The sequence below is a fragment of the Streptomyces virginiae genome, assembly GCF_040638905.1.
GTDB lineage: Bacteria > Actinomycetota > Actinomycetes > Streptomycetales > Streptomycetaceae > Streptomyces > Streptomyces virginiae_B.
Genome location: NZ_JBEZYV010000019.1, coordinates 56509 through 113037 on the forward strand (window position 1 = coordinate 56509; position 56529 = coordinate 113037).

Here is a 56529-nt window from a genome sequence, read left to right on the forward strand (position 1 = left end):
GATGGTGAGTCCCATTAGTCCCTCGGTTTCCGGTCAAACCCCGCCACGGCCAACGGTACCCGAGGGCGCCGGGGGTTCAGTCGAGATCGATCCGCTCGGCGGGACCGTCGTCGGGGCCGTCCCCGCGCGGGTCGCGGTCGTCGGATGCCTGGCGGGGCGCCCGGGTCTCGCCCCGGGTCCAGCGGCCCTCGTGGCCCTCGACGGCGGAGCGGTAGGCGGCGAGGAGCTCGGAGCCGGCGGCCGCGAGGTGGTCGAAGACCTCGGGGTTGCGTTCGATGACGGGCTTCGCGGCGGTTTTCGCCTGGTCGACGATCTGGCGGACGGCGCCCTGTGCGGCGGCGCCGAACAGCGGGTTGTTCAGGCCGGAGACCTTGTCGGCGACGGCCTCGAAGAGCTTGAAGAGCTCCTCGGCCGCGGTCCCGGTGGCTCCCGGGCCGGCCTGGCCCTGCCCGCGCAGGCGCTCCTTCTCGGCGGCGAGGTCCTCGGCACAGGCCTTGGCCCAGGCGTCGTCGGTGGGGCGGTCGGTGGCCTCGCTCATGGCGGACTCTCCTGCGGCGGCTGCTGGGCGTGCTTGCTGTCTACCTTCGACGGTACCCGAACGGGGGTACCGCGTTCAGCGCGTACGGGGCCACAGGCCGGGGTCCGGGGTGAAGCGGATGCGGAGTTCGCCTTCGGTGAGGGCGGCGCCGGAGACGGTGCACCGGCGCAGTGCCGAGGGAAGGGGAACGATCCTGCGGTACGGGCCGGCGGTGAGCAGCAGCTCGTCGCCGCGGCGGACGAGGTCGAGGTCGCGTTTGTGCGCGCCCGGCAGCGGAACCACCCAGACGAGGACCCCGTCGTCGGCGAGCCGGTCCTCGACGGTCCAGGCGCGGCGGGGTGCGGGCACGTCCGGGACGAGTCCGCCGGGGGCGGCGAGCCGGTCGAGGTCGTCCTGGCCCTGGGGGTCGGGGCCGAGGTGGGCGAGGGCCACCAGCGGGCTCTCGCCGGCCCACTCGGCGGCGTACTTCTCCTGCTGGGCGGCGAGGCCGGCGAGCCAGGGGTCGGCGGAGCCGTGGGGGACCGTCCGGTTGGCGACGACGTCGCGGACGGGCAGCTGCTGGAGGGCGAGGCCGAGCCGTCCGAGCCGGAGCGCGTCCGCGGCGGCGGGTCCGGGCTCGGCGACGAGGCGTACTTCGGTGGTGTCGGCCTCGATGACGGCCTGGACGGCGGCGAGCTCCTCGTCCCAGCGCGCGGCTGCCTCGTAGAGCCACTGGGCGGGCATGGGTACGCCGGCCAGCTGGGCCAGTACGGGGCGCAGGGCGCGGGCGGCCTGCTTCTCGGCGGGGAGCAGGCGGGCGAGGTAGCGGCGCAGCTGGGCGGGGAGCGCGAGGGTCGCGACGGCCTGGCGGAGCGGGGGCAGGTCGACGACGACGAGGTCGGCGGCGGGTGTGGTGGCGGCCCGCCGCAGGGCGCGGAGCAGAGCGAACTGTTCGGATCCGGGCAGTTCGGTGAGTTCCTCGGCGGCGAGGGGGCGGGCGCCGACCATGGAGAGCAGGGCGGATCCGCGTTCCTGGAGGGCCACGAGTTCGTCGCGGAACTCCTGGCCGGAGTCGACCCGGGCGACGCTCAGGCCGGGCGGGAGGGGGTCGCCGAGCAGTCCGGCGAGCGGGTCGCCGGGGTCGCCGGTGAGCAGCAGCACCTGTCGGCCCCGGCGGGCCGCGGCGAGGGCGGTGGCGGCCGCCACGGTGGTCCGGCCGGCCCCGCCGGGGCCGGTGATGAGCAGGGTGTGCATGTGCGGGGGCTCCGGATCGGTGGGGTGCGCCGCCGTGCGGGGTCCGTGGCGGGACCCCGCGGGGGTGCCGCACCCGGTTCGGTGCGGCACCCCCGGATGCTGGTCAGACGGACTCGACGCGCTTCTTCAGGCCCGCCAGCGCGCGGTCGATGATGACCTTCTCGGCCTTGCGCTTGATCATGCCGAGCATGGGGATCTTGACGTCGACGGTCAGCTGGTAGGTGACCTCGGTGCGCTTGCCGCCGTCCACCGGCGCGAGTCGGTAGGAGCCGTCGAGCTGGCGCAGCATCTGGGACTTGTCCAGGGTCCAGCTGACCTCGTCGGTGCCCTTCCAGGTGTAGGCCAGGGTGTGGTCGTCCTTGATCGCGCCCGCGTCGAGCAGCAGCCGGACCTTTTCGGCGCGGCCGTCGGCGTCGGTGGCGAGGACCTCGGCCTCCTTCACCTCGCCGGTCCACTCGGGGTAGCGCGCGAAGTCGGCGATCACGGCCATCACGTCGCCGGGCGCGGCGTCGATCGTGATGCTTGAGCTGGTGTGTTCCGCCATCGCGGTCGCTCCTCCGGAGATTGTTCGAGGATGTGTACGGCCTCCGGCCGCCGCGTGAAGGCTACCGCGCGTGCGGACGCCGCCACTCCAGAGACGCCCCGGGCCCGGGGCGGGGGGGTGCGGAAGCGGCTGGTTCTCACCACTCCATGACCCAGGGGCGGCCGGTCGAGGCGAAGTGGCCGACGTTCACGCACTCGGTGGCACCGATCCGCATCCGCCGGGCCAGGGGCTGGTGGACGTGGCCGAAGAGGGCGTAGCGCGGCCGGGTGCGGCGGATGGCGGCGAGCAGGGCCTCGCTGCCGCGTTCGAAGCGGCGTGCGACGGTGTCGTAGCAGAGCTCGGGCACTTCCGGCGGGATGTGGGAGCAGAGCACGTCGACCTCGCCGAGGGCCTCGACCTTGGCGGCGTACTCCTCCACGTCCACTTCGTAGGGGGTGCGCATGGGCGAGGGCAGGCCGCCGCCGACAAAGCCGAAGACGCGGCCCGCGATCTCGACCCGCTGTCCGTCCAGGACGGTGAGGCCGTGGCGGTCGGCGTACTCGGGCCACAGCGCCGGGATGTCGACGTTGCCGTAGGTCGCGTAGGTGGGGCGGGGGAAGGCGGCGAACATCTCCGCGTACTGGCGGCGCACCGCGTCCTCGATCATCCGCTCGCGGTCGAGGCCGGCCCACAGCCGCCTGCCGAGGGCGTGGGCCTCGCCGAAGCGGCGCTGGGTGCGCAGCTCGACGATGAGGTCGGCGTTCTCGACGCCGAACAGGTCGGGGAAGATCCCGCGCGAGTGGTCGGCGTAGTCGAGGAAGAGGACAAGGTCGCCGAGGCAGATCAGGGCGTCGGCGCCGTCGCCGGCGCGCGCGAGGGCTTCGGTGTTGCCGTGCACGTCGCTCACGACGTGGACCCGTGTGCGGCTCGATCCGCTCGTGCCGTTCTTCCCGCTCCGCATGCTGCCAGCCATGCGGACAACCCTAGGGGGGCTGGTGAGGGCCTGGTAGTGGGACTGTGAAAGCCGGGCCTACCTGCGGTTACTTCCGAGTCGCCGAGGGGGTCGACTACTGTCGGCGCGTTGGGTCCGGACCGTGTGAGTGCAGAATGTGACGCACGGAACATCTGGCCGGTTCCCTCTATCGGGAACCCACTACCGGTGGGTAACGTCCGGTCGGTCCACATGGTGGCGATGGCGCCCAGAGGAGCAGCAGTCTTGCGCGAGTTCAGCCTTCCGGCCCTGTACGAGGTCCCGTCGGACGGGAACCTGACGGATCTCATCCGCCGCAACGCCGCCCAGCACCCAGACACCGCCGTCATGAGCCGCAAGGTCGGCGGCCGGTGGCAGGACGTGACGGCGACCGAGTTCCTGGCCGAGGTCCGTGCCACGGCCAAGGGCCTGATCGCGGCCGGTGTCCGCCCCGGCGACCGGGTCGCCCTGATCTCCCGCACCCGCTACGAGTGGGTGCTGATCGACTTCGCGATCTGGACCGCGGGCGGCGTCACCGTCCCCGTGTACGAGACCAGCTCCCCCGAGCAGATCCAGTGGATCCTCGGCGACTCCGGCGCCGTCGCCGTCGTCGTGGAGAGCGCCGGGCACTCCAAGGCGGTGGCCTCGCTGCGCGACCGCCTGCCGGAGCTGCGCGACGTCTGGGAGATCGAGCAGGGCGCGCTGGACACGCTGAAGGCCGCCGGCGCGGCCGTCACCGACGCCGAGGTCGACGAGCGCAGCAGCCTCGCGAACGCCGACGACCCGGCCACCATCGTCTACACCTCGGGCACCACCGGCCGCCCCAAGGGCTGTGTGCTGAGCCACCGCAACTTCTTCGCGGAGTGCGGCAACGCGGTGGAGCGCCTGAGCCCGCTGTTCAGGACCGGCGAGTGCTCGGTGCTGCTGTTCCTGCCGGCCGCGCACGTCTTCGGGCGCCTGGTGGAGGTGGCGGCCGTGCTGGCGCCGATCCGCCTGGGCTGCGTACCGGACATCAAGAACCTCACCGACGAGCTGCAGTCCTTCCGCCCCACGCTGATCCTCGGCGTCCCCCGGGTGTTCGAGAAGGTCTACAACTCGGCGCGCGCCAAGGCGCAGGCCGAGGGCAAGGGCAGGATCTTCGACGCGGCCGCGGACACCGCGATCGCCTACAGCCGTGCGCTGGACACCCCGCGCGGCCCGTCGTTCGGCCTCAAGCTCAAGCACAAGGTCTTCTCGAAGCTGGTCTTCAGCAAGCTGCACGCGGTCCTCGGCGGCCGCGGCGAGTACGCGATCTCCGGCGGCGCGCCGCTGGGCGAGCGGCTCGGGCACTTCTTCCGCGGCATCGGCTTCACGGTCCTGGAGGGCTACGGCCTGACCGAGTCCTGTGCGGCGACCACCTTCAACCCGTGGGACAAGCAGAAGATCGGTACGGTCGGCCAGCCCATGCCGGGCTCCGTGGTGCGCATCGCGGACGACGGCGAGGTGCTGCTGCACGGCGAGCAGATCTTCACGGGCTACTGGAAGAACGAGGCGGCGACCGCCGAGGCGCTGACCGACGGCTGGTTCCACACCGGCGACGTCGGCACCCTCGACGAGGACGGCTACCTCACGATCACCGGCCGCAAGAAGGAGCTGATCGTCACGGCGGGCGGCAAGAACGTGGCCCCCGCGGTGATCGAGGACCGGATCCGGGCGCACGCGCTGGTCGCGGAGTGCATGGTGGTCGGTGACGCGAGGCCGTTCGTGGCCGCGCTGGTCACCATCGACGAGGAGTTCCTCGGCCGCTGGGCCGTGGAGAACGGCAAGCCGGCCGGGGTCACGGCGGCGGAGCTGCGCGAGGACGCCGACCTCGTCGCCGCCGTCCAGAAGGCGATCGACGACGGCAACGCGGCGGTTTCCAAGGCGGAATCGGTGCGGAAATTCCGCATTCTGCCCTCCCAGTTCACGGAGGAGTCGGGGCACATCACGCCGTCGCTGAAGCTCAAGCGCAACGTGGTGGCGAAGGACTACGCGGACGAGATCGAGGCGCTCTACCGCGGCTGACCCCGCGCCGGCGGGGCCCGCGGCCGCAGGCCGTCGTCAGCGGGGGTCGGCCGAGGATGCGTGCCATGTTCCGCTCGGCGAGGGCGGTGATGGTGACGAACGGGTTCACGCCGAGCGACCCCGGCACCAGGGAGCCGTCCACCACGTAGAGGCCCTGGTAGCCCTTGGCCCGCCCGTACGCGTCGGTCGCCTTCCCGAGGACGCAGCCGCCGAGCGGGTGGTAGGTGAAGTCGTCGGCGAAGGCCCTGTTCCCGCCGAAGAGGTCGTAGCGGTAGATGGTGAAGTTGCGCCGGTTGATGCGGTCGAAGAGGTTCTTCGCCGCGTTGACCGCGGGCGCGTTCTGGTCCCGCCGCCAGTTGAGGCGGGCGGAGTCGCTCGCCGCGTCGTAGGTGAAGTGCCCGCGCTCCGGGTTCTTGGTGATGGCCAGGTACATCGAGATCCAGTGTTCGAGGCCCATGGGGAGCGGGGCGACCTCCGCGAAGACGGGGTTCGCGGCATTGTCCCAGTCGTCGATGCCCAGGGCGGGCATGGTGGACTGGTTTGCGCCGACGGTGTCCCACAGGTGGTTGGCGCGCGCGGTCATGACATTGCCGTTGGGGCCCCAGCCGCGCCCGACCTCGCCGCTGAGCGCGGGCAGCGCGCCGGTCTCCCGGGCACGCAGCAGGATCTCGGTGGTGCCCAGGCTCCCGGCGCCGAGGAAGAGCTGCCGGCAGCCGATCTCGCGGACCTGGGTGACCTTTCCGGTCACGTCACTGGTCCGCACGGTCAGGACGTACCCGCCGGCCGGGTCGGGCCGTACGGCGACCACGCGCTGCATGGTCTCGATGGTGACGTTGCCGGTTCCGAGGGCGGCGGCGAGGTAGGTCTTGTCGACGCTCTTCTTCCCGTGGTTGTTGCCGTAGATGACCTCCCCGGCCAGTGCCGAGCGGGGTGCGGTGCCGGCCGCCTCGCGCTTCATGTGCTCGAAGTCGTAGACGTTGGGCACGAAGACGGTCTTCAGACCGGTGTTGTGGGCGTGCTTGCGGGAGATGCGGGCGAAGCGGTACCACTCGGTGGACTCGAACCAGCCCGGGTCGATGTCGCCCACACCGAGCATGGCGCGGGCGCGGGGGAAGTAGGTGCCGTACATCTCGTCGGCGTCGACGCCCGGGAAGACCTCGGTGAAGTACGAGCGCCTGGGGGTGGGCGCCATGCCGCCGTTGACGAGGGACCCGCCGCCGACTCCGCGTCCCACGTAGACGGACATGTCGCCGTGGTTCACGCGGTCCAGGACGCCGGGGTAGGGGCGGATGTCGCGGTTGACCACGTCGAGCCAGAGGAACTGCGCGAGCGGGGCCTCGGTGCGGGTGCGGAACCACATGGAGCGGTGGTCGGGGGCGGACGTGGAGGGGAAGACCTTGCCGTCGGGACCGGGGGTGTTCCACAGCCGGCCCATTTCGAGGACGACGGTGCGCACGCCCGCCTGCCCGAGCCGCAGGGCGGCCACGGCGGAGCCGTAACCGGAGCCGACGACGACGGCCGGGGCGTAGTGGGCGGCGGCGGGCTCGGCAGCGGCGGCGGAGGCCGCTCCGATCCGTGTGAAGCCGAGCGCGGCGGCGGTCGAGAGTGCGCCGAGCCCCAGCATTTGACGGCGCGTCAGGTTGGGTGTCATGGCCGCATCATGAGCGGATTCCAGCCGTCCGCCCAGACGCGGTGTTGACAGACATCTGAGGGACAGTCAGACATGGCGCACGCGCTCGGCCCGGACGCTTCACCGAGCCCCGATCTCCAGCCCCACCGGCGTTCGAGGCGCGGGGCCTCGGGGGCAGAGCCCCCGCAACGGCGCCGCACCCGCGGGAGCCGCCCGGCTAGAGCAGCTCGCGCAGGCGGTCCGCCAGAAGGTCCCAGCGCCACTTCTCCTCGACCCAGGCGCGGCCGCGCTCACCCATGCGGGCCCGCAGGTCGGCATCCTGCAGCAGGGCCACGATCCGGTCCGCCGCCTCCTCGGGCACGCCGCCCCGCACGACCCAGCCCGTCTCACCGTCCAGTACCGCGTCCGGCGCCCCGCCGGAGTCGCCCGCTACCACCGGCAGACCCGTCGCCGAGGCCTCCAGGTAGACGATGCCGAGCCCCTCCACGTCGAGGCCGCCCCGCCGGGTCCGGCAGGGCATGGCGAAGACGTCGCCCGCACCGTAGTGCGCGGGGAGTTCGGACCACGGGACCGCGCCCGTGAAGACCACCGAGCGGGCCACGCCCGTGGACGCCGCCAGCGCGCGCAGGTCCTCCTCGTACGGGCCGCCGCCGACGACCAGCAGCACGGCGTCGGGCACGGCGGCCAGGATCCGCGGCATGGCCTCGATCAGCGTGTCCTGGCCCTTGCGCGGCACCAGCCGCGACACGCACACCACCACGGGCCGGCCCGACAGGCCCAGCCGCGCCCGGACCACGTCGCCGCCCGACGCCGGGTGGAAGGTCTTCTCGTCGACGCCCGGCGGGAGTTGGACCATCCGCGCCGCCGCCCGGTCCGTGAGCGCCGAGGCGATCCGGGAGCGGGTGTACTCCCCCAGGTACGTCAGGGTGTCCGTGCCCTCGCCGATCCGCCGCAGCAGCTGCCGCGCGGCCGGCAGCTGGGCCCAGCCCGCCTCGTGCCCGTGGGTGGTCGCCACGATCCGCCGGGCGCCCGCCCGACGCAGCGCCGGGCCCATCAGCCCGAGCGGGGCGGCGGCACCGAACCACACGGACTCGCAGCCGTGTTCGCGCAGCAGGCCGACGGCCCGCCGCGTCACGCGCGGGGTCGGCAGCAGCATCGTCGTACGGTCGCGGACGACCTGGAAGGGCTGTTCCGCGTCGAAGGCCGCGGTGGCCTCGCGGCCCTCCGCGCTGTGCTTCCACGTGGAGGCGTAGACGACGACCCGGTCGGGATCCAGCCGCAGCGCCATGTTGTGGAGGAAGGCCTGGATGCCGCCCGGTCGCGGCGGGAAGTCGTTGGTCACGATCAGGGTCTTGTGCATCGCCTGCCGACAGTACCCGCTCAGCTCAGCTCCTCGCGAAGGGACTCCCGCCAGGCCTGCGTGAGCCCGGCCCGGTCCACGCCGAGGCTCTCCCGCAGCGCGGTCTCCAGCGGCTCGCGGCCCGCCCGCCCGTACAGGTCCACCAGCGCCTTCTCGCCCCACTTCGCCGCGATCAGCCGGCAGGCCAGCCACGCGCCCTCGTACGCCCGCGCCGCCGCCTCGGGGTCGCCGCCGAAGGCGAAGTCCTCCGTCCCGGGCAGCTCCCCCGGAAGCCCGCCGCGCCGGACGGCCCGGGCGAGCGCCGGAGCGGCCTGCGCGGGGCTGGTGGACGCGCCCCGGTACGCCGCCCAGTCCGCGAATCCCTCGGAGAGCCACAGCGGGGTGGTGGCGGTCGTCGCCGCACGCGTGGCCACGTGCGCGACCTCATGGGTCAGGACGATCCGCCGGCCCTCCGCCCCCAGACCCGCGTACCCCTCCGGATTGACCACGACCCGGTCCGCCGGGGCCGGGCCCGCGCCCACCCGGCCGGTGGTGACGGCGCCGAGGCCCCGGTAGGTGTCGGCGGGCCGGCCCAGCAGCCGCGCCATCGCGTCGAGGGAACCGGGGACCAGGACGACCACCCGCCCCGCCCAGGGCCCGGGCCAGGCGGCGCCCGCGGCGGGCACCGCCCGGTCGGCCTCGGCGGCGATCTCCCGGAGCGTGCCCGCGCTCTGCCCGGCCCCGCCGAGGACCAGGGAGTGCCTGCCGGCGGCCACCGAGACCGCTCCCTGGTCCCACAGCTGCGGCAGGGCGCCCGGCGCGGGCCGGTCGGCGCTCACCCGCCACGTCCCGCCCTTCCGGACCAGCTCCATCTCGCGGGCCGACTCCTCGGGGGCGGTGTCGTGGCCGGCCAGCCGGTAGCGCAGCCGGGCCCGTACGAGGGCCCGCTCGCCGTCGCGCCGGACCGAGGCGACCTCGTACGCCCGGTCGGCGAACGGGATCCCGGCCAGCCCCTCGGGCGTCGCCCGCGACCAGTCGGCGACCGCCCCGCGGACGTCCCGCTCGGCGGCGTCGGCGCTGCCGGCCGGCCGCGGACCGCACCCGGGGAGCAGCGCGCACAGCAGGACCGGCACGAGCGGCCGGAGGCGCGACGGACGGCGGAGGCGAGGCATCCGCCGATCGTACGCAGGGCGCCGGGGGGCGGCGCGGGCGGCGGGGCCGGGGTCGGGGTCAGGGGCGGGTGACCGCCGAGACCGGCATCATCCCGACCGGGTCGTAGCGCACTCGGGCGCCGGGGTAGGGGGCGTGGACGACCTGGCCGTTGCCGACGTACATGCCGACGTGGCTGGCGTCGGAGCGGTAGGTCACCAGGTCGCCCGGCCGGGCCTGTGACAGCGGCACCTGGCGCCCCGCGTGCCGCTGGGCCTGCGAGGTGCGCGGCAGCGAGACGCCGGCCTGCCGGTAGGACCAGACCATCAGCCCGGAGCAGTCGAAGCCGGAGGGGCCGGTGGAGCCCCACACGTACGGGCGCCCGACGGCGGCCCGGGCCGCCATCACGGCGGTCGCGGCGCGGCCGGAGGAGGGGCCGTCGGCACCCACGGGGCCCAGGTCGGGCAGTGCCTCGTGGCGTCCCCCGGAGCGCGAGGAGCGCTCGAAGTCGGCCCGCTCCTCGGACGGCATGGAGTTGAGGAGCCGCCTGGCGGCGGCGAGCTTCGCCGTGACGGAGCGCTTGTGGCGGGCGACGTCGGAGCGCAGGGCGTCGAGTTCGGCGAGCTTGCGGGAGGCCTCCGCCCGTACCTGGCCGAGCCGGCGCTGCTCCTGGTGCAGTTCATGGAGCTGCCGGGCCTGACGCTCGGTCAGCCGGTCCAGGGCGGCGGCCTGCGCGAGGTAGGCGTCGGGGTCCTCGGCCAGCATCAGTCCGACGGCGGGGTCGATGCCGCCGCTGCGGTACTGGGCCCCGGCGAAGGTGCCGAGGATGCCGCGCATGGTGTTGATGCGCTCCTGGCCGCGGGCCACCGCGTCCTGGGCCCGGTTGACCTCGGTACGGAGCGCGGCGGCCTTCTCCCCGGCCTCGTTGAAGTGCTCGGTGGCCTGCTCGGCCTCCTCGAAGAGCCGGTCGACCTGGGCGCTGACACCGGATCTCGCGCCGCCGCCGGGCTCGTGCGGGAGGCCGGGGGCCGCGCTCGCGGGGGCGCCCGCCATGGCGACCGCGGCGGTTGCCGCGGCGGCGGTGAGGACGGTGACCTTCGTGTTCCGGTCGAGGCTGCCGAGCCCGGGCCGGCGATGTGACGCCACGTGCACCCGCTCCCTTCCGCTGAGCGCGGCCCGGGTCCGCCCTCCGTGGGCGGCCGTGTGCCGGGTTCCGCGCTGGCAGACAGTAGCCGTGCGATCGCGCACCGACCAACGCCCGCCGGAGGGCGCACACACCGACGCCCCGCCGGAGACGCAGGTCACCGGCGGGGCGTGTGGTCAGTGCGGGGCCGTGGAATTCGCCCGGATGGGCGGTGTGCTTCGCGTCAGCCGATGCGGACGCCGAACTGGAACGGCATGTTGTCCATCGACTCGTACTTGACGCCGCCGCGCGGGTTCGAGGCGTGCAGCGTCATGTTGTTGCCGGCGTACAGGCCGACGTGGTGCAGGTCCCCGTAGAAGAAGACCAGGTCACCGGGCTGCAGCTGGCTGCGGCTGATGCGGGTGCCGTCGTTCGCCTGGGTGTAGGTCACACGGCTGATGTTGACGCCTGCCTGCTTGTACGCCCACTGGGTCAGCCCGGAGCAGTCGAAGGAGTTGGGGCCCTCGTTGCCCGATATGTACGCGCTGCCGACCTTGGTCTTGGCGGCCGCGAGGGCGGCTCCGGCACGGCCGGAGGCCTTGACGTCGCCGAGGTCGACGCGCTGGCCGTCGGCGCGGCTGGCGCGCGTGTCCTCGTCCTTGAGCGCGGCACGCTCCTGCGCCGTAAGGGTGTTGAGGAGGGCCTGGGCCGCGGCGAGCTTCTCGGCCGAGGCCTTCTTCTTCTCGCCGAGCTCCTTGCGGGTGGCGTCGAGGTCGGCGAGCTTGCCGGCCGCCTCCTGGCGCTGCTGCGCGAGGGTGCGCTGCTTCGCCTGGATCTTCTGGACCGCTTCGACCTGCTTGCCGCTCAGGTGCTCCAGGGTGGAGGCCTTGTCGAGGTAGCTGTCGGGGTCCTCGGAGAGGAGGAGGGCGAGGGAGGGGTCTATGCCGCCGTTGCGGTACTGGGCGCTCGCCATCGAACCGAGCGCGCTGCGAAGGTCGTTGAGCTCGCCCTGGCCGCGCGCGACCTGGTCCTGGATCTGCCCGATCTCCTTCTCGAGCGTCTCCTGGCGCTCCTTGGCCCCGTTGAACTTCTCGGTGGCCTGCTCCGCCTCTTCGTAGAGTGCGTCGACCTGGGTCTTGACCTCGTCCTTGCTCGGCTTCGCCGGAGCGGCGGAGGCACTCTGCGCGGTGAGGGCGACGGCCGCGGCCGCGACCGAGGTGAGCACGGTCACACGAGCGCGAGTCGGCTGCTTGGGTCGACGGTGGGACGCCACGAAGGCGAGCTCCTTCTTCCTAGAGCCGCCGAAGAACGCAACTCGGCAGCACCCTTCGCCGCCACCCCGAATGAGTGATCTACCGCACGAAGGTTTGAGCAGACCCTAGTGACCCAGCTGTGATCAGTTCAAATCCTGCCGGGAAAAAACTCACCCGCCGACCAGGTTCTTTACCTACACCGCACGCTCCGTGCCGAGCACTTGACGGTGCGTCCCCCACACGCCCTACCAATTCCGGCATTCGGGCTGGGAGTTAGGAAACGCGCGAAAGCCGCTTCAGCAACAAAGCGGACGTTACGGGCCGCGCCCCGGCCTTGGCGACCCCGTCGGCGACCTCCCGGTCCGTGGAGACCACGACGACCGGCCGGCCGGGCGGCTCCGCCCGCACCAGCTGGCGGATCAGCTCGTCGGCCGTCACCCCCGCCTTGGAGAACAGCACCCGCACACCCCGCGGCGGCGCGAGCAGCACCGGGGCCGCCAGCTCCGCGCCGTCGAAGACACAGGTCATCTCCGCACCCGTCTGCGCGGCCAGCATCGACAGCCCGCCCAGCAGCCGCAGCCGCTGCTTCTCCAGCGGCATCGTCGGATAGCCGGTCTTGGTCACGTTGTAGCCGTCGACCACCAGATGGGCCTGGGGCAGCGCCAACAGCTGGTCCAGCAACGCCGGATCGGTCTCCGACAGGGCGCGCGCCGCGATGTCCTTCGGCGTCATCCGGCCCGGCTCCACCGCATCCACCGTGTCGGCCGGGCGGGTGTTCACCGGTGGCAGCGCCAGCTCACGGCGCAGCCCCTGCGCCGCGTCCAGCACGGTGTCCAGCAGCAGCCGCAGCCGCATGTCCTCGATGCTGCGCCCCTCACGGGTCGCCCGGCGGGAGGTCTCCAGCGCCGTCTCCACCTCCGCGAGCCGGGACTTGAGCCGCCGCGTCTCGCTCTCGGCCGCCGTCACACGGGTCGCGGCCTCGCCGCGGATCGCGTCGATCTCGGCGGTCACCTTGCGCAGGGCCGCCTCGCCGCGCTTGACGTCGCTCAGGGCGCTGCGCAGCCGGCGCTGAAGCGATTCCGCTTCCTTCCGCGCCGCCTCCAGCTCGACCCGTACCTGCTCACCGCCCGTGCGCTGCAGTTCCCGTACGTGCTCCAACTCCTCGCGCAGGCGGTCCAGCTCGCGCCGGGTCTCCTCGCCCACCCGCTCGGCGTCGGCCCGCTGGGCCTCCTCGCCCGCCGCGGCCACGAGCTTGACCCAGCCGGCGGGCCTCAGGACGAAGGCGGCGGCCGCCACGTCCAGCGGATCCGCGGCGGCCGGCGGCGCGCCGGACTCCAGCGCGGCGGCCAGGTCCGCCTGCGCATCGCGCAGCTTGTCGGCGACCCGGCCGCGGAACACCGCGTCGGTCTCGACCGCCGCGGCCATGGCGTTGCCGGCGAACTTGGCGCGCCGGGTCGGGGTGAAGCGGGCGTACTGGCGCAGCTGCGCCGGCAGGTCCGCGACCGTCAGCGCGCCGAAGGCGTCCGAGACGAGCGCGACGACCCGGCGCCGCACGCCTTCCGGCAGCGGGCGGTCGAGCGCCTCCGCGGCGTCGCCGGCCGCGTCGGCCGGCCCAGCGCCGCTTGCTGGCTCCACAATCCGTCACCCCTACCGTGATGGTCTACCTGCCGACGGGGCTCCGTCAGGAGTCCGCGCCCGGCCTGTCCACGAGCTCGATCTGGTCCACCGCGTTGCACCAGCGACATCGGACCGACTCGATGGTCTCATTGACCACCTCTCGCTCCTCGACCTTGGGCTCCCCGGCGAGGTCCAGGTGGACGTACTCGACGACCTTCGACGAACGGGTGACGTCGAACCGCGTGAGGTTGCCGCACAGGGTGCAGCGCCACCGGGTGGTGTCGGTCGGCAGGGGAACCGTCATCGGCCTGCTCACTCCTTCGTAGCTCATTCAATTAAAGCGGTCGTTCGGCCGTCCGCGTCGGCCTGTGGACCGCAGCTCGTAACCCTACGGCCTGCCACCCCTTCAGGTGGGGCACGTTGCGTCATGCTCTGTCACATGATCGTAAGGTGGCAGGCTGTGCGCGAGGCCGCCCGGGGACCGGTGGTCACCCACGCGCTGATCGCGGGCTGCGGTGTGGTGTTCGTACTGAGCCCCGCCTCGGGGCTCAATCCGGTCTACGGGACCGGCGACGAACTGCTGAGCGCGGGCACCGCGTACTTCCGGCGCTGGGGCGTGGTCCCGGACGAACTCTTCACGGACACCCCGCGCGCCTGGCTGACGCCGCTCACCGCGCTGTTCGTCCACGGCAGCTGGCTGCACCTGCTCGGAAACATGCTGTTCCTCTTCGTCTTCGGCGCGCTGGCCGAGGAGCGGATGGGCCGTCCGGCGTTCCTCGTCTTCTACCTCTGTACGGGCTACCTGGCGCTGGCGGCGTACGCGGCGGCCAACGCGGAGTCCGCGCAGACGCTGGTGGGTGCGTCCGGTGCGATCTCGGCCGTCCTGGGCGCGTTCCTCTATCTGCTGCCGCGGGCACGGGTGACGAGCCTGTTCCCCTTCCTGTTCTTCCTGCCGCTGCGGTTCCCGGCGTGGCTCGTGCTGCTGTTCTGGTTCGCCCTGCAATGGGTGGCCGCGCACCGCGCGGAGGGCGGGCCGGGGGTGGCCTATCTGGCCCATCTGGTGGGGTTCTCGCTCGGCTTCCTCTACGCGTGGGCCCGGTATCGGGGTACGACTAGAGTGAGTCGACCAGCGACGGCCACCGAGGGAGACAGCCAGCCGTGATCACCGCGATCGTGCTCATCAAGACCAGCGTGGACCGCATCCCCGAGATCGCCGAGTCCATCGCCGCGCTGGACAGCGTCAGCGAGGTCTACTCCGTGACGGGGACCTACGACCTGATCGCGCTGGTCCGCGTGAACCGCCACGAGAACCTGGCGGACATCATCCCCGGCCGCATCAGCAAGATCCCGGGCGTCGAGGCGACGGACACGCACGTGGCGTTCCGCACGTACTCGCAGCACGACCTGGAGGCGGCGTTCGCGATCGGCCTCGACGCGTAGCGCCGGCCGCCTGCCCTGGGGGCGGCTCGGAGGTGTGGGGCGTGCTTCGGCGGAGCCGGGTGGGTCCGGTCGGTGCGGGGGGCCGTGGCGGGGTGTCTCCTCGGCTCGGCGCGTGCGGGCCATCGCGGCTGTACCCGGCGGTCGCGCGCTCGTCCTGCGGGGACACCCCGCCACATCCCCCCTCCCCTCCACCAACCCGGCCGCGGGCAGGCCGGAGCCACCCCATGGGATCCCCGGCACTGCCGGAGCCGGCGGTGGGCGGGGACGCTTCACGGGATCTCGGATCGCTGCCGGAGCCGGCGGTGGGGTGGGGACACGTAGGAGGGTCCCCGCAGGACGAGGCGCGACCACCGGGTACGGCCGAGAAATGCCCGCACGCGCCGAGCCGAGGAGACCCTCGTACGGGGCACCGCCCCACACCCCGACCCCGCCAAGCACCCGCGCTGGATCCACCGAGCACCCCGCAGGGGACCGGTACGGGGCACCGCCCCACACCCGCATACCGCCAAGCACCCGCGCTGGATCCGCCGAGCACCCCGCAGGGGCCCGGTACGGGGCACCGCCCCACACCCAGACCCCGCCCAGCACCCGCGCGCGAGCCGCCCCGCGCTGGATCCGCCGAGCACCCCGCAGGGGACCGGCTGGCCCCTACGCCCGCCGAGCCGCCCGCAGGGCAGCCGTCCCGCGGAGGGGGACGCAGCGGCCTTCCTCCGTGCGGTACTGCCACTTCGCGCCGTCCGCGACGAGTTCCCGGACCGCGCGGACGAAGCGGTCCACGTGCTCGTCCGGGGTGCCGGCGCCGAAGCTGACGCGGATGGCGTTCAGCGAGCGCTCGCCCGGGGCGGCCTCGGGGGCCCCGCACTCGCCCTGGGCCTGCGGCTCGCTGCCCAGCAGGGTCCGCACCAGCGGGTGGGCGCAGAACAGGCCGTCCCGTACGCCGATCCCGTACTCGGCGGAGAGCGCGGCAGCGAAGTGGGAGCTGTTCCAGCCGTCCACGACGAAGGAGATGACGCCGACCCGCGGGGCGTCGTCCCCGAAGAGGGAGAGGACCTTGACCTGCGGCACCGAGGCGAGGCCCTCGCGGACCCGGGCCACGAGCCGCTGCTCGCGCGCCACCAGGTTCTCGAAGCCCGCTTCGGTCAGGGCCCGGCAGGCGGAGGCGATGGAGTAGACGCCGATCACGTTCGGGGAGCCGGCCTCGTGGCGGGCGGCCGTGGTGTGCCACTCGACGTCGACTCCGCCGTCCTCGCGGCGGGAGACCTTGCGGGAGGCCCCGCCGCCGGCCAGGTACGGATCGGCCTCCTGGAGCCAGTCGGCGCGCCCGGCGAGGACGCCCGAGCCGAACGGTGCGTACAGCTTGTGGCCGGAGAAGGCGACCCAGTCGACGTCGAGGTCCCGCACGGAGACGGGGTGGTGCGGGGCCAGCTGGGCGGCGTCCAGCACGATCCGCGCGCCGTGGGCGTGCGCGGCGGCGGTGAGTTCCTTCACCGGCCACAGCTCGCCGGTGACGTTGGACGCGCCGGTGACGCATACGAGCGCCGGGCCCTTGGGGTCTCCCCAGCTCGAAGAGCCAGGGGACGGGTCGCGGTCGGCGAGCGCCCGCTCCAGGATGGCGACGGCCTCGTCCGGGGTGCGCGGCGCGTCGAGGTAGCTGACCTGCGCGTTCGTCCACGGCAGGAGCGAGGCGTGGTGCTCGGTCTCGAAGACGAAGACCTGGCAGCCGGCAGGGAGCACCGCGGCGAGCAGGTTGAGGGAGTCGGTGGTGGAGCGGGTGAAGACGACCTGGTCGGAGGGCCGGCAGTCGAGGAACTCGGCGACCGTGACGCGGCTCTGCTCGAAGAGGTCGGTGGAGAGCTGCGAGAGGTAGCCGGCGCCGCGGTGGACGCTGCCGTAGTAGGGGGCGTAGGCGGCCACGTCGTCCCAGACCCGCTGGAGGGCGGGGGCGCTGGCGGCGTAGTCGAGGGCCGCGTAGGTGACTTCGCCGCCGGTGACGAGCGGGACGGTGACGTCGCGGCCGAGGACGGCGAGCGGCTCGGCACAGGCGGGACCCTGGGCGGCGGCGGCGATGGTGGCGTTGGTGGCGGTGGCGACGGCGTTCAGGGACGCGGACATGGCGGTATCTCCCGGCAGGCAGGGCTGAATGGCTTCGGTGTGCCCGTACGCGGGTACGGCGGTGCGGCCGTCCGGGGTACGGGAGGGTCCTCGGACCGGACTGTCGGGGTACGCGGAAGTGACCCTGGTCCGAGGGGGTGAAGTGGGGGCGTCAGTCGCCCTATCGCATTCGCTTGCTCACGGAAAACGCTCCTCGAGAGACCAGGACCCCTGGTGTCGAGGGATCCGCGCTTGCCGTAGGCCTTGCTGCCTACGACCTGGTCATCACCCGGGGCACCCCGCCACGGAAGGAGGGTTGCCGGACAGCGAGCCGGGGCCTAAACGCTGTCACTCGTGACCTGGTCAGCATCCTGCCACAAGATCCGCCGCGCGCAAGACCCCGGTCCGAATGGCGGACCGGGGTCTGGCGTGAAACGTGTGCCGGGTCAGGCGTTGCTGGCCGTCACCCAGCGCTCCAGGGCGGACCGGGCGGCACCGGAGTCGATGGACTCGGCCGCACGGGTGATGCCGGCCGTGATCTGCTCCTCCAGGCTGCCCGTGCCCGGGTCGAGGGCGACGAGGGCGGCCGCCGAGTTCAGGAGCACGGCGTCGCGTACGGGTCCGGTCTCGCCGGCCAGCAGGCGGCGGGCCACGTCCGCGTTGTACGAGGGGTCCCCGCCGGCCAGGGCGGACACGTCGACCAGGGGGATGCCGACGTCACGCGGGTCGAAGGACTGCTCGGTGACCTTCCCGTCGCGGACCCACCAGACGCGCGAGGTCCCCGTGGTGGTCAGTTCGTCGAGGCCGTCGTCCCCGCGGAAGACGAGCGCGGAGGAGCCGCGCTCGGCGAGTACGCCCGCCACGATGGGGGCCATCCGGGGGTCGGCCACGCCCGTGGCCTGGGCGCGGACGCGGGCCGGGTTGGTCAGCGGGCCGAGGATGTTGAAGGTGGTCCGGATGCCCAGTTCTCGGCGGGCTCCGGCGACGTGCCGCAGGGAGGGGTGGAACTTCACCGCGAAGCAGAAGGTGATGCCGGCCTCCTCGGCGACCTCCACGACCCGCGAGGTGCTCAGGTCGAGGTTGACGCCGAGCTTCTCCAGGACGTCCGAGGAGCCGCTCGCCGAGGACGCGGCCCGGTTGCCGTGCTTGACGACCTTGGCGCCGGTGCCGGCCACCACGACCGCCGACATCGTGGAGATGTTGACCGTCTTGGCCCCGTCGCCGCCGGTGCCGACGATGTCGACGGTGCGGCCGGGCACCTCGATGAGGTTGGCGTGCCCGTACATCGCCCGGACGAGGCCGTTGATCTCCGCGACCGTCTCCCCCTTGGCGCGCAGGGCGACCACGAAGCCGGCGATCTGGGCGTCGGTGGCCTCCCCGCGCATGATGCGGTCCATGGCCCAGGCGGTGTCGTCGGCGCTGAGGTCCTGGCCGGTCAGCAGTGCGTCGAGGACGCCCGGCCAACCACGGGCCGCCACGCTGTCGCCGCCTGTCGGGGTCGCAACGTTCATGGTCCGCTCCTGCTGTTGATGGGGGTTCCACGTCGGATGGGTCGGAGATCAGCCTATCCAGCCCCGGTTACGGCAAAGAGCCCCGTCCAGACACTGGACGGGGCTCTCGCCGTGGCGACACCAGGACTGACCGGAATCAGTCCCTCATGCGGTGGTGCGGGGGATCAGTGGTGGCCGTGGCCGGACTGGATCTCCTTGTACTCCTCCACCGTGGGCTTCGCGATCTGGTTGCCCTCGGCGTAGAAGCCCTTGCTGAGCTTCGCGCGCAGCTTCTCGCTCGCCTTCACCTTGCGCTCGACACCGTTCTCGTCGACCGTCGGGCCGATCTCGATCGGCTTGTACTGCTCGTGCGCGGTGAGGGTGTGCAGCTGGCCCTGCGGGAGCGGCTCGTGGACCTCGACGAACTCACCGTGCGGCAGACGCTTGATGATGCCGGTCTCGCGACCGTGCAGCACCTTGTCGTGGTCCCGGCGCTGGAGGCCGAGGCAGATCCGCTTGGTGACGATGAAGGCGAGGACCGGGACGACGAAGAAGCCGATCCGGACGAACCACGTGATCGAGTTGATCGACAGGTGGAAGTACTGGGCGAACATGTCGTTGCCGCCGCCGATGAGGAGCACGATGTACTCCGCGATCCAGGCGACACCGAAGGCCGTGCGGGTCGGGACGTTGCGCGGGCGGTCCAGGATGTGGTGCTCGCGCTTGTCGCCGGTGACCCAGGACTCGATGAACGGCCAGACGGCGATCGAACCGAGCACCAGCGGGAAGAGCACCAGCGGGATGAACACGCCCAGGACGAGCGTGTGGCCCCACAGGTTGATCTCCCAGCCGGGCATGGCGCGGATCAGGCCTTCCGGCATACCCATGTACCAGTCGGGCTGCGCACCGGTGGACACGTGGTCCGGGCGGTAAGGGCCGAGGGCCCAGATCGGGTTGATCGAGGCGATGGCGGAGACGACCGCGATGACACCGAAGACCAGGAAGAAGAAGCCTCCGGCCTTGGCCATGTAGACCGGCAGCAGCGGCATGCCGACGACGTTGTTGTTCGTCTTGCCGGGACCCGCGTACTGGGTGTGCTTGTGGTAGAAGACCAGGATCAGGTGGGCCACGAGGAGGCCCATCATGATGCCGGGCAGCAGCAGGATGTGCACCGAGTAGAAGCGCGCGACGAAGTCGCCGCCCGGGAACTCCCCGCCGAACAGGAACATCGACAGGTACGTGCCGACGACCGGGACGGACAGGATGGCGCCCTGCATGAAGCGGACACCCGTACCCGAGAGCAGGTCGTCCGGCAGCGAGTAACCGGTGAAGCCGGTGAACATGCCGAGGACCAGCAGCAGGAAGCCGAAGATCCAGTTGACCTCGCGGGGCTTGCGGAACGCGCCGGTGAAGAAGACGCGCATCATGTGCACGATCATCGCCGCGACGAAGATCAGCGCCGCCCAGTGGTGGATCTGGCGGATGAGCAGGCCACCGCGGACGTCGAAGCTGATGTCGAGCGTCGAGGCGAAGGCCTCGGACATCAGTACGCCCTGCATCGGGACGTAGCTGCCGTGGTACTCCACCTCGTTCATGCTCGGGTGGAAGAACAGCGTCAGGTACACACCCGTGAGGATGATGATGATGAAGCTGTAGAGGCAGATCTCACCGAGCATGAAGGACCAGTGGTCCGGGAAGATCTTGCGCATGTTGGCCTTGGCGAGGCTGTAGATGCCCAGGCGGCCGTCCGCCCAGTCCGCTACGCGCTCTCCGGCCGGCGCTTTGCGCGCCTTGTTGTCAGTGGCGGTGCTCATCCGCGCTCCCAGAATGCAGGACCGACGGGCTCTTCGAAGTCGCCGAGCGCTTCGAGGAAGCCTTCGTCATTCACGCCGATCCGCAGCTGCGGGAGGGCGTGCCCGGCCGGGCCGAAGATGACGCGGGCGCCGTCGGAGAGGTCGAAGGTGGACTGGTGGCACGGGCAGAGCACGTGGTGCGTCTGCTGCTCGTACAGGCTGATCGGGCAGCCGACGTGGGTGCAGATCTTCGAGTAGGCCACGATCCCGTCGTGGGACCACTCGAGTTCCTGCTTGTCCTTGATGTCCTCCGGCTGGATGCGGACGATCATCAGGGCGGCCTTGGCGATCTGCGTCTGGAAGTCGTGCTGGTGCTCGTCCAGGCCCTCGGGCATGGCGAACGTCAGCGAACCGACGAGCACGTCCTCGGGACGCAGCGGCTCCATCGTGTTCTGGTTGATGAGCAGCTTGCCCTTGGCCCACATGGTGTGGCGCAGCTTGTCCTCGGGCAGCGGGCCCAGGTCGCGCATGATCACGACGGCGGAGAGCGGCAGCATGGCCAGCGCGCCCAGCATCGTGTTGCGGATCAGCGGACGGCGGCCGATGCCGGACTCGTTCGCACCGTCGGCGAAGTCCTGGAGGACCTTCGCCTTGACCTCCGGCGGAGCGGCGATCTCGTGGCGGTCGTCGGCGACCTCGACGTCGGACATCAGGGTGCGGGCCCAGTGGACCGCGCCCGCGCCGATGCAGAAGAGGGCCGTGCCCAGCGTCATACCCAGGGCGAAGTTGAGCGCGCTGACCTTCCCGAGCGGGAAGATGAAGACGATCTTGTCGACCGGGAAGATCACGTACGAGGCGATGAAGCCGATCGTGGCCAGCATCGACAGCGTGAACAGCATGGCGACGGTGCGCTCGGAACGCTTCGCCGCACGCTCGTCGATGTCCTGGATGCGCGGCTTGTGGACCGGCAGGCCCGGGTCGGCGAACGGGTCGTCCGCCACTGCTACGCCACCGTGGTGGGCGTCGCCCTGCTCGCTCGGCAGGTGCTTCTCTTCGGGAATCTCTTGGCTACTCATGACTTCTTGGCCTTAGCGGTGTGGGCCGCGACCCAGACGGCGACAGCGATCAGCGCACCCAGAGCGAAGATCCAGCCGAACAGACCCTCGGAGACGGGGCCGAGGCCGCCGAGCTTGAGACCACCGGGGTTGGTCGACTTCTCACCGTTCACGTTCTGGAGGTACGCGATGATGTCCTTCTTCTGCTTCTCCGGCATGGTGCTGTCGGGGAAGGAGGGCATGTTCTGCGGGCCGGTCTGCATGGCCTCGTAGATGTGCTTCGGCGAGACGTCCTCAAGGTTGGGGGCGTACTTGCCGTTGGTCAGCGCGCCGCCTTCACCGGTGAAGTTGTGGCACTGCGCGCAGTTGTTGCGGAACAGCTCACCACCGTTGGCGATGTCGGCGTCAGCCGGGTCGTACTGCTTCTCGGTCGGCGTGATCGGGCCGGCTCCGAGGGAGGCGATGTACGCGGCCAGCTGGTCGATCTGCGCCTGGGTGTAGATGACCGGCTTCTTCGGCACCTGGGCGCCGGGCTGCTGGGCGGGCATGCGGCCCGTGCTCACCTGGAAGTCGACGGCCGCGGAGCCGACGCCGACCAGGCTCGGGCCGTCAGAGGAACCCTGACCGCCGGTTCCGTGGCAGCTTGCGCAACCCACGGCGTAGAGCTTCTTGCCCTCCTCGATGGCGAGGGACTGGGCGGTTTCATCGGCCTGCGCCTTGCCCGCGGGAGCAAAGGCGGCGTACAGCCCCCCAGTGGCCGCCAGCGCGAGGAGTAGAACGACGACCGCCGCCAGCGGATGGCGTCGTCGTGCGGAGAGCTTTTTCACGGATTACCCCGGTGTCAGGATCTTCTGCGTCGGTGTGTCTGGATGGAGTGCCGGGTCGGACCCGGTGACGTGTTCGCTACTTGATCAGGTAGATCGTGGCGAAGAGGCCGATCCAGACGACATCGACGAAGTGCCAGTAGTAGGACACGACGATGGCCGACGTGGCCTGTTCGTGGGTGAACCTCTTGGCCGCGTACGTCCGGCCGAGGACCAGCAGGAAGGCGATGAGACCGCCCGTCACGTGCAGCCCGTGGAAGCCGGTGGTCAGGTAGAAGACCGAGCCGTACGGACCGGACGAGAGGCTCATGCCCTCGTGCTTGACCAGCTCGGTGTACTCGAACACCTGGCCGCCAATGAAGATCGCACCCATGACGAACGTGATGATGAACCACGTCCGGAGCTTCTTCACGTCACCGCGCTCCGCGGCGAATACGCCGAGCTGGCAGGTGAGGGAGGAAAGCACCAGGATCGTCGTGTTCGTCGCCGAGAAGGGCAGATTCAAGGCCGAGGCCTGCTCTGTCCAGTACTCGGGACCTGTCACGGATCGCAGGGTGAAGTACATCGCGAAGAGGGCCGCGAAGAACATCAGCTCGGAACTCAACCAGATGATGGTTCCGACGCTGACGAGGTTCGGCCGGTTGACCGTCGGGTGCGCGTGCCCGGTATCTACTGTCGTTGCTGTCGCCACGACCGACATTATGTCGGTCGCTTATCCCGCCCTCACCCCGGGGGGTGCCGTTCGGAGTGTCAGGGGCGTGTGCAAGGCCCGAACGGCCCATCAGATCACCTCTCCGAACGGCGCCGTACACATGTCCGAACCGATGTTGACGGGGCGGCGGGAGGAGTAGCATCCCGCGCAACAGCAACGTGATTCATGGGACACGTGGAGGATCGAAATGCGGGCGACTGCGCGGGTTCTGGTCTACAGCGACGACGCGGGCACCCGGGAGCAGGTGAGACTGGCGGCGGGCCGCCGCCCGGCCGCGGATCTGCCGCCGGTGGAGTTCCTGGAGTGCGCGACCCTGCCGGCGGTCCTGTCGGAGCTGGACGCGGGCGGCATCGACGTGTGCGTGCTGGACGGCGAGGCGGTTCCGGCCGGGGGCATGGGTGTGTGCCGGCAGATCAAGGACGAGATCTTCCGGTGCCCCCCGGTGCTGCTGCTGATGGGCCGCCCGCAGGACGCCTGGCTGGCCACCTGGAGCCGCGCTGACGCCGCCGTGACCCTTCCGGTGGATCCGGTGGAGTTCGCGGACGCCCTGGCGGCCCTGCTGCGTTCCCGGCTGTCCTCCACGGCGGCCTGACGCCCGCCTGCGGCCGGCCCCCGGACCGGGTCCGGGGGCCCTGCCCGCTCGGCCTCAAACCGTCGGCCTGAGGCGGGCCTGGTCGATGTGGCTGCGGCCTTCCCGGGTGCCCTTGAGGAGGGCGCTGCCCTCGCGCCAGTCCTTCCAGTCCATGTTCCAGTCTCCGAACCCGTTGCCGAAGATGTCCATGTCGTCGCCGATGCTGTTGATCACCTGGACGATGTCGCCCTCGGTGATGTTCTCGTAGAACCAGGCGGCGTTGCCGGTGCTCATGCCGGTGCAGCCGTGGCTGACGTTCGCGTAGCCGTGGGAGCCGACGGACCACGGGGCGGCGTGGACGTATTCACCACTCCAGGTGACGCGTGTGGCGTAGTAGACGGGCAGGTTGTAGTACTCGCTGCCGCCGATGCCGACGGTGTCACCGCGCATCTGTACGTAGTACTGCTTGCCCAGCACCACCTTGATGCCGTTGCGGGTGGAGAACCCGGGCTTGCCGGTGGTGACCGGGATGGAATTGATCACTTCTCCGTTGCGCTTGAAGGTGAGCCAGTGCGAGGAGGCGTCGGTGGTGACCTCGACGCGGTCGCCGATCTCCAGCTTCAGCGGCTTGGCGGCGGCTCCGTGGAGCTCGTCGGTGATCTTGATGCCCTCCAGGTTGCTCCGTACGGAGACGGTGGTGTTGGCGGGCCAGTAGTCCTTCGGGCGGTAGTGCAGGTTCTTGTCGTCGACCCAGTGCCAGGCGCCTTCGACCCCGGCCGGGGCGTCGACGATCAGGCCGCGTTCGACGACGGCGCGTGCGGCCTTGTCCTTGACGGGCTCGTTGAGTTCGGCGGTGAGGGGCTGGCCGACGCCGTACTTGCCCTCCTCCGGGCCGAATTCGACCTTCAGGACCCCCTTGGACGGCGTGGTGTCGAAGGCCATCGTGCGCTGGCCCGGGGTGCCCCGTTCGTCCTCCGTCCTCACGGTGACGGTGTAGCGGACGCCTGCGGCCATGGGGGCCGTGCTGTGCCAGCGGTCCCCCTTGGCGCTGAGTTCGCCCGCCAGGCGGCGGCCGTGGGTGTCCACGGCCGTGACGTCCGTGATCCGGCTGCCCTTGCCCTTGGCGGTGACCTCCAGGGGCCGGTTGGGGTCGACGGGGCGCCTGCCTGCGGTCTGGTTGAAGGCGACCTGCTCGCCCGCGTCGACCGGGCGGGCCGAGAGCGGGTTGTCGCCGGACCCGCATGCGGTGGCGCCGGCCCCGAGGGACGCGACCAGCAGGGAGCAGCTGAGTACCGTCCAAAGACGCGGTGAGTGCTTCATGGGGCCAACGCTATGAAGATATGACAATTACGGCGCGCGGGGTGACTGCAAACGAGGGGCCCGGACTCCTCCGAAGAGGTGTCCGGGCCCCACGTGGTGCGCGGCCGGGCCGCGCGTACCGCTTTTCGTCTACTGGTTCGCGTTCTCACCGCGGTAGTACTCGTACACCCAGCCCCACAGGCCGATCATGATGATCGGGGCCGAGAAGTACATGAGCCACCAGCCGAAGATGACGCCCATGAAGGCGAGCGCGCCACCGATGCCCAGCGAGAGCGGCTGCCAGCTGTGCGGGGAGAAGAACCCCAGCTCGCCGGCCTCGTCGGCGACGTCGGCCTCCAGGTTGTCCTGGGCCATCTCGTCGACTCGCTTGGCCGTGAAGGCCAGGTAGTAGCCGATCATGACGCTCAGGCCGAAGGCCAGGAAGAGCGCGGTGGTTCCGACGGGCTCCTTCGACCACACGCCGTACACGACGGCCATGACCAGGATGAAGAAGGAGAGCCAGAGGAACATCTTGCCCTGGATCTTCACTTGCCGGCCTCCTTGTCACCGGTGAGCGCCTTGGTGGCGCCGGCGGTGTGGTCCTCGAGGTGGTCGAGGGCCGCGATCTCCGGGTGGTGCAGGTCGAACGCCGGGGATTCGGAGCGGATGCGCGGCAGGGTGAGGAAGTTGTGCCGCGGCGGCGGGCAGGACGTCGCCCACTCCAGCGAACGGCCGTAGCCCCACGGGTCGTCGACCTCGATCTTCTTGCCGTACTTCGCCGTCTTCCAGACGTTGTACATGAACGGCAGCATCGACAGGCCGAGCACGAACGAGCTGATCGTCGAGATCGTGTTCAGCGCGGTGAAGCCGTCGGCGGCGAGGTAGTCCGCGTAACGACGCGGCATGCCCTCGGCGCCCAGCCAGTGCTGCACCAGGAAGGTGCCGTGGAAGCCGATGAACAGCGTCCAGAAGGTGATCTTGCCGAGGCGCTCGTCCAGCATCTTGCCCGTGAACTTCGGCCACCAGAAGTGGAAGCCGGCGAACATCGCGAACACCACGGTGCCGAAGACGACGTAGTGGAAGTGCGCGACGACGAAGTACGAGTCGGAGACGTGGAAGTCCATCGGGGGCGAGGCCAGGATGACGCCGGTCAGACCACCGAAGGTGAAGGTGACCAGGAAGCCGATCGTCCAGAGCATCGGGGTCTCGAAGGACAGCGAGCCCTTCCACATGGTGCCGATCCAGTTGAAGAACTTCACACCGGTCGGTACCGCGATCAGGAAGGTCATGAAGGAGAAGAACGGCAGCAGCACACCGCCGGTGACGTACATGTGGTGCGCCCACACGGTCACCGAGAGGCCGGCGATCGCGATCGTCGCGGCGATCAGGCCGATGTAACCGAACATCGGCTTGCGCGAGAAGACCGGAATGATCTCGGAGACGATGCCGAAGAACGGCAGCGCGATGATGTACACCTCTGGGTGTCCGAAGAACCAGAAGAGGTGCTGCCACAGCAGGGCGCCACCGTTGGCGGCGTCGAAGATGTGCGAACCGAACTTGCGGTCGGCCTCCAGCGCGAAGAGCGCGGCGGCCAGCACCGGGAAGGCGAGCAGGACCAGGACACCGGTCAGCAGCACGTTCCAGGTGAAGATCGGCATGCGGAACATCGTCATGCCCGGAGCGCGCATGCAGATGATCGTGGTGATGAAGTTGACCGAGCCGAGGATCGTGCCGAAGCCGGAGAAGGCCAGACCCATGATCCACATGTCGGCGCCGATGCCCGGCGAGCGGACCGCGTCCGACAGCGGGGAGTAGGCGAACCAGCCGAAGTCGGCGGCGCCGTTCGGCGTCACGAAGCCGGCCACCGCGATGGTCGAGCCGAAGAGGTACAGCCAGTACGCGAACATGTTCAGCCGCGGGAACGCCACGTCGGGCGCGCCGATCTGCAGCGGCATGATCCAGTTGGCGAAGCCCGCGAACAGCGGGGTGGCGAACATCAGCAGCATGATCGTGCCATGCATGGTGAACGCCTGGTTGAACTGCTCGTTCGACATGATCTGCGTGCCCGGACGGGCCAGCTCGGCGCGCATGAAGAGCGCGAGCAGACCGCCGATGAGGAAGAACACGAACGAGGTGACCAGGTACATCGTGCCGATGGTCTTGTGGTCGGTGGTGGTGAGCCACTTCACGACCACGTTGCCCGGCTGCTTGCGCCGCACCGGCAGCTCGTTCTCGTACGAGTCAGCTGCGGCGGCACCCTGGGATTCGTTGAGGATGCTCACAGTTTGTTCACTTCCGCATTCCGGGCCGGGTCGGTCTGCTGGATACCGGCGGGGAGGAAGCCGGTCTGACCCTTCTCCGCCAGCTCCTTCAGGTACGTCTTGTACGCCTCGGGCGAGACGACCTTGACGTTGAAGAGCATCCGGGAGTGGTCGACGCCGCAGAGCTCGGCGCACTTGCCCATGAAGGTGCCCTCTTGGCTCGGGACGACCTCGAAGACGTTGGTGTGGCCCGGGATGACGTCCTGCTTGAACAGGAAGGGGACCACCCAGAAGGAGTGGATGACGTCATTGGACGACAGGATGAAGCGGACCTTCTCGCCCTTGGGGAGGACCAGGGTCGGACCCGGGTTGCCCGTCTGCGGGTTCCGGTCGCCCGGGACGCCCTTCTCGTAGACGCCCTCGGCGCCCGCCGGGAAGTCCTTGGTGAAGCGGTCCGGGAGGGCGGCGAGCTCCTTGGGAACCGCACCGGCCTTCGGGGTCGCCGCGTCGCCGTCGACGTTCTCGATGTAGTTGAAGCCCCAGCTCCACTGGAAGCCGATCACGTTGATCGTGTGCGGCGGCTTCGGGGTGAGGGCGAGGAGCTTCGACTCGTCACGCGCGGTGAAGTAGAAGAGCACCGAGACGATGATGAGCGGGACCACGGTGTACAGCGCCTCGATGGGCATGTTGTACCGGGTCTGCGCGGGGACCTCGATCTTCGTCCGGCTGCGCCGGTGGAAGATGACGCTCCAGATGATCAGGCCCCACACCAGGATGCCCGTGACGAGCGCGGCCGCCCAGGATCCCTGCCACAGGGAGAGGATGCGCGGCGCCTCCTCGGTTACCGGAGTCGGCATTCCGAGGCGGGGGAAGTCTTTCCATGTATACGAGCAACCAGTGGCGGTCGCCAGGACCACGCCCGCAGTCAGCGCCTGCAGCAGCTTCCGCCGCATCGGGCGCCGCGGCGAGCGGTCGGAGCCGTAGGGACTCACGTAGCGCCTTCCCGAGAGTCTCGGCCCGCGCGGCCGGCCGCGGCCGTGTTCGGGTCGGTCGCCGGCCCTGACGCAGGCAGGGGTTTGGATGTTTATGCGGACCAAACCCTACTGGACGCTATTTGGGGTCGCGCGGGGAGGGTGCCCAACGCGCCGCTACTGTCCCCGAAGGGATGGATCCGCCGTACGGGGGACGGTGCGAATGGCCCTGAATGGCGGGCTCCGGGGACCATCTGACGCCCCCTGACCTCGAACGCTCGGGGCTGGAGTTAGCGTGGCCGGATGCCGTACTTCGACAGCGCGTCCGCCGCTCCCCTGCACCCCGTGGCCCGCCAGGCGTTGCAGGCCTCACTGGACGAGGGCTGGGCCGATCCGGCCCGGCTGTACCGGGAGGGCAGGCGGGCGCGGCTGCTGCTGGACGCGGCGCGGGAGGCGGCCGCGGAGGCGGTGGGATGCCGCGCCGACGAGCTCGTGTTCACTCCTTCGGGGACGCACGCGGTTCACACGGGGGTCGCCGGTGTCCTGGCCGGTCGCCGGCGCGTCGGCGATCATCTGGTCGTATCAGCGGTCGAACACAGTTCTGTACTTCATTCGGCGGCGGCGCACGAGGCGCGCGGCGGAAGCGTTTCAGAGGTCCCGGTGGACCGGTCGGGTGCGGTGTCCGCCGCCGGGTACGCGGCCGCGCTGGTCCCGGCGACCGCCCTGGCCTGCCTGCAGTCGGCCAACCACGAGGTGGGCACGGTCCAGCCGGTGGCCGAGGTCGCCGAGGTCTGCCGGGCGGCCGGGGTACCGCTGCTGGTGGACGCGGCGCAGTCGCTGGCCTGGGGTCCCGTGGAGGGCGCCTGGTCCGTCCTGGCGGCGAGCGCGCACAAATGGGGCGGCCCGCCCGGGGTGGGCCTGCTGGCGGTCCGCAAGGGGGTGCGTTTCTCGCCCCAAGGCGCCGCGGACGAAAGGGAGTCGGGGCGCTCCCCCGGCTTCGCGAACCTTCCCGCGATCGTGGCGGCGGCGGCCTCGCTGCGGGCCGTACGGGCGGAGGCGGACGCGGAGGCGGCCCGGCTGCGCGTCCTGGTGGACCGGATCCGGCGCAGGGTGGTGCGGCTGGTCCCGGACGTGGAGGTGGTCGGCGACGCGGACCGGCGGCTGCCGCACCTGGTCACCTTCTCCTGTCTGTACGTCGACGGGGAGGCGCTGCTGCACGAACTGGACCGGGCGGGCTTCTCGGTCTCCTCGGGCTCCTCCTGCACGAGCTCCACGCTGACCCCCAGTCATGTGCTGCGGGCGATGGGCGTGCTGTCGGAGGGGAACGTACGGGTCTCCCTGCCGCCGGGCACCCCGGCGGAGGAGGTGAACGCGTTCCTGGAGGTGCTGCCGGGTGTGGTGGCGGGCGTACGGGAGCGGCTCGGCGTGACGGAGCCGGCCGTGACGGCCCCGGAGGCGGACTCCCTGGAGCTCGACGCGCTCGGCCTGCGGTGCCCCCAGCCGGTGATCGAGCTGGCCCGGGCCATCACCCGGGTGCCGGTGGGCGGCACGGTGACGGTCCTGTCGGACGACGAGGTGGCCCGGCTGGACATCCCGGCCTGGTGCGCGATGCGGGGCCACGACTACCTGGGCGAATCCCCCCGCCCCGCCGGCACGGCCTACACGGTCCGCCGCCTGTCGTAGCCCGCCGTCGTCCCAGGCGCGGGCCCGGGCGCAGCCCGGTGCCCGACGCAGCCTGCGGGGGTCCGGGCGCAGCCCCGTGCCCGGCACAGCCGGCGGGGGTCCGGCGCAGCCGGCGGGGTCCGGGCGGAGCCCGGGAAACGGAGAAAGGGCGGGGCGGGGAGGGCTCCGCGCAGCGGCGGCACGGGCCTACCCCCACCCGGGGCCGGAACGGCCCGGGGCGGCATGCCCCGGGACCCTGCTCCGGTCGGCGTCACGCCAGGTGGGCTCGGACCTCGGCCGCCGCGTCCTCGCCGTAGGCCTTGGTGAAGCGCTCCATGAAGTGGGCACGGGCCAGGGTGTACTCCTGGGTGCCCAGCGTCTCGATGACGAGGGTGGCGAGCATGCAGCCGACCTGCGCCGCGCGCTCCAGGCCGACGCCCCAGCCCAGGCCGGTCAGGAACCCGGCGCGGAAGGCGTCGCCGACGCCGGTCGGGTCGACCTTCGCGTTCTCCTCCGGGCAGCCGACGACGATCGTTTCCTCGCCGACCCGCTCGATCTTGACGCCGTTGGAGCCCAGCGTGGTCACGCGGGTGCCGACCTTGGAGAGGATCTCCTCGTCCGTCCAGCCGGACTTCGACTCGATGAGGCCCTTCTCGTACTCGTTCGAGAAGAGGTAGGTCGCGCCCTCCATCAGGGTGCGGATGTTGTCGCCGTCCATACGGGCGATCTGCTGCGAGAAGTCGGCGGCGAAGGGGATCTGCCGCGTCCGGCACTCCTCCGTGTGGCGCAGCATCGCCTCGGGGTCGTCCGCGCCGATGAGGACGAGGTCGAGCCCGCCCACGCGGTCTGCCACGGACTTCAGCTCGATCAGGCGGGCCTCGCTCATCGCGCCCGTGTAGAAGGAGCCGATCTGGTTGTGGTCGGAGTCCGTGGTGCACACGAAGCGCGCGGTGTGCAGCACCTCTGAGATGCGGACGGAGTCGGTGTCGACGCCGTGGCGCTCCAGCCAGGCGCGGTACTCGTCGAAGTCGGAGCCGGCGGCGCCGACCAGGATCGGGCGGCTGCCGAGCTGACCCATGCCGAAGCAGATGTTCGGGCCGACACCGCCCCGCCGGACGTCGAGGTTGTCGACGAGGAAGGAGAGGGAGACCGTGTGCAGCTGGTCGGCGACCAGCTGGTCGGCGAAACGGCCGGGGAAGGTCATGAGGTGGTCGGTGGCGATGGAGCCGGTGACTGCGATGCGCACGGCGTGGACGCTCCTGCTGAGGACGGCGAGGGACAGTCAAAACTACCCGGTAAGTGACCCCTGGCCGAACCCCAGAAACTACCCCTTAGTAGGTCTTTCTTCGCGGGAGCTCCGGTGCCTACGGTGCCTCCATGACCTATACCGACGGTTACGGCTCTTGCGAGTACACCGCTGACAGGCGCGCGGCGGAAGGCCCGGGACGGCCCGGCTTCGCCCGTCTGCTCGGGGACTGCGCCCGGATGGCCCCGCACTGGGGCGTCGAGGAGGGTCCCGCGCCGGTCCGGGTGGCGCCTTCGCAGATCCACGGGGTCCGGGTGCCGGCCGCGTCGGCCCGGCTGATCGCCTCCACCGCCGCGTACGGGGACCAGTAGGGGACCGCGGGAGACCGGAGGGGAACCGGTTGCGCCCCTGCTCCGTCACACCCGCATCAGACACTGCGGGACCAGTGAAGGAGCGATGCGGTGACCAGCGAAGAACCCGGTACGACAAGCGGCACACGACGGCGGCCCGCCTGGGTCGTCGGCTCGATCGCGGCCGCCGTCCTGCTCGTGGGCGGCGGTACCGCCTACTGGGCGTCCGCGGCCCAGGGTGACGGCGGTTCTGCCCGCCGTACGGGTGACAGCGCGGCCTCCGCGCCCCGTGACGCGGGAGACCCCTCGGGCCCGGGCATCGCACCCGGGGAGCCGGATCCGTCGGGCGCGGGCGTGGTCTACCGGGCCGACGTGAAACTGCCCGAGGCCCCTGCGACGGCGCCCGCCTACAGCGTGTCCGGTGAGATCGCGCAGGCCGAGGTGGCCCGGCTCGCGGCGGCCCTGGGCATCTCGGGCGCGCCCCGGCTGGAGGGGGACGTCTGGCTGGCCGGGGAGGCCGCCGACGGTTCCGGGCCGCGCCTCACGGTGGCCCGTACGGCTCCGGGCACCTGGAACTTCAACCGCTTCCAGGCGGGCGGCGACGGCGCGGGCAACGGCGCCGGGGACGACTGCGTGCGCGGCAAGGACACCTGCGGCCCCGCCACCCTCCCGCGGGACGCCGGCGGTACGGGCGGGAGCGGCAAGCCGGTCTCCGAGGAGGCGGCCAAGGCCGCCGCGGGCCCGGTGCTGGCCGCCCTGGGGCAGGGCGGCGCGAAGCTGGACGCCCGGCTCACCCAGGGAGCGGTGCGGGTGGTGAGCGCGGACCCGGTGGTCGGCGGGCTGCCCACGCAGGGCTGGTCCACCAAGGTGAGCGTGGGCGCGGACGGCTCGGTGGTCGGCGGCAACGGCGAGCTGAAGGCGCCGGTACGGGCGGCCGACCAGCCGGTGGTCGGAGCCGTGGAGACGCTGGCCCGGCTGAACGCGAGGTCGGGCGGCGGGGGCGGCAATCCGGAGCCCAGCGGCTGCGCGAGCGCGGCGCCGCTGGCGGCGGACCCCGCGGGGGGTGCCACGGACACGGTGCCGTGCAATCCGGAGCCGCGGCCGATGAAGCCGCCGCGCACGGAGACGGTCAAGGGCGCGGTGCTCGGACTGGTTCCGGGGACGGTCGAGGGCTCTCGCGGCCTGGTCCCGGCCTGGCTGTTCGAGGTGGCGGGCCGGGACGGCGCGCCCGGCCACACGGTGGCCGAGCCGGCGTCCGCGCAGCAGAGCACGCCGGGCCCGAAGGACGGCCGTACGGTGCCCGGGTTCTCGTACAAGGAGGACGACAGGAAGCTGACGGTGAACTTCTGGGGCAGCGTCTGCAGCACCTACGCCGTGGAGGCGCGGGAGCAGGCGGAGTCGGTGCTGGTGAAGATCACGGATACGCCGAACAAGCCGGGTCAGGCCTGCATCATGCTGGCGGAGGAGAGGTCCCTGTCGGTGACCTTGAAGGAGCCGCTCGGCGACCGGAAGGTGCTGGACGCCACGACGGGCAAGCCGCTGCCCCGGCAGTAGCGGACACCTGGCAGGAGCGGAATACGCCCTGGACACGCTGGACACGGGCGAGGGCCCGTCCCCGGTCGGATGCGACCGGGGACGGGCCCTCCTCGTGCGGGGGCGGTTCAGGCTTAGCTGAACGAGTCGCCGCAGGCGCAGGAGCCCGTGGCGTTCGGGTTGTCGATCGTGAAGCCCTGCTTCTCGATGGTGTCGACGAAGTCGATGGAGGCGCCGCCCAGGTACGGGGCGCTCATGCGGTCCGTGACGACCTTCACACCGTCGAAGTCCTTCACGACGTCCCCGTCGAGGGAGCGCTCGTCGAAGAAGAGCTGGTAGCGCAGGCCGGAGCAGCCGCCGGGCTGGACGGCGACGCGGAGCGCCAGGTCATCGCGGCCTTCCTGCTCCAGCAGGGTCCTGACCTTCTCGGCGGCGGCGTCGGACAGGAGGATGCCGTCGCTCACAGTGGTCTTGTCGTCCTGTACGGACATCTGCATTCACTCCCGAAGTGGGCGGCTCCCCGCCGGGGGGCGGGGAAACGTCGGACTCTTGCCGTCGGTGGCAACGAGCGGGACCGCGGATTCATTCCGGGACCCGACGCTTGTTTCAGATATTCATGCTCGCACACCGCGCGCGGGCCCGGGCCCGGCGAATCGAGGGCTGATGCGTCACATTGACACTATCGGCATCGTCAAAGTGACGTGAAGCAGTTATGATAGATAGCGTCAAGTAGACGAGAAGTGTCGAAGCGATGATTCTGAAATCCCTCGTCGCAGAACAGAAAGGGTGCGTGTCGTGACCACCGCCCAGCCGTTGGACGTCCAGCCGACGCCCCTTGCCCTGCTCCTGCTCGGCCGTGAGGCCGACCCCAGGAGCGAGCGCGGGGTGGAGTGCCCCGGCGACCTGCCCTCGCCGTCGGACCCGGACCTCGTGGAGCGCGCCCGCGCGGCCAAGGAGAAGCTCGGGGACAAGGTCTTCATCCTCGGCCACCACTACCAGCGTGACGAGGTCATCGAGTTCGCCGACGTCACCGGTGACTCCTTCAAGCTGGCCAAGGACGCGGCCGCCAAGCCGGAGGCCGAGTACATCGTCTTCTGCGGCGTCCACTTCATGGCCGAGTCCGCGGACATCCTGACCTCGGACGACCAGAAGGTGGTCCTGCCGGACCTGGCCGCCGGCTGCTCGATGGCCGACATGGCCACCGCCGAGCAGGTCGCGGAGTGCTGGGACGTGCTGACCGAGGCGGGCGTCGCCGGCTCGACGGTCCCCGTCTCGTACATGAACTCCTCCGCCGACATCAAGGCCTTCACGGGCAAGCACGGCGGCACGATCTGCACCTCGTCCAACGCGAAGAAGGCCCTGGAGTGGGCGTTCGAGCAGGGCGAGAAGGTGCTCTTCCTCCCGGACCAGCACCTGGGCCGCAACACGGCCGTCCGCGACATGGGCATGTCCCTGGACGACTGCGTGCTCTACAACCCGCACAAGCCGAACGGCGGCCTGACCGCCGAGCAGCTGCGCAACGCCAAGATGATCCTGTGGCGCGGGCACTGCTCGGTCCACGGCCGGTTCTCGGTCGACTCGGTCAACGACGTCCGCGCCCGCATCCCCGGCGTGAACGTCCTGGTCCACCCCGAGTGCAAGCACGAGGTCGTCGCGGCCGCGGACTACGTCGGCTCGACGGAGTACATCATCAAGGCGCTGGAGGCGGCCCCGGCCGGCTCCAAGTGGGCCATCGGCACCGAACTGAACCTGGTCCGCCGCCTGGCGAACCGATTCGCCGCAGAGGACAAGGAAGTCGTCTTCCTCGACAAGACGGTCTGCTTCTGCTCGACGATGAACCGCATCGACCTCCCGCACCTGGTGTGGACGCTGGAGTCCCTGGCCGAGGGCACCCTCGTCAACCAGATCCAGGTCGACAAGGAGACGGAGAGCTTCGCCAAGCTCGCCCTGGAGCGCATGCTCGCCCTCCCGTAGCCGCAGGCCGCGTCCGCGGCTCCCGTGCCACGCGCCGAAGGGGCGCCCCCGACCGGGGGCGCCCCTTCGTGTTCCCGCCGCCGGACGGCGCGGGCCCCGTGGGGCCCGCGCCACCGGTCAGACCTTGGCGGGCTCGCCGTCGTCCTCGGTCGCGGGCGGAGCGGCCGGAACCGCCGTCAGGCGGGCCTCGCGCTTCGCGGAGCGCTTGGCGCGGCGGCGTTCCTTGCGGAGCTCCACCATCGTGTAGAGGGTCGGCACCAGGAGCAGCGTCAGCAGGGTCGAGCTGACCAGGCCGCCGATCACCACGACCGCGAGCGGCTGCGAGATGAAGCCGCCCTCGCCGGTGACGCCCAGCGCCATCGGCAGCAGCGCGAAGATCGTCGCCAGGGCCGTCATGAGGATCGGCCGCAGGCGGTGCCGGCCGCCCTCGACGACCGCCTCGACGACGCCGAGGCCCTGGGCGCGGTACTGGTTGACCAGGTCGATCAGGACGATCGCGTTGGTCACGACGATGCCGATGAGCATCAGCATGCCGATCATCGCCGGGACGCCCATCGGGGTGCCGGTGACGAGGAGCAGGCCGAGGGCGCCGGTCGCCGCGAACGGGATGGAGACCAGCAGGATCAGCGGCTGGACCAGCGAACGGAAGGTCGCGACCAGCAGCATGAACACGATCGCGATGGCCGCGAGCATGGCGAGGCCGAGCGAGCCGAACGCCTCGTCCTGGTCCTCGGAGACACCGCCGATGGAGGCGGTGGCGCCCTCGGGCAGGTCCAGGGCCTTGAGCTTCGTCTGGAGCTCGGCGCTGACCGCGCCCGTGTTGTCGCCCTGCGGGCGCGCGGTGATGGTCGCGGCGCGGGCGCCGTCGATCCGGGTCATCGCGACCGGGCCGGGGACCTCCTTGACCTCGGCGATGTCGCCGAGCTTGACCGGGCCGACCGGGAGCGCCTGCAGTTCGGCCAGGGTGGTGGCCGGCTGCGCGGACTTGATGACGATGTCCCGCTCGGTGTCGTCCAGTACGGCCTTGCCCGCCGGGTTGCCCCGTACGGCCTGGGCGACGACTGCGCCGAGCGCGGCCTGGTTCAGGCCCGCCTCCGCCGCCTTGGGGGTGGCGGTCACCGAGATCCGGGGCACGGACTGGGACAGGTCGCTCTGCACGTCGGTGACGTTGTCGAGCTCGGCCACCTCGGCACGGACCTGCTCGGCGGCCTTGGCGAGGACCTCGCCGTCGCCGGCCTTGACGACCACGCTGAGGTTCTGGCTGCCGAAGGCGTCGCCCGCGGCGATGCGCGTCTCGCCGATGCCGTCGAGGGCGGCCAGCTGGTCCTCGATCCGCTTCTTCACGGCCTCGCCGTCGCCGGCGTCCTCGAGGGTGACCTGATAGGAGGCCTGGTTGGAGCCGGTGCCGCCGCCGAAGGCCGCGAGGAAGCCGGAGGAGCCGACGGTGACCTGGTAGCTCTTGACGCCGTCGACCGAGCCCAGCACCTTCTCGATCTTGCGGCTCGCCTCGTCCGCGGCGGCCAGCGAGGTGCCCGGGGCGAGTTCCTGCTTGACGGTCAGGAGGTCCTGCTCGCCCTGGTCGAAGAAGTTGGTCTTCAGCATGGGGGTCATGCCGAAGGTGCCGAGGAGGACGACCACCGCGATGGCCACACTGGTCAGGCGGCGCCGGGTGGCGAAGCCCAGGACGCGGACGTAGAACCGCTGGAGGCGGCTGCGCGCCTCCTTCTCCTCGGCCTCGCGCCGGACCTTCGCGGCGCTCTCGGCGTCGCCGGCGGTGATGCCCTCGGGGGCGCTGAGGAACCAGTACGACAGGACCGGAACGACCGTCAGGGAGACTAGCAGCGAGGCCAGCAGGGCCGCGGTGACGGTGAGCGAGAAGGACCCGAAGAGCTCGCCGATCATGCCGCCGGTCAGGCCGATGGGCAGGAACACGGCCACGGTGGTGAGCGTGGAGGAGGTGACTGCGCCGGCCACCTCCTTGACCGCGGTGACGATCGCGGCCTCGCGCTCCTCGCCGTAGCCGAGGTGGCGCTTGATGTTCTCCAGGACCACGATCGAGTCGTCGACGACCCGGCCGATGGCGATGGTCAGCGCGCCCAGGGTCAGCATGTTGAGCGACAGGTCGCGGGTCCACAGCACGATGAGCGCGAGGACCACGGACAGCGGGATGGAGACCGCGGTGACCAGCGTCGAGCGCAGCGAGGCCAGGAAGACCAGGATCACGATCACCGCGAAGAGCAGGCCGAGCATGCCCTCGGTGGTGAGGCTGGAGATGGACTTGGCCACCGCCGGGCCCTGGTCGCTGACGACGGTCAGGTCGGCGCCGGCGCCGAGCGTGGAGCGCAGCTCGGGCAGCTTGTCCTTGACGGCGTCGGAGATGGCGACGGCGCTGCCGTCCTTGTCCATGGTGAGGACGAGAGCGAGGCTGGGCTTGCCGTTGGTGCGGGTGATGGAGACGGCCTTGGCCGGCTCCTGCTTGACGGCGGCGACGTCGCCGAGGCGGACCGCGGGCTTGCCCGGGCCGGGGCTCAGCCGCAGGTCCTCGACCTGGGCGAGGGAGGTGAAGCCGTTGCCCACGCGGACGGTGCGGTTCTTGCCCGCCTCGTCGAATGAGCCGGCGGGGACGGCGGCGCCGCCCGCCTGGAGGCCCTGCGCGAGGGCCGCGCCGTCGAGGCCGGCGGCGGCGAGCCCGGCGTCGTCGGGGGTGACGGTGACCTGGAGGTCCTGGACGCCGTCGACGCTGACCTGGCCGACGCCCTCGATGTCCGACAGGACGGGGACGACGGACTTCTCCAGCTGGTCGGCGAGCGCCTGCTGGTCCTTGTCGGAGGTGACGGCCAGGATGACCGTCGGGATGTCGTCGGTGGAGCCGGCCACCACCTGCGGGTCCACGTCGGCGGGCAGCCGGACGCGGGCCCGGTTGACGGCCTGCTGGACGTCGGCGACGAGCTGCTTGGTGCCGCTGTCGCCGTAGTCGAAGGTGGCCATGATGAGGGCGTTGCCCTCGCTGGCGGTGGAGGTGATGCCGGTGATGCCGTCGACGCCCTTGAGCATGGCCTCGATGGGTTCGACGACCTGCTTCTCCACCACGTCGGGGGAGGCGCCCTGGTACGGCGCAAGCACGGACACCATCGGGAGTTCGATGGAGGGCAGCAGCTGCTGCTTGAGCTGCGGGACGGCTATGGCGCCGAAGAGGAGCGCGACGATCGACACGAGGCCGACCAACGCCCTTTGGGCAAGGCTGAAGCGGGACAGCCAGGACATGGGTATGGGATCTCTCTGCAGTGACGAACGCGAGGGCACTCCCACCCTGTCCCACCGGGCGGGGGCGTTTCGTCGCTCGCAGGTGCCGTCCTTATGTACGGCATACCGCGTCTGTAGTACGCCGCACTACTCCGCTCCTACTCCACGCGGGGCCGGACGAGTCCCGATTCGTAGGCTATGACCACCAATTGCGCCCTGTCGCGGGCGCCGAGCTTGGCCATGGCCCGGTTCACGTGCGTCTTGACGGTGAGGGGGCTGACCTCCAGCCGGGCTGCGATGCCGTCGTTGGACAGCCCCGCGGCGACGTGTACGAGGACCTCGCGCTCCCGGACGGTCAGCGCGGCGAGCCGCTCCGCGTGGATCCCGGCCGAGGCGCCGGCGGCGGCCGGGTCGGAGCCGCCGCCCTGGGCGAGGAAGGTGGCGATGAGCCCTTTGGTGGCGGCCGGGGAGAGCAGCGCCTCACCGGCTGCGGCGACGCGGATGGCGTTGAGCAGTTCCTCGGGCTCGGCGCCCTTGCCGAGGAAGCCGGAGGCGCCCGCCCGCAGGGCCGAGACCACGTACTCGTCGACCTCGAAGGTGGTCAGCATCACCACGCGCACGGCGGCGAGTTCCGGGTCGGCGCTGATCATCCGGGTGGCGGCGAGCCCGTCGGTGCCGGGCATCCGGATGTCCATCAGCACGACGTCGGGCCGCTCCTGCCGGGCGACGGCGAAGGCCTGCGCCCCGTCGGAGGCCTCCCCGACGACCTCCATGTCGGGCTCGGAGTCGACGAGCACCCGGAAGGCGCTGCGCAGCAGGGCCTGGTCGTCGGCGAGCAGCACCTTGATGGGCGCGCCCGGCTCACCGGGCGTTGCGGAGGGCAGGTCCGTCGGAGTGTGGTCCACGGGGCGAGGGTACGCGGGCCCGAGGGCGGTCCCGTCGGGCAGGACAGGTCTCAGCCGAGGGCGAGGACGAGGAGGGCGGTGGTCGCCGACGCCTCGGCCAGGGCGCCGAACACGTCGCCGGTGACCCCGTCGAAGCGGCGTACGCAGCGGCGGAGGAGCAGTTCCGCGGCGAGCAGGGCCACGAGGACCGCCGCCGCGGACCGGACCGCGGCGGGCGGGCCCGCCGGGAGGGCGGCGGCCGCGGCCGCGGCGGTGACGAGGACGGCGACGGCGGCGGCCGCGGCGCGCGGGACGACCCCGGCGACCGCGGCGCCGAGCCCCTCGGGGCGGGCGGGCGGGACGCCTTCGCGGGATGCCAGGGTCATGGCGAGGCGGGCCGTGACGGCGGCGGTGACGGCGGCGAGGGCGCCGCGGATCCAGCTGTCGGCGTAGACCTCGCCGAGGGCGGCCGTCTGCACGAGCATGACGATCACGAGGGCGATCACGCCGAAGGGTCCGATGTCGGACTTCTTCATGATGCGCAGCGCCTCGTCGGCCGGTTTGGCGCTGCCCAGCCCGTCGGCGGTGTCGGCCAGTCCGTCGAGGTGGAGCCCGCGGGTCAGGGCGGCCGGTACGGCGACGGTGACGGCCGCCGCGAGCAGGGGTTCGGCGCCGAGCAGCAGGAGCAACACTCCGGGGACGGCCGCGAGCACGCCGACGGCCAGTCCGGCGAGCGGGGCGCAGGCCATTCCGGTGCGGGCCGCGGGTCGGTCCCAGCGGGTGATGCGGGCGGGCAGCACGGTGAGGGTGCCGAAGGCGAAGCGCACGCCGTCGGGGAACGAGGCGCGTTCCGCGGGCGGCGTGGGGGGCGGATCGTCGAACGAATCTGTCATCGGCGCGAACGCTACCGGTTCGGAGCGGGCGGTAAATTACCCATTACGTTCCAAATAGGGAGTCAGTGGGATGGGTCACTGGTGGTATCGGAACATCCTCGAGCCGGGGAAGCTGCCCATGCTGCTCGCCCTGGTCTCCTTCGTGACGTCGTTCCTGGTCACCCGTGTGATCACTCGGATGATCCGGGCCGGTCGCGGCCCCTTCAAGAACGTCACGCCGGGCGGCCTGCACATCCACCACGTGGTGCCGGGCGTGATCCTCGTGATCGTCGGCGGATTCGGTGCGATCGGCAGCGCCGGGCACAGCTTCGGCGCCGCCCTCTCGGCCGTGATCTTCGGGCTGGGCGCGGGCCTGGTCCTGGACGAGTTCGCGCTGATCCTGCACCTCGACGACGTCTACTGGAGCGAGCAGGGCCGCAAGAGCGTGGAGATCGTGGTCGTGACGGCCGCGGTGGTGGCCCTGGTCCTGGGCGGGTTCGTGCCGTTCGGGGTGAACGACCTGTCGCCCGAGGAGCGCCAGAGCCGCGGGCTGGTCGTGATGAACGCGGCCGGCAACTTCTGTCTGGCCCTGATCGCCCTGTGGAAGGGCAAGGCCCGCACCGCGCTCTTCGGTGTCGTCATCCCGTTCGTGGCGCTGGTCGGCGCGGTCCGGCTGGCCCGGCCCGGCTCCCCGTACGCGAAGCGGTTCTACGTGAACCGGCCGCGGGCCCGGGCCAGGGCCGGGCTGCGGGCGTTCCACCACGACCGGCGCTGGACGCGGCGGCGGCGCAGGTTCGAGGAGTTCATCGGCGGCGCCCCGGACCCGCGGCCGGTGTCCCTGGAGAAGCCGCCCGTACCGCTGGAGGAACCGCCCGAGCAGCGGGACTGAGACACCGGCCACGGAGCCACGGGCCACGGGCCACGGCTTCCGGACACGCGACGGCGGGCCCTCCCCCTGTCCGGGGAAGGGCCCGCCGTCGTGTCGGTGCGTCCCGTTCGTGCTCGGCCCGGGATCAGGCCGTCCTCAGCCCGGGATCAGGCCGTCGTCACTGAGCATCTCCCTGACCTCGTCGAGGCTCGCGTCGGGCGCCGGCAGGATCAGCTCGGACGGCTCCAGCGCGTCGTCCGGGAGCGGCGCGCCCAGCCGTCGTACGGCGTCGAGGAGAGCGCCCAGCGTGCGCCGGAAGCCTGCCTCGTCACCGGACTCCATCTCTGCGAGCAGCTCGTCGTCGAGCTTGTTCAGCTCGGGGAAGTGACTGTCGGCCACTTCCAGCTGACCTTCCCCCATGATGCGGACGATCATGACGGGCCCCGTCCTACTGCTTGTCGAAGCGGTGCTGGGTCTGCGGCTGCTGGGCGTTGCCCTGGGCGCCGCCCTCGATGGCCTGCTGCTGCGCGGACGAGCCGCCGGCCAGCTCCGCCTTCATCCGCTGCAGCTCCAGCTCGACGTCCGTACCGCCCGACAGGCGGTCCAGCTCGGCCTGGATGTCGTCCTTGGAGCCGAGGCCGCTCTGGTCGTCGAGCGCGCCGGAGGCCAGCAGCTCGTCGATCGCGCCGGCACGGGCCTGCAACTGGGCGGTCTTGTCCTCGGCCCGCTGGATGGCCACGCCGACGTCGCTCATCTCCTCGGAGATGCCGGAGAAGGACTCCGCGATCCGGGTCTGGGCCTGGGCGGCGGTGTAGGTGGCCTTGATGGTCTCCTTCTTCGTGCGGAAGGCGTCCACCTTCGCCTGGAGCCGCTGGGCGGCCAGCGTCAGCTTCTCCTCCTCGCCCTGGAGGGTCTGGTGCTGCACCTCCAGGTCGCTCACCTGCTGCTGGAGCGAGGCGCGCCGGGACAGGGCCTCGCGGGCCAGGTCCTCACGGCCCAGGGCGAGGGCCTTGCGGCCCTGGTCCTCCAGCTTGGCGGACTGGCCCTGCAGCTGGTTCAGCTGCAGTTCGAGGCGCTTGCGGGAGGTCGCCACGTCGGCGACCCCGCGGCGCACCTTCTGCAGCAGTTCGAGCTGCTTCTGGTACGAGTAGTCGAGGGTTTCGCGCGGGTCCTCGGCCCGGTCAAGGGCCTTGTTCGCCTTCGCGCGGAAGATCATCCCCATACGCTTCATGACACCGCTCATGGGCTTCGCGCGCCCCCTTCTAGACGGACTGTGCTCCAGGTCACCGACAGAACCCACAGTACGGGCCCTGTCTCCATTACCGCACTGTTCGAGGACGGATGCGCTCCTCCTCCAGGACGACTACGCCTCCCCCGTATCAGGCGTGAGGAGTAGGTGGGTCCCCGACCGTGCGGCGGGGCGGCCGCCGCACGGACCGTGCACAGGGAAGGACGCCCGCCGTTGCCGGATCGTTCCCCGCCGGGGTGGGGCCCGTCCCCGCGACCACGTAGGCTTGGGTTTTGTGTTTGGTAGCCGCTCCTCCAAGGAAGAGAAGGCCGCCGCCACCGACAAGGTGAGCGCCGACCTCTCGCAGCCCCGTGACCCGCAGGCCCCCAAGGGCCGCCCTACGCCGAAGCGCGCCGTGGCTCAGTCGCAGCGCAAGTCCGTCGTGGCCTCGACCGGCAACCGCAAGGAGGACGCGAAGCGAGCCCGTGAGCGTCGCCGTGTGGAGATGGCCAAGCAGCGCGAGGCGCTGGCCAACGGCGACGAGCGCTACCTGCCGGCCCGGGACAAGGGTCCCGTCCGCAGGTACGTCCGCGACTTCGTGGACTCCCGCTTCTCGGTCGCCGAGATGTTCCTCCCGCTGGCCGTGGTCATCCTCGTGCTCAGCATGGTGCGGCAGCCGGCGATCCAGAACATCGCGCTGCTGCTGTGGCTCGGTGTGATCGCGCTGATCATCCTCGACTCCGTCGGCCTGGTGTTCCGCCTGCGCAAGGCCCTCAACCAGCGCTTCCCGAACGAGCCGCGCCGCGGCGCCGTCGCGTACGGCCTGATGCGCACCCTGCAGATGCGCCGGCTGCGCCTGCCGAAGCCGCAGGTCAAGCGCGGGGAACGGCCCTGAGCGGAGGGACGCCCGGCGCGTCGGGGGAAGGCTTCGCCGAGGGGGCAAGGCTCTGGCTTGAGGGCCTGGGCGGACTGCGCAACGCGGTCCGTCAGGAGCTCGTGGGCCGGCAGGTCGACGAGCAGATCGCGCAGCGCTTCCCCGTGGGGCAGCGGCTGCGCGTTCTCGACGTCGGCATGGGCCAGGGAACCCAGGCACTGCGCCTCGCCCGTGCCGGGCACATGGTGACGGGCCTGGAGCAGGACCCGGGCATGCTGGCCGTCGCCCGTGAGGCGCTCTCCGCGGAGCCCGCGGGGATCCGTGACCGGGTCGAGCTGCTGGAGGGGGACGGGCGCGAGACCGGCGCCCACTTCCTTCCGGGCAGCTTCGACGTGGTGCTGTGCCACGGGGTGCTGATGTACGTGCCCGAGCCGGACGCCATGCTCGCCGGGCTGGCCCGGATGCTGGCCCCCGGCGGCCTGCTGTCCCTGCTGGTGCGCAACGGCGACGCGCTCGCCATGCGGCCCGGACTGGACGGCGACTGGAAGGGCGCGCTGGCCGCCTTCGACAGCACCGACTACACGAACCGGCTGGGCCTGGACGTACGCGCCGACCGGCTGGCCGGGCTGACCGCGACGCTGTCGGGGATCGGTGCGCCGCTGCAGTCCTGGTACGGCGTACGCGTCTTCACCGACGGCACCGAGGCGGGCGGGACCCTGCCGCCCGACGAGGAGCTGGAGCGGCTGCTGGCCGCCGAGGACCGCGCGGGCCGCACCGACCCCTACCGGGGTGTCGCCGCACTGCTGCACCTCTGCGGAGTGCGGGGCTGAGCACCCTGCACCGGACGGCCCCCTCGGTCCACGACCGAGGGGGCCGTCCGGGCTGTGCCGCGCCCCGGCGGGTCAGGCCTCCAGCGCGGAGCGCAGGCTCATCGTGTAGAGCTCGGTGCCGCTGTCGTCGGACAGCTTCACCTGTTCGGTACCGCCTTCCAGCAGTTCCTTCCAGTACTCGCCGATCCACGACTCCGCGTCGCCCTGCGTGGTGAACTCCTCGGGTACCACCGACGGGCTCGTCTCCGCGCCGTCGGCCGTCTCGAACCGCCACGTCCACGCCATGTCCGCCTCCGTTGCTCGTCCGCTGCTCACACGCTTCTCGCCTTGAGTGTGCCCGCAGAGTAACCGGGCGCGCAGCAGTCTCCACGACGCGGGAGGATCATCCTGTGGAACTCACTCTGCTCGGCACCGGCACCCCCGAGGGGCTGCCCCGCCCCGGCTGCCCCTGTGCGGCCTGCGCCGTCTCCGTCGGCCCGCGCTCCCGCGCGGCCACGGCGGTCCTCGTCGACGGGGCACTGCTGCTCGACCTGACCCCCGGTGCGGTGCTGGCCGGCGCCCGGGCCGGGCGTTCGCTGACCGGTGTGCGGCAGGTCCTGCTGACCCACCCGCACGACGGGCCGGCGGTGGAGCTGCCGCCGGGGCTGCCGACCGCCGGGCGGGTGCCGGACGGGCAGGAACTGGCGGTGATCTCCGGGCACCGGGTGCGGGCGGTACCGATGGACGCGCCGGGCACCGGGTACGAGGTGACCGGCCCGGACGGCGGCCGGCTGCTGTACCTGCCGCCCGGCGGGGCGCCGGCCGGGGCCGACGGGCGGGGCGGGCAGCGCCCGTACGACGTGGTGCTCACCGACGTGCTGGGCCGGCCCGAGGCCCTGGCCCGGCTGCGGGCGGGCGGGGCCGTCGGCCCGGCCACGGACGTGATCGCCGTCCACCTCGACCACGACGTGCCGCCGGGCCGTGAACTGGAGCGCCGGCTGGCGGCCTCGGGGGCGCGGGCGGTGCCGGACGGGACCACCGTGGTCGTCGGGGAGTACCACGCGGTGCCGGACCTGCCCCGCCGCACGCTGGTGCTGGGCGGGGCCCGCTCGGGCAAGTCGGTGGAGGCGGAGCGCCGGCTGGAGTCCTTCCCCGAGGTGGTCTACGTCGCCACCGGGGGCACCCGGGACGGGGACGCGGAATGGGCGCGGCGGGTCGGTCTGCACCGGGAGCGCCGGCCGGCGAGGTGGCGGACGGTGGAGACGTGCGACCTGGTGCCGCTGCTCGCCGCCGACGGGCCGCCGCTGCTGATCGACTGTCTGGCGCTGTGGCTGACCGACGCCATGGACCGGGCCGGGGCGTGGGACGACGAGGTGTGGGCCGAGCGCGGGCGGCGGCGGCTGGGTGAGCGGACGGCCGCTCTGGTGGCGGCCGTGCGCGCGACCCGCCGCCACGTGGTGCTGGTGAGCAACGAGGTCGGCTCGGGCGTCGTCCCGGCGACCGCCTCGGGCCGGCGTTTCCGTGACGAGCTGGGCCGGCTGAACGCGCGCGTGGCGGGCGAGTGCGAGCACGTCCTGGTCGTCGTCGCGGGGCAGGCGAGCGTGCTGAAGGAGTAGGCGCCGTCGCGGACTTCGCCCGGCTCCCCGCGCCCGGGAGGGCCGGTCGCGGGCGGACCGGTGAGGCCTGAGGCAAGGCTTCACCGGCTGTACTCTCTGGCAGATGAGCACGCTGAATCTCGACGACTTCTCCGATCTGATCGAGCGCCCCGACGGGGGCGTCCGGCGTGATGCCGAGGAACGCCGTGAGCGCCTCGCCGTGCCGCCCGGCGCGCTGGGGCGGCTCGACGAACTCGCCGAGTGGCTCGCCGCCGCGCAGGGGCAGGTGCCGGTCAGGGCCATCGAGCGACCCCGCGTGGTGCTGTTCGCCGCCGACCACGGGATCGCTGCCGAAGGGGTCTCCGCCCGGGCCGCGTCCACCGCTCACGAGCTGGTGCGCTCCGTGCTCGACGGGTCCAGCCCCGTCGCGGTCCTGGCCGGCCGGTTCGGCGCGACGGTACGGGTCGTCGACGCCGGGCTCGACTGCGATCCGGGGCTCCTGCCCGACGACGTGGTGGCGCACCGCGTGCGGCGCGGCAGCGGCCGGATCGACACCGAGGACGCGCTGACGGTCGAGGAGGCGCAGGCCGCGCTGCGGCTCGGTATGCGGATCGCCGACGAGGAGGCCGACTCCGGGACCGACCTGGTGGTCCTCGGCGACCTGAGCGTCGGCGGCACGACCGTCGCCGCGACCCTCGTCGCCGCCCTGTGCGGAACGGACTCGTCGGTGGTCACGGGCCGCGGCGGGCAGCCCATCGACGACCTGGCCTGGATGCGCAAGTGCGCGGCGATCCGCGACGCGCTGCGCCGGGCCCGTCCGGTCCTGGGCGACCAGGTCGCGCTGCTGGCCGCCGTCGGCGGCGCGGACGTGGCGGCGATCACCGGATTCCTGCTCCAGTGTGCCGTGCGCCGTACGCCCGTCATCCTCGACGGTGTTGTTTCGGCCGCGTGCGGACTGGTCGCGCAGCGGGCCGCGTTCCGGGCTCCTGACTGGTGGCTGGCGGGTCAGGCGAGCGGCGAGCCGGGTCAGGCGAAGGCACTTGACCGAATGGCGCTCAACCCCGTGCTCGATCACGGCGTCACAGTGGGTGAAGGCACCGGGGCATTGCTGGCTCTCCCCCTCGTCCAGGCGGCCGCCGCACTCGCGGCGGAGCTCCCTGAACGGACGGCGGAGGAGCCGACGGAATGAGCCGCCGGGGGCCGCGGCCCTGACCAGGCGTGGACCCCGACCGCACCATCACGGACAGCGACGCCCCATATGATCGCTTTTTATGGGAGAGGTCCGTTTGACCAGCGCAGAGGCCGACCGCACCGCCGTACCGGCGACCGGTCCGTCATCCGGCAGGAAAGAAACCGGCGCAGACCCCGCCGGCAAGGCGGCGGGGGGCGGCCGGGAGACCGGTCGGGGGAGCGCCCGCTCACAGCGCGGAGCCGCGTTCGCGGTCTGGTACCTGCGCGTCGTCACCTTCATCAACTTCCTCAGCGCGGTGTGGGTTTCGCTCGGGCAGGACCTGCGGCGCCACAACATCGAGGACTTCTACACCCCGTACATGCTCACCGCGGGCTTCGCTTCCGGCCTGTTCACGCTGCTGCTGGCGGTCACCCTCGGCCGCCGCAAGCGGGCCTCCTGGATTTTGAACCTCGTCCTGAGCGGCCTGCTCGCACTCCTGCTGGCCTACGCGCTCTTCGCGTACGAGGAGATCCGCGAGCACCCGCAGAACTGGGTCTCCCTGGCCCTGACCGCGGCCTTCACGGGCGCCCTGCTGCTGGGCCGCCGCGAGTTCTACGCCAAGGGCGACCGCTCCAACCCGGCGTTCGCCGCCGCCGTCGCCGCCGTCGGGCTGCTCGTCACCTCGCTCGTCGCGGCCCTGCTCGTGGGCGCCGCCAACACCTCCCCGGACAGCGCCGGCGTCTCCTTCCCGGAGCGCTGGAAGTACGGCGTGATGCGGCTGATCACCCTGGCCCCCGACGACCGGGCCTCCGCGGCGATCACCCCGCCCGGCTGGGTGGACGTCTTCATCAACGTCATGTCGATGCTGCTGCTGCTCGCCGTGCTGTTCGCCGCGTTCCGCTCGCGCCGCGCCGTCGACCCGATCAGCGAGGAGGACGAGGAGCGGCTGCGGGCGCTGCTGGCCCGGCAGGGCGACCGCGACTCGCTCGGCTACTTCGCGCTGCGCCGCGAGAAGTCCGTCATCTGGTCCCCCACCGGCAAGGCCGCCGTGACCTACCGCGTCGTCGGCGGGGTCTCCCTCGCCTCCGGCGACCCGATCGGCGACCCGGAGGCCTGGCCCGGCGCCATCGACCCGTGGCTGGCCGAGGCCCGCGAGCACGGCTGGGTGCCGGCTGTGATGGGGGCGAGCGAGGAGGCCGGGCAGATCTACGCCCGGCACGGCCTGGACGCCCTCGAACTCGGCGACGAGGCGATCGTCGAGACCGCCGAGTTCACCCTGGAGGGCCGCGCCATGCGGACCGTCCGGCAGGCGTACAACCGTGTCAAGCGGGCCGGGTACACGGTCCGCATCCGCCGCCACGCCGACATCCCGGCCGAGGAGATGGCCGAGCTGGTGCGCCGCGCCGACGACTGGCGCGACGGCGCGACCGAACGCGGCTTCTCCATGGCACTGGGCCGGCTGGGCGACCCCGCCGACGGCCAGTGCGTGATGCTGGAGTGCACCGACGGCAACGGCGATCTGCGTGCCGTGCTGTCCTTCGTGCCGTGGGGGCCCAAGGGCCTGTCGCTGGACCTGATGCGCCGTGACCGGGACTCCGAGAACGGCCTGATGGAGTTCATGGTCATCGAACTCCTCGAACGCTCCAAGGAGATCGGGATCACCCAGGTCTCCCTCAACTTCGCGATGTTCCGGTCGGTCTTCGAGCGCGGGTCCAGGCTCGGAGCGGGTCCGGTGCTGCGGATGTGGCGCTCGCTGCTGAGCTTCTTCTCCCGCTGGTGGCAGATCGAGTCCCTCTACCGGGCCAACGCCAAATACCGGCCGATCTGGGAACCGCGGTTCATGCTCTTCGAGAAGAGTTCGGACCTGCTGCGGATCGGTGTCGCGGCCGGACGGGCCGAGGGCTTCCTGGAGGCCCCCGGCCTTCCGAAGTGGCTGCACCGCAGACACCTGGAGACCCGCCGTTGACAGCGCGGAACACCACCTCACTGCGGCGGTTCGCCCGCCGCGAGTGGGGCCCCATGTTCTGGACCGTCCGGAACGCGCTCGTCCACGACAAGTGGCGGGCGATCCCGATGACCCTGGGCGCGGTCTGCCTGACATCGGTCTTCCAGATCGTCCAGAACACCTCGTGGGGGTTCCAGCCGGTGCAGAACCTCGGGTCGGTCAAGGCCGCCGACCCGTTCTGGCTGGCCCTCCTGCGCACTCCCCTGTCGCTGTTCGTCCCGGCCCTCGACCTGCCGGTGTGGGGGGCGCTCGCGCAGATGCTGCTGGTGTTCGGCATCGCGGAGATCTGCATCGGCTGGTGGCGCACGCTGGTGATCGGCTACGTCGCCACCCTCGCCGGGACCACGTACGCGCGCATCGGCCTCGCGCTGGGGCCGGAGCACCCCTTCGGCCTGCCGGTGTCCGACCGCATCGTCAACGACACCGGGCCCTCGGCGGCGGTGGTCGGCCTCGCCATCTACGTCTGCTGGCGCTACCGGGCGTACCTGACCGGCGCCCTGGTGATCCTCGTCATGATCGGCGAGGTGTTGATCAAGAACAACCTCGCGGGCAAGGAGCACCTGGCGGCCATCGCCGCCGTCATGGCCGTGTGCGTGGTCCGGGCGCAGTGGAGTCCGGTGCGCTCCCGCGTCCCGCTGGGGCAGGGCCCTCCGCCCTGATGCCCGTCCCGGCAGGCCGTACCGTATCGGGGTGACGACAGACCTCGGGCGGTTCGCCCCCACCCGGCAGTGGATGCGGGCCCATCCGCTGGCCACCGACGCCGTGCTGGCGTTCGGCGCGCTCGTCGCCATGGTCGTCGGTTCCTTCGCCGATCCGCACGGCCCCCACGGGCCCACCTTCGGCACGCGCACCCCCGAGCCCTCCTCCCTGCTCCTGATGCTCCTCGGCTCGGCCGCGCTGGTCTTCCGGCGCCGGCATCCGCGGGCCGTCCTGGCGGTGACCTGCGGGCTCTCGCTGCTGGAGCTGACCACCGGGGAGCCGCGGGCGCCCGTCGCCATGTGCACGGTGATCGCCCTGTACACGGTGGCTGCCCTCACCGACCGGCCCACGACCTGGCGGATCGGCCTGCTCACCATGGCGGGCCTGACCGGGGTGGCGATGCTCGCCGGGCCGCTGCCCTGGTACGCGCAGGAGAACCTCGGGATCTTCGCCTGGACGGGCATGGCCGCGGCCGCCGGAGACGCCGTGCGCAGCCGGCGGGCCTTCGTCGACGCCATCCGGGAACGGGCCGAACGGGCCGAACGGACCCGCGACGAGGAGGCCCGCCGGCGGGTCGCGGAGGAGCGGCTGCGGATCGCCCGGGACCTCCACGACGTGGTGGCCCACCACATCGCGCTCGTCAACGTGCAGGCCGGGGTGGCCGCGCACGTCATGGACAAGCGGCCGGACCAGGCCAAGGAGGCGCTGGCCCACGTGCGGGACGCCAGCCGGTCGGCGCTCAACGAGCTGCGGGCGACCGTCGGCCTGCTGAGGCAGTCCGGCGACCCGGAGGCGCCGACCGAGCCGGCGCCGGGGCTGGGCGTCCTCGACGAACTGGTGGACACCTTCCGGCACGCCGGGCTGCCGGTGGAGGTGATCGTCCAGCTGGACTGCGGGACGGGGCCGCTGCCGGCCGCGGTGGACCTGGCGGCGTACCGGGTGATCCAGGAGGCGCTGACCAACGTCCGCAAGCACGCGGGGCCCGATGCGCGAGCGGAGGTGAGCGTGGTCCGGGTGGGCCCGTCGGTGGAGGTGACCGTGCTGGACGACGGGGGCACCGAGCCCGCCGACACCGAGCCGGGGGGAGGCCACGGCCTCCTCGGCATGCGGGAACGGGCCACGGCCCTGGGCGGCACCTGCTCCACGGGCCCCCGCTTCGGCGGCGGCTACCGCGTCCACGCCGTGTTGCCGTGGGCCTGACCGCCGACCGGCCTCTCCCCGCCCCCGCCCCTCCTCCCGGGCTCCGCCCGGCCCCCTCACCCCGGCTGCGCCGGCGGCTCTCCGGCTTCGCCGGCCCGTCCTGTCCGCGCCGGGCACTTTCAGCCTTACGGCCCGACCCGGTTTGCGCCGGGCAAACCCAGCCTCGCCGGCGTTCGAGGCGCGGGTCCGGGCCGGGTCGGTCGAGCGGGCCCGCAGGGCTGGGGAGTGTCGTCAAAGTAGCGTCGGCCGCCCGAAGGGCGGGGCCGGCGGGGCCTGGTGCGTACGATCGCAAGGCGGAGGAGGGAATCGACGCGGAGCGTCGGTGACCGACGACAACGCGGCGAGCGTGCGCACCAGGCCCCGCCGGCCAGGCGGGACCTTGACGACACGACCTAAGGGCAGGTTTTGCGCCACGCGTCGAGGTCGTACTTCTTCCGCAAGGAGCTCAGTTTCAGCTCGCGCGAGCGCTCGCAGAAGCGCGACGTCGACAGTTCGTACTCCGCGTGGAAGACGGCCTTGCCCGCTTCGACGAAGGGCGTCAGCCGGTCGCACTCGTCGTACTGCGCGCACTGCTCGTTGACTGCGAAGTCGAAGTCCCCGACGAGCTGCGGGATCTGGTCGAGGTCGTTCTTCAGGCCGACCGACATGCCCCGGTCGTGGGCGAGCTTCGCGATCAGCCGGTTGTAGCGCAGCTGGTCGTCGGGTGTGAGGGGGAAGCCGGACGTGTTCTGGTAGCCGTCCATGTTGTCCGGCTCGACGGCGTCGAAGCCCTTCTCCCGGCACATGTCGAACCGCTTGGCCATCAGCGGTTCCAGTTCCGCCACCCGGCGGATGTCCAGCCAGCGCTCGCCCTCCCAGCCGTTGCCCTTGCCGAGCAGGTCCCGCGGGAACGCTTCTGCATCCGGCCGGAAGTCCTCCCAGGCCCCGGTGGAGAGGTAGCAGATGGTCTTGCGACCGGCCTTCTTCAGGGCTGCCACCTGCTCCTTGGTGGTGTTGAAGCCGTCGACGTCGTAGACGGGCGCCTTGACCGAGGTGTCGAGCTTTCCGGTGAGCTGCCACTGCCAGCCGGTGCCGGGCGGGGGCTGCCAGCGCTGTCCGGGGGCGAGTTCCGGCCAGCGGTGCGGTTCGTCGTCGCCCTCGTCGTCCGGTCCGGCCGTGCAGGCGGCGAGCAGCAGGAGGGGCAGGACCAGCAGGAGCCGTAGCGGCCGCGGTGCCCTCATCCCGCCGCCTCCAGGGCGTACGGGAGGGTACCCCACGGGTGCGGTCCGCTGCCGGGGACGGCGCAGTGCACGCCCGCACCCCGCTCCGCGGCCAGTTCCCCGGCGAGCCGGGCGGCGAGCTCGCCGGGCGGGACGGCGTAGACGAGGTGGCAGAACCGCTGGGCCGGGTGGTCGGCCGTCCAGGGTGGTGGTGCCGCGGCCTCCCGGTAGGCGTCCCAGGGCCCCTCGAAGGTGACGAGCAGGTCGGCGAGTTCGACGTAGCCGGGATGCGGGTGGGCCCCGTGGTTGAGGACGAGGGTGTGTGCGCCCGCGGCCCGGGCGGCGACCGTGAGCCGCCGGTAGTGCGGGAGGAGTTCGGGGTCGGCGGAGGCCTGGTCGAGGAAGGCCCCGTCGGTGGCGTACCAGTCGCGGTGGCGCAGCAGGTCCTGCACCACCGCGGCGTGCGGGCGCCGCCCGTAGTCCGTGTCGGCGTAGCCCAGTACCGGTACGCCGGCCTCCCGGAGCCGCTCGGCGACGAGGGCGAACCGCTCGTCGCGGGCGGCGCCGGGCCCGCTGTCGGGGTTGAGCACCACCGAGTGCAGCCGGTCCGCGCAGCGGATGAGCCGCTCCCAGGCGTCGGGCCGGTCGGCGGGATGCTCGTAGAGGGGCACCAGCAGCATGGGGTCCTTCTTCTCGTCCGTGTCGTACGTCTCGTGCGTCTCGTGCGTCATCGGTGGGCGGTCGCGCGGCCGAGGAGCAGGCAGACCAGGGTGGCCAGGGCCGCCGCGGCCGTGCCCGCCACGACCAGCTGGACGACCCGGGGCTGGCCCAGCCCCGTCAGCAGAGCCACGCTCTGGGCGACGGCGGCGGATGCGCAGACCACGGCCGCAGGCCGGACGGCACCGAAGGACTGCAGGAGCAGTCCGCTCCACATCACCGCCCCGAGCAGCAGCAGGGTGGCGACGCGGACCGCGGTGAGCCCGGGTGCTCCGGGCCACAGCAGGGTTCCGGTCACTCCGAGGGCCAGCAGCACCGCCAGGTAGGTGCTCAGGCAGCGGGCCAGGGTGGCGAGCATCCGGGCCCGGAACTGCCGGGTCGAGCGGGCCCCCTGGAGCCCGGAGAGGCTGCCGCTGCGGAAGCGGTGCAGCAGCCACTCGGCGGGCCCCATGCTGAGGGTGAGGGCCACCGCCGAAGGCGCGGCGACGGCCTCGGCGGGGCCTCCGGCGAGTACCTCGCCCAGGGCGGCGTAGAGCACGAGCAGACCGGTGCCGAGGCCGAAGACCCCGAACGGCACCGAGTCCCCGAGCCGGGGCCCGCGGGGGGTGTGCTCCTCCTCGGCTCCGCGCAGCATCTGCCAGCGCACGGGGCCGACCCTGGCGGGCCTGCGGGTCGCCCGGCCCCGGACCCGGTGCGCGGCGGTTCGCAGCCCTTCGGCCAGCGGCAGTTCCCGTACGGCCAGGGTGCAGGCGGCCAGCAGGGACACCACGAGCAGGGCCACCCGGACCGGCACGGGCAGGTCGACGACGAGCACGGCCAGGGCGCCCGCGGCCATCGGCGCGAGGGCGGCGAGGAGCAGCCGCTCCCGGCCGAGGACCAGCAGGACGGTGGCGGCCCCCACGTAGAGGGCCTGTCCGGCGGCGAAGGCGTAGGAGAACGGCGGCCCGCCGGGCACGGCCAGCGCCGCGGCGGTGCCCAGTACGGCTCCGACGGGGGCGCCGACGAGCAGGGTCCGCCCGGCGGCGGCCCGGTCGCCGAGGCCGAGCCAGGAGTAGGCGCGGTGGGACAGGGTCTGGTCCCAGACCCAGCCGATGAGCGCCCCGGCGAGCAGGGTCAGCGTCCCGGCCGGGAGGCCGAGCCGGTCCTGGGGGCCTTCCAGGAGGGGCGCTCCCAGCAGGTAGGCCAGGCCGGGCAGGGCGAAGACGACCCCGCGCAGCAGGCAGGCGGAGAGGGAGACCTTCCAGGGGTCGGGGGCGGGCCCCGGCTCCGGGAAGGAGCGGGGCACGCGGGCGTAGAGCTCCTCCGCGAGGGCGAAGGAGTCGTGGCGGCCGTAGGTGAGCCGGATGTACTCGTCCGTCATGCCGTCGGATTCGAGGACGGCGGCGATCTCGTCGGGGTGGACGGCGGAGGCGATGAACACGTCGAGCCGTAAGGCCAGTTCGTCCATCGGATCGGCGGCGGGCCCGGGATCCCCGGCACGCGGCCTGGGGATCGCCGGGAGCGTGCCGGAGCCGGGGCCGGGCGACTTGAGCCAGAGGGATCCGCTCACCACAGGCTCCCGTCGGCCGCGAGTTCGCGGTACCAGGGGTCGGCGAGCCGCTGCGTCCAGGCGTCGCCCGCGTGGACGGGCAGGACGGGCTGGCCGGCGAGTTCCCGGTAGATGTGGCGGAAGCCGTCAACGGACTGGTGGAGGGTGAACTTCTCCACGACCCGCCGGCGGGACATCCGGCCGAGCTCGGCGCGGCGTTCGTCGTCGCGGAGCAGGGCGAGGGTGGCGCGGGCCATGGTCTCGGGCTCGCGCGGCGGGACGACCAGGCCGGTGTCCCCGACGGCCTCGCGGACCCCGCCGACGTCGGTGGAGACGGTGGTGCGGCCGCAGGACATGGCTTCGATGATGCTGAAGGGGAAGCCCTCGCTGATGGAGGAGAGCATCACGACGCTGCCGGCGGCGTAGGCCCGGGCCACCTGCTCGATGCGGCCCTCGTAGGTGATCCCGTCGGTCACGCCGAGTTCGGCGGCGAGTTTCTCCAGGCGCAGCTTGTAGGCCTCGCAGCCGGCCGGGACGGGACCGAAGAGGCGCAACCGCAGGGCGGGCAGTTCCTCGCGCATGAAGGCGTAGGCCCGGATCAGGGTTTCTAGGTCCTTGATCGGGTCGATGCGGCCGCACCAGCTGAGAGTGGGCACGTCGGGTTCGGGGCCCGCCTCGGGGAAGGCGTGCGGGTCGACGCCGTTGTAGACGGTGCGGATCCGTTCGGAGTCGGCGCCTCCGCGCTCCTCCCAGCGGCGGTTGTACTGGTTGCAGGGGGTGATCAGGTCGGCCTGGCGGTAGCCCTCGGTGTTGAGCTCGCGGTAGAAGCCGAGCATGAGCGCCTTGACGGGCCAGCGCTGTTCGGCGGTGCGGTAGCCGAGGTAGCGCTCGCGCAGGTAGATGCCGTGCTCGGTGAGGAGGAAGGGCACCCCGTCGAGGTGTTTGGCGGCGAGGGCGGGAAGGGTGGCGAGGCCGCTGCTGACAGCGTGCGCGACGCTGTCGGGCGGGATGCGCACCGCGAGCGGGCGCAGCGCGTGTTCCAGCAGGTCGGTCGCGGTGAGCGCGTCGTGGATGGTGGGCGCCGCCTCGGCGGTGGACAGTCCGGGCCGGGTCCAGACGTTCATCAGGAGGCGCAGAACCGATTCGGAGCGCAGGGCCGGGGCGAGTTTCCCGGCGCGGGCCAGGACGGCCAGTTCGCGCAGGGCCTCGGAGAAGGTGCGGTCGGCGGGGTCGGCCGCCGGGTCGAGCAGGGAGAGCAGGAAGCTCTCGTAGACCTGGGTGAAGCGGCGGTGGGCCCTGCCGCGCAGGGCGGACCGGCGGCCGCGACCGCCTTTCGACGGGGGTGGCCCCCAGAGCGGGACGGCCGTGTGCCGGTAGACGTTGCGGGGCAGTTCCCAGGTGACCGGCTCGCGTCCGGAGCCGGTCAGGGCTATGACGTTGAAGTCGACCTCCGGCATGCCGCGGACCAGTTGGTCGCACCAGGTGCTGACGCCCCCGTGGACGTGTGGATAGGTGCCTTCGGTGAGCATGGTGACGTGACGCCCATGACTCATGCGGTGTGTCCCCCCAGGACGGAAAAGGGGCCGGCGCCCGTGGGTTCGCGGAGCGCCGGCGCTGGGTGCTACTCGGTGGTGTCGTGCTGGACGGTCAGCTGGGCAGCTTGAGCGTGACGGCGCTCTGCAGCAGCTCGGGGCCGGTCCAGGTGGAGCGGTTGCCGGCGTAGGCGGTGCCGAAGTCCGCCGTGCCGAGCAGCATCTGCTTCTTGGTGCCGTTGGGGGCGGTGACCGGGGCGACGACTCCGGAGGGCGCCTTGATGGTGACGTCCTGGCCGATGCGGTAGGCGGTCACCTTGCCGTCGGCGAGGGCCTTGTCCCAGGCCGCGCGGCGCTGGAGCTCGACGCCGGTGTCCTTCATCGACTGGTTGACGATCGGCGCGCTGGGCGCGTAGAGGGCGCGGTAGGTGTCGAGGACCTGGTTGAGGACGGGGTAGAGGGTCCGGTCCTCGGCGAGGTTGGACTGGTGGACGTAGTGCGGCCGCGGGTCGTTGGCCAGGACGTGGCGCAGGGCGGTGCGGGCCTCGGCCGGGACGATGTGGTCGACGTAGCCGGTGTTGACGTCCAGCGGGGCCGGCAGGCAGGTGGAGGTCGCCGGGTTGTCCTCGCAGACGCCGCTTCCGCCGTGGGCGCGGCTGGTGTAGATCCAGTTGTACTCGTCGGCCATCTCGGCGTTGGTGCCCGTGTTGTAGTACACGTTCATCGGGTGCCGGGGGACGGTGAGGGCCGAGCCGACCGCTCGCTGGGCGGGCTCGCGGGAGTTGTCGCTGCCGGCCCACTTGACCCCGTTGTCGGCGAGGGCACCCGCCAGGTTGGGGTTGTCCACGGGCTGCTGGGGAGCGGTCTTGAGACCGGAGTGCTCGCCGGTGACGAGTTCGGTCCTGTCGAGGGTGATGCCCTTGGAGGCGGCCCAGTTGTTGTTGTCCCGGATCTGGGCGGAGATCTCGGCGCGGCTCATGTACTGGATCGCGCCCTGGGCGTTCTTCGCACACGTCCACGGGGTGACGGCGGTGTTCTGGACACAGCCGAGGAACGGATGGGTGTAGGTGTGGTTCATCCAGCGGTACTTGGCGCGGTCGGCGACGAGCTGGGCGGTCAGCGCGTCGACGCCGCCGTTCTCGGCCTTCCACTCCTCGCCGGCGCCGCCGTTGAAGAGCATGTCGAGCTTGAAGTTCTTGGAGGTCTGCCACTGCGCCGCGTACACGGCGTCGGCGGCGGACATCCGGATGGTGCTCTCCTTGCCCTCGCCGCCCGCGCAGGCGTAGTCGCCGGGCGTGCAGTTGAGGTCCTTGTTCCAGCGGGCGTCGGGGGCGAAGACGTCGTCGACGTGGACCGCGAAGTAGTTGCGGCTCTGGCCGAGGTGCACCCCCTGGGTCAGCCAGTCGACGATGCCG

At 71.8% G+C, this 56529-nt stretch carries 51 protein-coding genes and 1 riboswitch (2 of these 52 cut by a window edge); of the genes, 16 read left to right on the top strand and 35 right to left on the bottom strand.

The window, feature by feature from the left end; translation table 11 throughout:
* From AB0F82_RS24205 to AB0F82_RS24225, 5 genes are all read right to left on the bottom strand, one after another.
* Positions 1-15: the beginning of an ROK family glucokinase gene (locus AB0F82_RS24205; protein WP_362631204.1), read on the bottom strand. Its footprint begins 927 nt before the window's first position; only the first 15 of its 942 coding nucleotides appear in the window; it begins with the start codon at positions 13-15; its stop codon lies beyond the left edge, outside the window.
* 61 nt (positions 16-76) lie between these two features.
* Positions 77-538 (bottom strand): DUF5304 domain-containing protein, encoded by a 462-nt coding sequence (locus AB0F82_RS24210; protein WP_356813060.1) that lies wholly within the window; start codon positions 536-538, stop codon positions 77-79.
* Between the two features lie 75 nt (positions 539-613).
* Positions 614-1771, bottom strand: a complete 1158-nt coding sequence (locus AB0F82_RS24215; RefSeq protein ID WP_362631294.1) for an ArsA family ATPase — start codon at positions 1769-1771, stop codon at positions 614-616.
* Between the two features lie 103 nt (positions 1772-1874).
* A complete protein-coding gene (locus tag AB0F82_RS24220; protein WP_030765795.1) occupies positions 1875-2315 on the bottom strand; it encodes an SRPBCC family protein in 441 nt (146 codons plus the stop codon).
* Positions 2316-2451: 136 nt separating this feature from the next.
* The gene (locus tag AB0F82_RS24225; RefSeq protein ID WP_356813055.1) at positions 2452-3267 is read right to left on the bottom strand and encodes a metallophosphoesterase family protein; all 816 of its coding nucleotides are present in this window, start codon (positions 3265-3267) and stop codon (positions 2452-2454) included.
* A gap of 243 nt (positions 3268-3510) precedes the next feature.
* Here AB0F82_RS24225 and AB0F82_RS24230 point away from each other — a divergent pair, with 243 nt between their 5' ends.
* Complete coding sequence (locus AB0F82_RS24230) at positions 3511-5307, top strand: AMP-dependent synthetase/ligase (protein WP_356813054.1); 1797 nt, start codon at positions 3511-3513, stop codon at positions 5305-5307.
* On the opposite strand, the gene AB0F82_RS24235 is transcribed toward AB0F82_RS24230, so the two are convergent.
* The 7 genes from AB0F82_RS24235 to AB0F82_RS24265 all read right to left on the bottom strand — a co-directional run bounded on the left by AB0F82_RS24235 (position 5246) and on the right by AB0F82_RS24265 (position 13722).
* Entirely contained in the window at positions 5246-6958 is a 1713-nt protein-coding gene (locus tag AB0F82_RS24235) for a GMC oxidoreductase (RefSeq protein ID WP_362631206.1), read from the bottom strand. The two genes, AB0F82_RS24230 and AB0F82_RS24235, sit on opposite strands and share 62 nt — an antisense overlap.
* A 196-nt stretch (positions 6959-7154) precedes the next feature.
* Complete coding sequence (locus AB0F82_RS24240; RefSeq protein WP_362631208.1) at positions 7155-8297, bottom strand: glycosyltransferase family 4 protein; 1143 nt, start codon at positions 8295-8297, stop codon at positions 7155-7157.
* Positions 8298-8317: 20 nt separating this feature from the next.
* The gene (locus tag AB0F82_RS24245; RefSeq protein ID WP_362631209.1) at positions 8318-9448 is read right to left on the bottom strand and encodes a hypothetical protein; all 1131 of its coding nucleotides are present in this window, start codon (positions 9446-9448) and stop codon (positions 8318-8320) included.
* A 58-nt stretch (positions 9449-9506) separates the two neighbouring features.
* Entirely contained in the window at positions 9507-10571 is a 1065-nt protein-coding gene (locus AB0F82_RS24250; protein WP_362631211.1) for an NlpC/P60 family protein, read from the bottom strand.
* A 221-nt stretch (positions 10572-10792) separates the two neighbouring features.
* Positions 10793-11821, bottom strand: coding sequence for a C40 family peptidase (locus AB0F82_RS24255; protein ID WP_356813049.1), 1029 nt, complete (start codon positions 11819-11821; stop codon positions 10793-10795).
* Between the two features lie 253 nt (positions 11822-12074).
* Positions 12075-13439 (bottom strand): NYN domain-containing protein, encoded by a 1365-nt coding sequence (locus AB0F82_RS24260; protein ID WP_356813091.1) that lies wholly within the window; start codon positions 13437-13439, stop codon positions 12075-12077.
* Positions 13440-13482: 43 nt separating this feature from the next.
* Complete coding sequence (locus tag AB0F82_RS24265; RefSeq protein ID WP_008738811.1) at positions 13483-13722, bottom strand: hypothetical protein; 240 nt, start codon at positions 13720-13722, stop codon at positions 13483-13485.
* Between the two features lie 135 nt (positions 13723-13857).
* Between AB0F82_RS24265 and AB0F82_RS24270 the strand changes: the two genes are divergently transcribed.
* Positions 13858-14580, top strand: coding sequence for a rhomboid family intramembrane serine protease (locus AB0F82_RS24270; RefSeq protein ID WP_362631214.1), 723 nt, complete (start codon positions 13858-13860; stop codon positions 14578-14580).
* Positions 14577-14858 (top strand): Lrp/AsnC family transcriptional regulator, encoded by a 282-nt coding sequence (locus AB0F82_RS24275; RefSeq protein ID WP_030036325.1) that lies wholly within the window; start codon positions 14577-14579, stop codon positions 14856-14858. The genes AB0F82_RS24270 and AB0F82_RS24275 overlap by 4 nt, the downstream gene beginning before the upstream one ends.
* Before the next feature lie 648 nt (positions 14859-15506).
* Here the strand turns inward: AB0F82_RS24275 and AB0F82_RS24280 are convergent.
* The 6 genes from AB0F82_RS24280 to ctaE form a co-directional block, all read right to left on the bottom strand.
* Positions 15507-16970, bottom strand: a complete 1464-nt coding sequence (locus AB0F82_RS24280; protein ID WP_362631215.1) for an aminotransferase class V-fold PLP-dependent enzyme — start codon at positions 16968-16970, stop codon at positions 15507-15509.
* A 222-nt stretch (positions 16971-17192) separates the two neighbouring features.
* A riboswitch (SAM riboswitch) is annotated at positions 17193-17309 on the bottom strand.
* An 86-nt stretch (positions 17310-17395) separates the two neighbouring features.
* Entirely contained in the window at positions 17396-18460 is a 1065-nt protein-coding gene (gene trpD, locus AB0F82_RS24285; protein ID WP_356812984.1) for an anthranilate phosphoribosyltransferase, read from the bottom strand.
* A 164-nt stretch (positions 18461-18624) separates the two neighbouring features.
* Complete coding sequence (qcrB, locus tag AB0F82_RS24290; RefSeq protein ID WP_356812985.1) at positions 18625-20253, bottom strand: cytochrome bc1 complex cytochrome b subunit; 1629 nt, start codon at positions 20251-20253, stop codon at positions 18625-18627.
* On the bottom strand, positions 20250-21308 hold the full coding sequence (gene qcrA, locus AB0F82_RS24295; protein WP_356812986.1) for a cytochrome bc1 complex Rieske iron-sulfur subunit: 1059 nt from the start codon (positions 21306-21308) through the stop codon (positions 20250-20252). Before qcrA ends, qcrB begins: the two co-directional genes overlap by 4 nt.
* Complete coding sequence (gene qcrC, locus AB0F82_RS24300; RefSeq protein ID WP_030036316.1) at positions 21305-22114, bottom strand: cytochrome bc1 complex diheme cytochrome c subunit; 810 nt, start codon at positions 22112-22114, stop codon at positions 21305-21307. The genes qcrA and qcrC overlap by 4 nt, the downstream gene beginning before the upstream one ends.
* Positions 22115-22190: 76 nt before the next feature.
* Complete coding sequence (ctaE, locus tag AB0F82_RS24305) at positions 22191-22811, bottom strand: aa3-type cytochrome oxidase subunit III (RefSeq protein ID WP_030036314.1); 621 nt, start codon at positions 22809-22811, stop codon at positions 22191-22193.
* 199 nt (positions 22812-23010) lie between these two features.
* On the opposite strand from ctaE, the gene AB0F82_RS24310 reads away from it, so the two are divergent.
* Entirely contained in the window at positions 23011-23415 is a 405-nt protein-coding gene (locus tag AB0F82_RS24310) for a hypothetical protein (protein ID WP_362631218.1), read from the top strand.
* A gap of 54 nt (positions 23416-23469) precedes the next feature.
* Here AB0F82_RS24310 and AB0F82_RS24315 read toward each other — a convergent pair whose 3' ends face one another.
* The 4 genes from AB0F82_RS24315 to ctaC form a co-directional block, all read right to left on the bottom strand.
* Positions 23470-24714 (bottom strand): L,D-transpeptidase, encoded by a 1245-nt coding sequence (locus AB0F82_RS24315; RefSeq protein ID WP_362631220.1) that lies wholly within the window; start codon positions 24712-24714, stop codon positions 23470-23472.
* A 129-nt stretch (positions 24715-24843) separates the two neighbouring features.
* Entirely contained in the window at positions 24844-25242 is a 399-nt protein-coding gene (locus tag AB0F82_RS24320; protein ID WP_356812989.1) for a cytochrome c oxidase subunit 4, read from the bottom strand.
* Positions 25239-26975, bottom strand: coding sequence for an aa3-type cytochrome oxidase subunit I (gene ctaD, locus AB0F82_RS24325; RefSeq protein ID WP_356812990.1), 1737 nt, complete (start codon positions 26973-26975; stop codon positions 25239-25241). Before ctaD ends, AB0F82_RS24320 begins: the two co-directional genes overlap by 4 nt.
* Entirely contained in the window at positions 26972-27946 is a 975-nt protein-coding gene (gene ctaC, locus AB0F82_RS24330) for an aa3-type cytochrome oxidase subunit II (RefSeq protein ID WP_362631223.1), read from the bottom strand. Before ctaC ends, ctaD begins: the two co-directional genes overlap by 4 nt.
* Positions 27947-28228: 282 nt before the next feature.
* Here ctaC and AB0F82_RS24335 point away from each other — a divergent pair, with 282 nt between their 5' ends.
* Positions 28229-29608 carry a cysteine desulfurase/sulfurtransferase TusA family protein gene (locus tag AB0F82_RS24335; RefSeq protein WP_362631224.1) on the top strand — a complete coding sequence of 460 codons (1380 nt, stop codon included), beginning with the start codon at positions 28229-28231 and terminating at the stop codon, positions 29606-29608.
* A gap of 250 nt (positions 29609-29858) precedes the next feature.
* Here AB0F82_RS24335 and AB0F82_RS24340 read toward each other — a convergent pair whose 3' ends face one another.
* Positions 29859-30833, bottom strand: a complete 975-nt coding sequence (locus AB0F82_RS24340) for a carbohydrate kinase family protein (protein ID WP_362631226.1) — start codon at positions 30831-30833, stop codon at positions 29859-29861.
* 131 nt (positions 30834-30964) lie between these two features.
* On the opposite strand from AB0F82_RS24340, the gene AB0F82_RS24345 reads away from it, so the two are divergent.
* Together AB0F82_RS24345 and AB0F82_RS24350 are read left to right on the top strand one after the other, a co-directional pair.
* The gene (locus AB0F82_RS24345) at positions 30965-31204 is read left to right on the top strand and encodes a hypothetical protein (RefSeq protein ID WP_356816030.1); all 240 of its coding nucleotides are present in this window, start codon (positions 30965-30967) and stop codon (positions 31202-31204) included.
* Between the two features lie 90 nt (positions 31205-31294).
* On the top strand, positions 31295-32737 hold the full coding sequence (locus AB0F82_RS24350) for a hypothetical protein (protein WP_362631229.1): 1443 nt from the start codon (positions 31295-31297) through the stop codon (positions 32735-32737).
* 113 nt (positions 32738-32850) lie between these two features.
* On the opposite strand, the gene AB0F82_RS24355 is transcribed toward AB0F82_RS24350, so the two are convergent.
* Positions 32851-33207 (bottom strand): HesB/IscA family protein, encoded by a 357-nt coding sequence (locus AB0F82_RS24355; protein ID WP_030029080.1) that lies wholly within the window; start codon positions 33205-33207, stop codon positions 32851-32853.
* Positions 33208-33502: 295 nt separating this feature from the next.
* On the opposite strand from AB0F82_RS24355, the gene nadA reads away from it, so the two are divergent.
* Positions 33503-34690 carry a quinolinate synthase NadA gene (gene nadA, locus AB0F82_RS24360; RefSeq protein ID WP_362631230.1) on the top strand — a complete coding sequence of 396 codons (1188 nt, stop codon included), beginning with the start codon at positions 33503-33505 and terminating at the stop codon, positions 34688-34690.
* A gap of 117 nt (positions 34691-34807) precedes the next feature.
* Here the strand turns inward: nadA and AB0F82_RS24365 are convergent, their stop codons facing one another.
* The 3 genes from AB0F82_RS24365 to cobS all read right to left on the bottom strand — a co-directional run bounded on the left by AB0F82_RS24365 (position 34808) and on the right by cobS (position 39710).
* A complete protein-coding gene (locus AB0F82_RS24365) occupies positions 34808-37954 on the bottom strand; it encodes an efflux RND transporter permease subunit (RefSeq protein ID WP_362631232.1) in 3147 nt (1048 codons plus the stop codon).
* A gap of 137 nt (positions 37955-38091) precedes the next feature.
* Positions 38092-38838 (bottom strand): response regulator transcription factor, encoded by a 747-nt coding sequence (locus tag AB0F82_RS24370; RefSeq protein ID WP_362631234.1) that lies wholly within the window; start codon positions 38836-38838, stop codon positions 38092-38094.
* A gap of 50 nt (positions 38839-38888) precedes the next feature.
* Complete coding sequence (gene cobS / locus AB0F82_RS24375) at positions 38889-39710, bottom strand: adenosylcobinamide-GDP ribazoletransferase (RefSeq protein WP_362631236.1); 822 nt, start codon at positions 39708-39710, stop codon at positions 38889-38891.
* Between the two features lie 70 nt (positions 39711-39780).
* Here cobS and AB0F82_RS24380 point away from each other — a divergent pair, with 70 nt between their 5' ends.
* The gene (locus tag AB0F82_RS24380) at positions 39781-40578 is read left to right on the top strand and encodes a hypothetical protein (protein ID WP_362631237.1); all 798 of its coding nucleotides are present in this window, start codon (positions 39781-39783) and stop codon (positions 40576-40578) included.
* A gap of 135 nt (positions 40579-40713) precedes the next feature.
* Here the strand turns inward: AB0F82_RS24380 and pspAA are convergent, their stop codons facing one another.
* The gene (pspAA, locus tag AB0F82_RS24385) at positions 40714-40992 is read right to left on the bottom strand and encodes a PspA-associated protein PspAA (protein WP_356815253.1); all 279 of its coding nucleotides are present in this window, start codon (positions 40990-40992) and stop codon (positions 40714-40716) included.
* 13 nt (positions 40993-41005) lie between these two features.
* Entirely contained in the window at positions 41006-41800 is a 795-nt protein-coding gene (locus AB0F82_RS24390) for a PspA/IM30 family protein (RefSeq protein ID WP_362631239.1), read from the bottom strand.
* 280 nt (positions 41801-42080) lie between these two features.
* On the opposite strand from AB0F82_RS24390, the gene AB0F82_RS24395 reads away from it, so the two are divergent.
* Positions 42081-42680, top strand: coding sequence for a DUF3043 domain-containing protein (locus tag AB0F82_RS24395; protein ID WP_356815255.1), 600 nt, complete (start codon positions 42081-42083; stop codon positions 42678-42680).
* Positions 42681-42781: 101 nt separating this feature from the next.
* Positions 42782-43489, top strand: coding sequence for a class I SAM-dependent methyltransferase (locus AB0F82_RS24400; protein WP_436842142.1), 708 nt, complete (start codon positions 42782-42784; stop codon positions 43487-43489).
* 72 nt (positions 43490-43561) lie between these two features.
* On the opposite strand, the gene AB0F82_RS24405 is transcribed toward AB0F82_RS24400, so the two are convergent.
* On the bottom strand, positions 43562-43774 hold the full coding sequence (locus tag AB0F82_RS24405; protein WP_362631241.1) for a hypothetical protein: 213 nt from the start codon (positions 43772-43774) through the stop codon (positions 43562-43564).
* Between the two features lie 104 nt (positions 43775-43878).
* Here AB0F82_RS24405 and AB0F82_RS24410 point away from each other — a divergent pair, with 104 nt between their 5' ends.
* The 5 genes from AB0F82_RS24410 (at position 43879) to AB0F82_RS24430 (ending at position 50138) form a co-directional block, all read left to right on the top strand.
* Complete coding sequence (locus AB0F82_RS24410; protein ID WP_356815257.1) at positions 43879-45084, top strand: bifunctional adenosylcobinamide kinase/adenosylcobinamide-phosphate guanylyltransferase; 1206 nt, start codon at positions 43879-43881, stop codon at positions 45082-45084.
* Positions 45085-45196: 112 nt separating this feature from the next.
* Positions 45197-46252, top strand: a complete 1056-nt coding sequence (gene cobT, locus AB0F82_RS24415) for a nicotinate-nucleotide--dimethylbenzimidazole phosphoribosyltransferase (RefSeq protein ID WP_362631297.1) — start codon at positions 45197-45199, stop codon at positions 46250-46252.
* A gap of 82 nt (positions 46253-46334) precedes the next feature.
* Positions 46335-48200, top strand: a complete 1866-nt coding sequence (locus AB0F82_RS24420) for a phosphatidylglycerol lysyltransferase domain-containing protein (protein ID WP_362631243.1) — start codon at positions 46335-46337, stop codon at positions 48198-48200.
* A 53-nt stretch (positions 48201-48253) separates the two neighbouring features.
* Positions 48254-48898, top strand: a complete 645-nt coding sequence (locus tag AB0F82_RS24425; RefSeq protein WP_362631299.1) for a hypothetical protein — start codon at positions 48254-48256, stop codon at positions 48896-48898.
* A 73-nt stretch (positions 48899-48971) separates the two neighbouring features.
* On the top strand, positions 48972-50138 hold the full coding sequence (locus tag AB0F82_RS24430) for a sensor histidine kinase (protein ID WP_356815269.1): 1167 nt from the start codon (positions 48972-48974) through the stop codon (positions 50136-50138).
* Positions 50139-50530: 392 nt separating this feature from the next.
* On the opposite strand, the gene AB0F82_RS24435 is transcribed toward AB0F82_RS24430, so the two are convergent.
* The 5 genes from AB0F82_RS24435 to AB0F82_RS24455 form a co-directional block, all read right to left on the bottom strand.
* Positions 50531-51358, bottom strand: a complete 828-nt coding sequence (locus AB0F82_RS24435) for an endo alpha-1,4 polygalactosaminidase (RefSeq protein ID WP_362631245.1) — start codon at positions 51356-51358, stop codon at positions 50531-50533.
* Positions 51355-52068 (bottom strand): spherulation-specific family 4 protein, encoded by a 714-nt coding sequence (locus AB0F82_RS24440; protein WP_362631247.1) that lies wholly within the window; start codon positions 52066-52068, stop codon positions 51355-51357. The genes AB0F82_RS24435 and AB0F82_RS24440 overlap by 4 nt, the downstream gene beginning before the upstream one ends.
* A complete protein-coding gene (locus tag AB0F82_RS24445; RefSeq protein WP_362631249.1) occupies positions 52065-53603 on the bottom strand; it encodes a hypothetical protein in 1539 nt (512 codons plus the stop codon). The genes AB0F82_RS24440 and AB0F82_RS24445 overlap by 4 nt, the downstream gene beginning before the upstream one ends.
* Positions 53600-55135: a GT4 family glycosyltransferase PelF gene (pelF, locus tag AB0F82_RS24450; protein WP_362631251.1), complete on the bottom strand. Its 1536-nt coding sequence runs from the start codon at positions 55133-55135 to the stop codon at positions 53600-53602. The genes AB0F82_RS24445 and pelF overlap by 4 nt, the downstream gene beginning before the upstream one ends.
* A gap of 94 nt (positions 55136-55229) precedes the next feature.
* A protein-coding gene (locus tag AB0F82_RS24455) for a hypothetical protein (RefSeq protein WP_362631252.1) crosses the window boundary here: on the bottom strand, positions 55230-56529 show its 3' portion. 740 nt of this gene lie beyond the right edge of the window; the window shows 1300 of its 2040 coding nt (coding positions 741-2040); its start codon lies beyond the right edge, outside the window — the gene reads right to left on this strand; its stop codon occupies positions 55230-55232.

Excerpts from the sequence above, each read along its gene's own strand:
- AB0F82_RS24210 (WP_356813060.1), bottom strand. The coding sequence starts at position 538 with ATGAGCGAGGCCACCGACCGCCCCACCGACGACGCCTGGGCCAAGGCC.
- AB0F82_RS24215 (WP_362631294.1), bottom strand. The coding sequence starts at position 1,771 with ATGCACACCCTGCTCATCACCGGCCCCGGCGGGGCCGGCCGGACCACC.
- AB0F82_RS24220 (WP_030765795.1), bottom strand. The coding sequence starts at position 2,315 with ATGGCGGAACACACCAGCTCAAGCATCACGATCGACGCCGCGCCCGGC.
- AB0F82_RS24225 (WP_356813055.1), bottom strand. The coding sequence starts at position 3,267 with ATGGCTGGCAGCATGCGGAGCGGGAAGAACGGCACGAGCGGATCGAGC.
- AB0F82_RS24235 (WP_362631206.1), bottom strand. The coding sequence starts at position 6,958 with ATGACACCCAACCTGACGCGCCGTCAAATGCTGGGGCTCGGCGCACTC.
- AB0F82_RS24240 (WP_362631208.1), bottom strand. The coding sequence starts at position 8,297 with ATGCACAAGACCCTGATCGTGACCAACGACTTCCCGCCGCGACCGGGC.
- AB0F82_RS24245 (WP_362631209.1), bottom strand. The coding sequence starts at position 9,448 with ATGCCTCGCCTCCGCCGTCCGTCGCGCCTCCGGCCGCTCGTGCCGGTC.
- AB0F82_RS24265 (WP_008738811.1), bottom strand. The coding sequence starts at position 13,722 with ATGACGGTTCCCCTGCCGACCGACACCACCCGGTGGCGCTGCACCCTG.
- AB0F82_RS24270 (WP_362631214.1), top strand. The coding sequence starts at position 13,858 with ATGATCGTAAGGTGGCAGGCTGTGCGCGAGGCCGCCCGGGGACCGGTG.
- AB0F82_RS24280 (WP_362631215.1), bottom strand. The coding sequence starts at position 16,970 with ATGTCCGCGTCCCTGAACGCCGTCGCCACCGCCACCAACGCCACCATC.
- trpD (WP_356812984.1), bottom strand. The coding sequence starts at position 18,460 with ATGAACGTTGCGACCCCGACAGGCGGCGACAGCGTGGCGGCCCGTGGT.
- qcrB (WP_356812985.1), bottom strand. The coding sequence starts at position 20,253 with ATGAGCACCGCCACTGACAACAAGGCGCGCAAAGCGCCGGCCGGAGAG.
- qcrA (WP_356812986.1), bottom strand. The coding sequence starts at position 21,308 with ATGAGTAGCCAAGAGATTCCCGAAGAGAAGCACCTGCCGAGCGAGCAG.
- ctaE (WP_030036314.1), bottom strand. The coding sequence starts at position 22,811 with ATGTCGGTCGTGGCGACAGCAACGACAGTAGATACCGGGCACGCGCAC.
- AB0F82_RS24310 (WP_362631218.1), top strand. The coding sequence starts at position 23,011 with ATGCGGGCGACTGCGCGGGTTCTGGTCTACAGCGACGACGCGGGCACC.
- AB0F82_RS24315 (WP_362631220.1), bottom strand. The coding sequence starts at position 24,714 with ATGAAGCACTCACCGCGTCTTTGGACGGTACTCAGCTGCTCCCTGCTG.
- AB0F82_RS24335 (WP_362631224.1), top strand. The coding sequence starts at position 28,229 with ATGCCGTACTTCGACAGCGCGTCCGCCGCTCCCCTGCACCCCGTGGCC.
- AB0F82_RS24345 (WP_356816030.1), top strand. The coding sequence starts at position 30,965 with ATGACCTATACCGACGGTTACGGCTCTTGCGAGTACACCGCTGACAGG.
- AB0F82_RS24355 (WP_030029080.1), bottom strand. The coding sequence starts at position 33,207 with ATGTCCGTACAGGACGACAAGACCACTGTGAGCGACGGCATCCTCCTG.
- AB0F82_RS24365 (WP_362631232.1), bottom strand. The coding sequence starts at position 37,954 with ATGTCCTGGCTGTCCCGCTTCAGCCTTGCCCAAAGGGCGTTGGTCGGC.
- cobS (WP_362631236.1), bottom strand. The coding sequence starts at position 39,710 with ATGACAGATTCGTTCGACGATCCGCCCCCCACGCCGCCCGCGGAACGC.
- AB0F82_RS24380 (WP_362631237.1), top strand. The coding sequence starts at position 39,781 with ATGGGTCACTGGTGGTATCGGAACATCCTCGAGCCGGGGAAGCTGCCC.
- pspAA (WP_356815253.1), bottom strand. The coding sequence starts at position 40,992 with ATGATCGTCCGCATCATGGGGGAAGGTCAGCTGGAAGTGGCCGACAGT.
- AB0F82_RS24390 (WP_362631239.1), bottom strand. The coding sequence starts at position 41,800 with ATGAGCGGTGTCATGAAGCGTATGGGGATGATCTTCCGCGCGAAGGCG.
- AB0F82_RS24405 (WP_362631241.1), bottom strand. The coding sequence starts at position 43,774 with ATGGCGTGGACGTGGCGGTTCGAGACGGCCGACGGCGCGGAGACGAGC.
- AB0F82_RS24420 (WP_362631243.1), top strand. The coding sequence starts at position 46,335 with ATGGGAGAGGTCCGTTTGACCAGCGCAGAGGCCGACCGCACCGCCGTA.
- AB0F82_RS24425 (WP_362631299.1), top strand. The coding sequence starts at position 48,254 with ATGTTCTGGACCGTCCGGAACGCGCTCGTCCACGACAAGTGGCGGGCG.
- AB0F82_RS24430 (WP_356815269.1), top strand. The coding sequence starts at position 48,972 with ATGCGGGCCCATCCGCTGGCCACCGACGCCGTGCTGGCGTTCGGCGCG.
- AB0F82_RS24435 (WP_362631245.1), bottom strand. The coding sequence starts at position 51,358 with ATGAGGGCACCGCGGCCGCTACGGCTCCTGCTGGTCCTGCCCCTCCTG.
- AB0F82_RS24440 (WP_362631247.1), bottom strand. The coding sequence starts at position 52,068 with ATGACGCACGAGACGCACGAGACGTACGACACGGACGAGAAGAAGGAC.
- pelF (WP_362631251.1), bottom strand. The coding sequence starts at position 55,135 with ATGAGTCATGGGCGTCACGTCACCATGCTCACCGAAGGCACCTATCCA.